Genomic DNA, 56739 nt, shown 5'->3' with positions numbered 1-56739 from the left:
CGCACGGGTAGCCCCGCACGGGGCAGGCCAGCCACCGCCTACAGCGGTGCCTGCGCGTACACCACCAGATACGCGCCGTAGAGATAGCTGAGCCCGGCCAGGGCCGCGACCAGCACGGTCGCGTGCCAGGGCCGGGTTCTTGCCGTCCGGACCAGCACCTGGGCGAGCGGCAGCAGCAGCGGGAAGGCCGGCAGCAGGAACCGCGGCTTGGACTCGAAGAACCCCGACCCGCCGAGCGCGATCAGCAGCAGCGTCCCGCCGTACACGAGCAGCGGCAGCGGAGCGCGGTCCAGGAGCAGCACCACGTACAGCAGAGTCCCCACCGCCACGACGGCCAGCGCCATCGGGACCACGAACCGGCTGCCCTCCAGCAGCATCGCGTGCGCGTAATGCAGCGAACCCCGCCCGAAGTCGAACCTCGACCCCCACAGCCGCTGCACCTCGAAATAGCCCCCGAGCAGATCCCCCTTCCGCCGGCCCACCCACAGCACATACGCCGTCCAGCCCAGCGGGGCGAGCACCGCGCCCGTCCACAGCCTGTGGGAAACTTTTCCGCGCGCCCGCCACGCCTCGGCTCCGGCCGCGGCCAGCACCGCTGCGGCGACCGCGAACCCGTTCGGCCGGGACAGCCCCGCGAGCGCCGCGAGAACGCCCGCCCACAGCCAGTTCCCGGCCAGCACCGCGTACAGCGACCAGGCCGCGAACGCGGTCAGCACCGGCTCGGTGTACGCCATCGACAGCACCACCGAGTGCGGCAGCAGCGCCCACAGCAGCACCAGTGCGATACCGGTGGCCCGCCCGTGCAGCCGGGAGCCGACCGCGTGGATCCCGGCGGCTGCCGCGGCTGCCGCGGCCCACGACAGCAGCAGCCCGGCCGTGCTCGCGCGGAGCGGGGTCAGTGCGGCCACGGCCCGCACCAGCGCCGGGTACAGCGGGAAGAACGCCAGGTCGCTGTGCGGGCCCGGGTCGTGCGAGGGCAGGTCGTGGCCGTAGCCGTGCGCGGCGATGCCCAGGTACCAGACCGAGTCCCAGGACCGGGCGAGCAGCGTCAGCGGATGCCTGCCGACGCTGTGCGCGACGAGGGCGAGTACGGCGGCCCCGGTGAGCCGGGCACCGAGGAAGAGCCCCACGGCGACGACACTCGCCCGCACGAGGGAGGGCCCGGTACGGCTGCGCTGCGCCGGCTTCAGCGCGGCTACGGGCGAGGCGAGGGTGGTACTGGCGTGGGTCACATCTGAGCACCCTGCAAGGGGCCGGGCGCCGAAGCGAGCAGGTTACGGCCGAGTGGGGGGTGGGTTCACCTGTGTCGAGTACGTCAAGCGTCCTGACGGGGTGGGGCACTGCGATCTCATCCCGGCGGGCGGGCTGAAAGCCACGTCAGAGCAGGTGACCGTGGTGACGCCGGCGCCACGTCGGCTTGCCCACGCCGAGCACGACCACCTCCTTCACTCCGAGCCGAGCACCCGCCTTCACCGACTGGGTGTTCACATCCCAGTTCGAAGCCACCAGCACCACCACATGGGTTCCGTCATCCGCCCGCAGCTTGATCCGGCTCTCCGGCACACCGAGCTTCTCCAGCTGTTCCTCTGCCTTCTCGGCGTTCTTCCCGACCAGCTCGGGCATCGTGACCGGGCCCGCCGCGACCGGCGTGTGCGTGCCCTTCCCGGAAGCACCGCATCCGGTCAGCCCCGACACGACCGCGAGTGCGAGCGCCGCGCCTCCCATGTGTTTCCTCATGCTCTTCTCCGTATGCTGCTGGTCTGCCCGGCGGGGCCACGCGGACAGGTACGCCGAACTGGAGGGGCACCGCTTGGAACATCACCCGTGGAAGAACCCGGAGTTGGTGGCCGTGCCCATCGTGGCAGGGTCGGACGCTTACCTGCGATGGGTCGATGCGGTCCTTGGGACGCACACCTCCGAGTAGCTGCGGACAGTCAGGCCCCGGACCCGGCTTTCTCAAGTCGCTTTCTTCGAGAGTGATGCACGCACGTCGGTTGCCACCAGCAGGGAAAGGCTGGGCTAACCAGTTAGGTCGTCGGTGATTCGGCAGAGGCGCTGTCGGAGTTGCCCACGGGTGCGTACGACTACGTGTTCACGTGCCTGCCGTACCACAACCTGGAGCGGTACTCGGATCACCCGGCGGACCTCTCGGCCATGAAGCGGCCGGGGCTCAAGGGCGACGCGAAGAAGGCGACCCAGGCTCTCCTGGTTCCCGAGAAGCCGTAGCAGAGACCGAAGGGGGTGGCGGCCATGCCCGGACCGGTTCCGAAGCGATCGGACCAGCGCCGACGGCGCAACAAGAGCGACGGCCCACCCCTCACCAAGGCTCCGGGCGGGGCGGCTTCCGAGCCCTCGTCGGCTGCCGAGGAGTGGCGCCCCGGACAAGAGAAGGGGTGGCCGGGGCGCCACGTGGTCCAAGATCATTCGTGAGGACGGATCACCAGCTCAACGAGCAAGCCCCACAGCACCTTTACTGCTGCTGCAACGGCAAACCTGGCGGCCAGCTCCCTACGCCACTCCTTCTTTTTCTCGGACACCTTCCACCTCCTGAGGACTACAGCTCCTTCGCGGACGACGGGCGGGGAACCCGCCCGGGACGTGCTGCACACGTCCCGCCTGTGGTGGAGACGTCCGGCCCTCCGACCCCTCCCCTTCGTGGGTCTGGAGGGCCGGACCTTCCCCGTGTTTCCGCGCCTGGAGCTGTTCAGGCGATGGAAGTTCCAAGCGTACGAGGCATGCCCCAACACGTCGATATCGCATAGCAATTGAGGGAGGTGAGCCCATGACAGCCCTCACGCTGGAGTCAATCCGCACATGGCCGGACACCGTGCCTCGACGATGCCGGGGTGTTGCCATCGAAAACCGGCAGGTCCGGCACGGCGGGCGCGGATTTTCCCTCGGCACCAGTGCGGGGAGACCAAGCCCCTGCGAGGAGAAACGGGAGGCCGAGCGCAGGCGCCGGGCTGCCGGCCCGGAGGCCTACCGGGCTGCCCAGCGCGTCCGCATGCAGACTGCCCGCGAGGCGGACCCGGAGGGGCACCGGGAGCGGCAGCGGGTTGTACACCGCGCGTGGACGGTCGGGCTCACCGCGGAGGAGTCCGAGGAACTGCGGGCACAACCCTGCGCCTTCTGCGGAACGCAGGCTCCGGAGGGCGGCAACCGCCCCGAGCAATGGTTCGCAGTCTTGAAAGAGCAAACGATGTGACGCGTTCGATGCTCAGTCTTTCCGCAGTTTGATCAGTCGCTCTGTGGCTGCTTGCAACACATCTTTACGCTTGCAGAACGCGAACCGTACGAACGGTGCCCCCGCCTCCCGGTCGTCGTAGAAGACGGCGTTCGGGATGGCCACCACGCCCGCTCGCTCCGGCAGGGCGCGGCAGAAGGCGAAGCCGTCCTTTTCGCCGAGGGGGCGGATGTCGGTGGTGATGAAGTACGTGCCGGCCGGCCGGAAGACCTGGAAGCCGGCCGCTGTGAGGCCCTCGGCGAGGATGTCGCGGCGGGCCAGCATGGAGCGGCGGAACTCCTCGAAATAGGAGTCGGGCAGGGCGAGGGCCTCGGCGACCGCGTACTGGAAGGGGCCCGAGGAGACGTACGTCAGGAACTGCTTGACCGAGCGGACCGCGGTGACCAGCTCCGGCGTGGCCGTGACCCAGCCGACCTTCCAGCCGGTGAAGGAGAACGTCTTGCCGGCCGAGCCGATCGTCACCGTGCGCTCGCGCATACCGGGGAAGGAGGCGAGCGGCAGATGCTCGGCGTCGTCGAAGACCAGGTGCTCGTAGACCTCGTCCGTGACCACCAGCAGGTCCCGCTCGACCGCCAGCTCGGCGATCGCGGCCAGCTCCGCGCGCGTGAGGACCGTACCGGTCGGATTGTGCGGGGTGTTGATCAGCAGGAGGCGGGTGCGGGCGGTGACGGCCGCGCGCAGTTCGTCCAGGTCCAGGCGGAAGCTTCCGTCGTGGGGGCGCAGGGTCACCGGGACCCGGCGGCCGCCCGCCAGCGCGATGCTCGCCGCGTAGGAGTCGTAGTACGGCTCCAGGGCCACGACCTCGTCGCCCGACTCAAGCAGCGCCAGCAGGCTGGCCGCGATCGCCTCCGTCGCACCCGCCGTGACCAGCACCTCGGTGTCGGGGTCGTAGGAGAGGCCGTAGCGGCGTTGCTGGTGCGCGGCGATCGCGGTGCGCAGCTCCGGGATGCCCGGGCCCGGCGGGTACTGGTTGCCGCGGCCCTCGCGCAGCGCCCGCACCGCCGCCTCCCGGATCTCCTCCGGGCCGTCGGTGTCCGGGAAGCCCTGGCCGAGGTTGATCGAGCCGGTCGACACGGCGAGCGCGGACATCTCCGCGAAGATCGTCGTCCCGAACTCGGCGAGCTGGCGATTGAGGTGAGGGCGTGCGCTGGAGGTCATGCCGGCCATCCTCCGCCCAAGCTCTGGAGTTCCTCAACTCTGCTTTGAGTCTCCGGGGGGCCGGGCATCTGCGGGTCACGGCGGTCCACGGGGGGCCGCTTCGGGGGAACGGAAGGAGGGTGACGCCATGGGAATCGGCATCATCTTCGTCGTGGCCGTGGCCGCGTTCGTGACCATAGGGGCGCTGACGGGCGAGTCCAGGAAGCGCCGGGCGCGGGTGTCGCTCGGCAAGGGCGGCTCCCGCGGACGCTCCCGGTCGTCTCGCTCGTCGTCTTCGTCGTCTTCGTCGTCCTCTTCGGCCTCGTCGTACGACGGCGGCGGCAGCTGGTGGGCGGGCACCGTCGACTCCGGGTCGTCGGGCGGGCATCACGGCGGCCACCACGGCGGGCACTCCTGCGGCGGAGGCCACTCCTGCGGAGGGCACTCCTCCTGCGGCGGGGGTTCGTCGTGCGGTGGCGGGGGCGGATGCGGGGGAGGCAGCTGACACGGGGCAGCTGAGCTTCCGGGGGAACCGTATCCGGGTCGCACACGAGCGCCCGCCGGCCGAGGCAGCCGGCGGGCGCTCGCCGTGCGTTTCCCGCGCCAGGCGTACGCCATGGTTGAACAGTTGAGCAGTGAAGCCCTCTGAGGGATGGAAACCCCACGAAGTTGGGTAAAAACGCTGTGGGGGCGCCTCTGTTCATGATTCCCTCTAAATCGCCAACGCAGCCCCTCGGACGTCAATGAGACTCCCCACCCGGCCGAGCCGGCTGGGCTGACATGGCCGATCTCCCCCTCATCGCGTGTTATGCGGAGCCGATCCATGCTCACGACCCTGAACACCCCCTATACCGATACGCGCGCTGCCGACCTGGCCTGGGCTCTGGGACGCGAGCCGCTGCCCGCCCTGGCCACCCTCGAACTGGAACTCACCGGAGCGAAGCTCCAGTTGAGACTGCTCGGCGCCTCCCACCAGGTGCTGCTGGAGGAGGAGCACGGCAATTGTTCGGAGACGGTCGCATGCATCCCCGGCTCCAGCACCCCGCTGCCGCTCGGCGTCGCCAAGCGGGTCGGCGACTGGGAGTACGAGTTCGCCGCGCGCGTCGAAGTGCTCACGCCCGGCTCGTTCGCGGGCCGCGCCCAGGAGTTGCTCGCCCTTGTCTCCGATCATCCGCACGGCCTCGCGGGCGTCTTCCCCGGCAGCCCGCACGCCTTCACAGCGATGCTGGCCCAGCGCCACGAGGGCCAGGTGCACTGGCGCACCTGGCACGCCTACCCGCAGGACGGCCAGTTGGTGGCCACGCGCACCCGGGTCGGGGCGCGCGTGCCGACGGCAGAGCCGGACAGCCGGCCCGAGCACTCCGCGCGGAAAAAAGCCCACCACTCCGCTGAACACCCCGCCGTGCTGCACGCGCGGACGCAAAGCTGAATGCCCCGCACGAAACATAAACCCCTACGACGTCAACAGCCCCCAGATCCACACGTGTGGGTGACGAAGCGTACCGAGCATGTGACGTAACGTCGCAGCGTGATCGAACCGCACGCCCCCGCGCCCCCGGGTGCCCCGGCCTCCTGGACAGGCCCCGCCCGGCTGCCCGTCCGGCCCGGCACCGGGCGGTTCCTGGTCCTCGTGTGCGTCTTCGTCTGCGCGGCCTGCGGGCTCGTGTACGAACTCGAACTCGTCGCGTTCGCCTCGTACTTGATCGGTGACTCGGTCACCCAGGCCTCCGTCGTGCTGTCCGTGATGGTGTTCGCGATGGGCATCGGTTCCCTCGGCGCCAAGCGGCTGCGCTGGCACGCGGCCGCCGGCTTCGGCGCGATCGAGACCGTCCTCGCCCTGGTCGGCGGGTGCAGCGCGATGGCGCTCTACGCCGTCTTCGCCTGGACCGGCGGCTGGGGAGGGATGTGGGCCGAGGGCCCGCGCTGTCTGCTGGTCGCCTTCTCCCTCGCCATCGGCCTGCTCATCGGCGCCGAAGTCCCGCTGCTGATGGAGCTGATCCAGCGCATCCGCCACCAGGACGCGGGCGGCGCGGTGGCCGACCTGTTCGCCGCCGACTACGTGGGCGCGCTGGTCGGCGGCCTCGCCTTTCCCTTCCTACTCCTGCCCTTTCTCGGCCAGTTGACGGGCGCACTGCTCACCGGCACGGTCAACGTCGTCGCCGGCGGCGCCCTGGTGCTGGGCCTCTTCCGCCGCGACCTGACCTGCCGGGCCCGCTGGACCCTGCTGCTCGGCGGCCTCGTCGTCCTCGGGGTCCTCGGCTCCGCAGCCGCCCTCGCCGACGACTTCGAACGCGCCGCCCGGCACGCCGTCTACGGCAAGGACGTCCGGGTCGCCGAACAGACCGACGTCCAGGAGGTCGTCCTCAGCGGCGGCACCGACGGCAAGCCCCTCGACCTCTTCCTGGACGGCCGGCTCCGGGTCGGCGGCCGCGACGAACGCCGCTACCACGAGGCCCTCGTCCACCCCGCGCTGTCCGGCGGACCGCACGCGCGCGTGCTGATCCTCGGCGGCGGCGACGGCCTGGCCGCCCGCGAGGTGCTGCGCCGGTCCGGGGTGCGCCGCCTCGACATCGTCGAACTCGACTCCGGCCTGCTGCGCCTGGCCCGCCACGACCCCGGCCTCACCGCCGCCAACGCCCACGCCTACGACGACCCGCGCGTCCACACCACCACGGTCGACGCGCTCGGCTGGCTGCGCCGGGCGCGGAGGCGGTCGTACGACGTCGTGATCGCCGACCTCCCCGACCCCGGCATCACCGCCAGCACCAAGCTGTACTCCCAGGAGTTCTACGGCCTGGCCCGCCGCGTCCTCGCCCCCGGCGGCCGGCTCGTCGTGCACGCCGGGTCCGTCGCCACCCGCCCCCGCGTCTTCTGGACGGTCGCCGCGACCCTGCGCGCGGCCGGCTTCGCCGTCTCCCCCTACCGGGTCCTCGGCCATGACTCCGGCTTCACGGCCGGCCCCGACCGCTCGGCGGGCACCTCCGGAGCCCCGCACGACTGGGGGTTCCTGCTGGCGGCGCCGGGGCCCACCGCGCCGTCCCTGCGGCTGGGTCCCTGGCACCCGCGCACACTGACGCAGGACGTGCTGACGGCGGACGCGCGGGCGGCGCGGCGGACGCGGATCGGGGGGCTGCCGGCGTCCACGCTGGTCCATCCCCGCTATTGAGCCAGTACCGCGCCGGTACTGACGAGCCGGTCAGGTGGGGGTACTTTCCGGTCACACCTGGGTAGGCTCAGCCGACATGGAGCACCAGGTCTTCGTCCCGGTCCCGGTCGAGCCGCTCAAGGACGCCCTGGCCGACCCCGCGCGCGTCGCCCGGGCGGTCCCCGGTCTGCAGCAGGACGCCGGTGCCGAACCCGTCGCCGGACGCCTGAAGCTGCGCGTCGGCGGACACTCCGTCACCTACCGGGGAACGGCCCGGGTGGTCGCCCGCGAGGACGGCACATACGCCGTCGAGGGCGACGCCGCCGAGGCCCGCGGCACCGGCACCGTGAAGCTCGCCCTCACCCTGCGCCTCGCGGACACCGAGGGCGGTACGACGGTCACCATCGAGGGCACGGCGGACGCGGACGGCCGCATCGCCGAGCTGCCGCCGGACACGGTGACCACGGCACTGACCCGCCTGCTGAACCGCTTCGTGGAGAGCTTGGCGACGGCCCCGGAGGAGCCGGAGGAGAAGGCGCCCGAGCGCGAGCCGGAGCCTGAGCCGGGGCCCGAGGACGAGGACGCCGGTGCGGACGAGCACACCTCCGTCTTCGACACCGAGGTCCCTCCGCCCTCGCTGGACCCGGCGGCCGACCGCCTCGCCGAGGACTTCGCCGACACCGGCGAACCTCCCGCCGAGGCCGCCCACGCACGCCGGACGATGATCGGCCGCAGCGCCGAGGAGGTCGACCACGCCCCACCCCGAGGCCGCTACGCTCCGGTCCCGGCCCCCCAGACGGTCACGGCGACATCGGCATTGCGGTGGGCGGCTCCGGCGGCGGCGCTGGTAGTGGCATCGGCGATCGTCGTAGGAAGGGCACTGCGCAAGAGACGTTGAGGGGACCTGCCCAGGGGCACCCCCAGTACTGTCATCCCGTGAGTAACGAAGACATCACGCTGACAGCAGGCAACGCAGAGGTACATGTCAGCTCTGCCCACGGTGGCCGTATCAGCGGCCTCAAGGTCGACTCCCTGGAACTGCTGAGGCAAGGGCACCGCTACGGCTGTTTCCCGATGGTGCCCTGGTGCGGCCGTATCCGGGACGGCCGTTTCCTCGACGGCGGTGCCGTCCGCCAGATGCCGCTCAACTCCCCGCCGCACGCCATCCACGGCACCGCCCGCGACGGCGCCTGGCGCGTGGCGCGCGTCGCGGACAACGAGGCGGTGATCACGTACGACCTCGTCGAGCCCTGGCCGCACCCCGGCCGCGTCACCCAGGTCGTCACGCTCACCGAGGACAGCCTGTCGCTGACGATGTCGGTGGAGGCGCGGGACGACTCCTTCCCGGCGCAGATCGGCTGGCACCCCTGGTTCAACCGAACCCTCGCAGGCGAGGACGGTGCGGTGGGCGAGGACGTGGTGCTGGACTTCAAGCCCGCCTGGCAGGAGGAGCGCGGCGCCGACCATCTGCCGACCGGCAACCGTATCGACCCCAGGCCCGGCCCCTGGGACGACTGCTTCGGCATGCCCGACGGCGTCGACGTCACCCTCACGTGGCCGGGGCAGCTGGAGCTGAAGGTGACCAGCCGCGATGAGTGGGTGGTCGTCTACGACGAGCAGGCCGAGGCCGTGTGCGTGGAGCCGCAGACCGGCCCGCCCAACGGCCTGAACACCGCTCCGCGCCTGGTCACCCCCCTGGAGCCGCTGGAGGCGACGACGACCTGGAGCTGGCGGCGCCTTTAAGCTGGTCGGCATGACGGACGTACGCGGCGCGCTGCTGCAGCAGATCAAGGACAAGGCCGTGGTGCACGGCAAGGTGACCCTCTCTTCGGGTCTGGAGGCCGACTACTACGTCGACCTGCGCCGCATCACCCTCGACGGCGAGGCCGCCCCGCTCGTCGGCCAGGTGCTCCTGGACCTGACCGCGGACCTGGAGTTCGACGCGGTGGGCGGGCTGACCATGGGTGCCGACCCGGTCGCGGCCGCCATGCTGCACGCCGCCGCCGCGCGCGGGAAGAAGCTGGACGCGTTCGTCGTCCGCAAGGCGGCGAAGGCGCACGGCCTGCAGCGGCAGGTCGAGGGACCGGAGATCAGGGGCCGCCGGGTCCTGGTCGTCGAGGACACCTCCACCACCGGCGGCTCCCCGCTCACCGCCGTGGAGGCCGTGCGTGCGGCCGGCGCCGAGGTCGTCGCCGTCGCGACCATCGTGGACCGGGCCACCGGTGCCGCCGAGAAGATCGAGGCCGGCGCGGGGGTTCCGTACCGTTTCGCCTTCTCGAAGGATGAACTGGGTCTGGACTGACCGCGCGGTTTGACCTGGACTTGACCGGTGCGCCGACCGGGCCGCCACGTCTGGAAAGATGGGCGCGACGATGACGTCACCCCCCAGGTCTAGGTCAGGGCCGTAACGCAGAACCTCTCACCCGCAACACAAGGAGCGGACAGATGCCCATCGCAACCCCCGAGGTCTACAACGAGATGCTCGACCGGGCGAAGGCAGGCAAGTTCGCCTACCCGGCCATCAACGTCACCTCGAGCCAGACCCTGAACGCGGCGCTGCGCGGCTTCGCGGAGGCGGAGAGCGACGGCATCGTCCAGATCTCGACCGGCGGTGCCGAGTTCCTCGGCGGCCAGTACAGCAAGGACATGGTGACCGGCGCGGTCGCGCTCGCCGAGTACGCGCACATCATCGCCGAGAAGTACCCGGTCAACATCGCGCTGCACACCGACCACTGCCCGAAGGACAAGCTCGACGGGTACGTCCGTCCGCTGATCGCGGTCTCCGAGGAGCGCGTGAAGGCCGGCAAGAACCCGCTGTTCCAGTCCCACATGTGGGACGGCTCCGCCGAGACCCTCGCCGACAACCTCGCCATCGCCCAGGAGCTGCTGGAGCGCACCCGCGCCGCCCGCATCATCCTCGAGGTGGAGATCACCCCGACCGGTGGCGAGGAGGACGGCGTCTCGCACGAGATCAACGACTCCCTGTACACGACGGTCGAGGACGCGATCCGCACCGCCGAGGCACTCGGCCTGGGCGAGAAGGGCCGCTACCTGCTGGCCGCCTCCTTCGGCAACGTGCACGGTGTGTACAAGCCGGGCAACGTCGTGCTCCGCCCCGATCTGCTGAAGGAGCTGAACGACGGCGTCGCCGCGAAGTTCGGCAAGGCGTCTCCGTTCGACTTCGTCTTCCACGGCGGCTCCGGCTCCACCGAGCAGGAGATCCGCACCGCGCTGGAGAACGGCGTCGTGAAGATGAACCTGGACACGGACACCCAGTACGCCTTCACCCGTCCGGTCGCCGCCCACATGTTCCAGAACTACGACGGCGTCCTGAAGGTCGACGGCGAGGTCGGCAACAAGAAGGCCTACGACCCGCGTACCTGGGGCAAGCTGGCCGAGGCGTCCATGGCCGCGCGCGTCGTCGAGGCCACGCAGAACCTGCGCTCGGCGGGCAACAAGATCAAGTAACCCGCGCTTCTCGGTGGGCCCGGCGGCTGTCTGCAGCGCCGGGTCCGCTGTATATCCGGGGGCATGCCCGATGTCCGGCTGGACCCGCCCCGGGGCAAATGGATCCTGCTCCGGGGACGGTGGGCCCGCTGCTGTGTGCGGCGGCGATGCTCCTGGTGCTTCGGGTGGGCCCGCACGCCGACTACCCGGCGGACGTCCTGCCGGCCGTCCTGGTCATGGGCGCCGGCATGGTCACGCTCGCCGCTCCCCTGACGGCCACGCTCCTGGCCTCGGTGGACACCGCCCGCGCGGGCCTGGCCAGCGGCATCAACAACGCGGCGGCCCGGGCGGCGGGGCTGATCGCGGTCGCGGCGCTACCGCTGCTGGCGGGGATGGGGCCGGAGGCTTATCGAGTGCCGTCGGCCTTCGACGCCGCATTCAGGCGGGCGATGCCGATCTGCGCGGGTGCGCTGGCGCTGGCCTCGGCCCTGGCTTTCGCGCTGGCCCGGCGTCCGGCCCCGGGGTGCCGGCGCCCGGAATGCTAGACACACGGGAGCGTGACGGCTCCGCCGCTGGAAGGACGTCGTAGCTACGGGCAGCTGTGCCTCCCTCAGTGCCTCAAGGGCCTGGGGGACCCCAGGGCAGCGCCCGTCCCACAGACAGCGGCACCCCGCCGGTGCCGGTGAGCGACCCAACCCCCGCCCGGCACCAGCGCGGGACACCCGCCAGCACAGGGCTCCCGCACATGCGCACCAGCACGGCGCAGCGCCGCGTGAGCCAAACTGGACTCCATGACGATTCACGAGAACCTCCTCGGCGGCCCGCCCCCGACCCACCTCCCCGACGACCCGGAGCCCCGCGAACTCCTCGCGGCGGGCACCGCCCCCGCGGACGTCGCCGCCAAGTACCCCACCTCCTCTCTCGCCTGGGCTCAGCTGGCCGACGAGGCGTTCGAGCGCGGCGCGGTCGTGGAGTCGTACGCCTACGCCCGTACGGGCTACCACCGCGGCCTCGACGCCCTGCGCCGCAACGGCTGGAAGGGCCACGGCCCGGTCCCCTGGGAGAAGGGCGCTACATGTAATCGTGCACTCCGTGCCGCCGTCTCCCGCTGAGGGACGGCGGCACAGTCGTTTCTGCCGTGGTGACTACCGCTTCAGCTCGGCGTACGCCTCGGCGCTGCTGTCCTTGAGGAACTGCCAGCAACGCTCCGTCTCGTCCTTCTCGTTGATCTCGCCGGCGGCGCGGGCGAGGGCGGCGAGGCAGCGCAGGAACCCGCGATTGGCCCGGTGGTCCCAAGGGATGGGGCCATGCCCCTTCCAACCGGCCCGACGCAACGCGTCCAGACCGCGGTGATAGCCGGTACGCGCGTACGCGTACGACTCGACCACTCGCCCCGCCTCGAAGGCGTCGTCCGCGAGCATCGCCCAGGCGAGCGAGAACGTGGGGTGCTTCGCCGCGACCTCGGTCGGCGACTGGGACTCCTCGCCCAGCAGGCGGTACGCCTCTTCGTTCTCCGGCAGGTACGTCGGCTCCGGGCCGCCGAGCAGGTTCTTGTGCGTCGTCATGGAAGCAGTCTGCCACCTGTGGACGGGCATTCGGGAGGCGCCTGAGAGGAGACGGCCGTGGGCCAGGGGGATATGAGAACGGCGGTTGATGTAACCGATCGCGATGTGCGACGATCCGGCGCATGGCGGCACGACGGGGGTCCTCCGGGGCCATTCAGGTGGGCATCTACACCCGGATCAGCAAGGACGACGAGGCGGAGGGGCTCGGCGTCGCACGGCAGGAGGAGGACTGTCGACTGCACTGTGCCGCCCGGGGGTGGGAGGTCGCCAAGGTCTACGAGGACAACGACCTCTCCGCGTACAAGCGCAGGACGGTACGCCCCGAGTTCCGGCAGATGCTGGAGGACTTGAAGGCCGGGCGGATCGACGGGGTCGTCGCCTGGGACATCGACCGTTTCACACGCCAGCCGCGCGAACTGGAGGCGTGGATCGACGAGTACGAAGAGGCCGAGCGGCGAGGCCAGCGGCTCGTCTTCGACTCCGTGTCGGCGTCGGACATCGACCTGTCCACGGAGAACGGCCGGTTCATCGCGAGGATCAAGGTCACCATCGCCAACAAGTCCTCCGCGGACACCTCGCGGCGAACGAAGCGCAAGCACCTGGAACTGGCGGCGCAGGGCAAGCTCCCCGGAGGCCGGGCACCGTACGGATGGAACCGCGAGGACCGCAGGACGCTGGTGCCGGAGGAGGCCGAACACCTCCGCAAGGCGGTGAAGGACTTCCTGGGTGGCATCCGTTGGGCGTCGATCGCGCGCGACTGGCGGGACAAGGGAGTCAGATCGCACAGCGGCGGCTTTTTCGACGACTCCAAGATCAAGCGGATGCTGATGAACCCGCGCATCTGCGGCTACCGGATGCACCAGGGCGAGTTGTTCCTGGACGAGAGCGGTGAGCCCGTCGTCGGCGACTGGGAGCCGATCATCACCCCGGAGGAGTGGTATCTGCTCACGGAGAAGGTCCGGCGGGAGTCGGAAGGGCGGGACGTACGGGACAACGCCACCAAGTACCTGCTCTCCGGCATAGCCCGGTGCGGGCGGTGCGGTACGAAGATGCGGGCCTTCCCGTCGTACCGGAAGTCGAAGACGTCATCGCAGTTCAAGTACGCGTGCCCCGGCAAGAACGACGGAGGATGCGGGGGAGTGGCCAGGGCCGGCGAGCCTGTCGACCGCCTCATCAGGAACGCCGTGTTCCTCAGCTCGGACAAGGCCCTGGCGAATGTCCGCGAGCGCGCGCCGGAATGGACCAAGGAGGAGCAACTGGCCTCCCTGGAACGGGATATGGCCGAGTTCAAGCAAGCGTGGCAGGAGAAGCGCATGTCGGCTGCTCGCTACATCGCGCTCACCGAGGACCTGGAGAAGCAGATCGCGGAACTGCACCGGGAACGGGCCCTGCACCGCGCCGAAGCGGCGACCTTCGTAGCCGGCCCCATCGACATACGGGGCAAGTGGGAGAAACTGACGATCGAGCAGCAGAGAGCCGCCGTCCTCAAGGTCTTCCGCGCGGTCATCGTCAAGCCCGCGTCCAACGGGCCGATCTTCGACCCGGCGGACATCGAGCCGGTGCTCAGGTGACAAAGGGAAGCCGGGTCCCCGTTGTGGTCGGGAACCCGGCTTCGTTCGTTCATGACCGGCGGTCTATGCCGAAGATGCGGAGCAGATCGTCGACCCACTCCTCGTCCCGGTCAGGGAGCTGAGCCTCTACTCGGCGCAGCCATTCGTCCTCAGTCAAAGAGCCCGACCTCCCGCGTCGCGCCACCGTGGCCGCCGCTTGGGCGGGTGAACGGCGGTGGAACGCGGTGAGGGAGGCGAGGGGAGTGGCCGGGGATTTCCGCGACTTCCTTCGGGAGGTAGAGGCGAGGGAGAGCGGCGTTGAAGTGCGGGGGCGGGCATGTTGCGGGTGGGGTCAAGGGGGTGAGTCCTCTTCTGGCAGGCGGATGGCACGGCAATGCCGGCCTGCCGGTCGATCGCTAGGGATGAAGGTGAAGCTCCCGCGCTGGGGGTTTGCGGGCCCAGGGCGGGAGTGGGAGCCGGGGGCTATGCCTTGCCGGCGGGGGTGTCGTCCGGGTGCTCGCCTGGGGGCGGTCCGTACGTCTCCAGTAGGTGCTTCGTGGACGCCTCGGCGATGGCGTTGGAGACCATGACGTCAGCTTCCTCGCGGATGTCGGGGTGCTCGGTGAGATAGGCGTCGAGGGCGTCGCGCGCTCTGGTGAAGGCGGCGTTGGCGCGCTGGGTCCCGCGGAACGCGTCGACGACCTCGTCGATCAGTTCCATGGCGCGGGCCTTGGCGGCGAGCTGCGGGGGGCCGACGAGGTTGCGCAGGTCGATGCCGAAGACCTCGGCGAAGCCGATGGCCTCGTCGAGGTTGATGCGGCGCTTGCCGTTCTCGATGCGCCAGACCGCGGACGGGTTCATCTCGAAGCCGGCCTCGTTGAGCCGGTCGGACAGGGCGTTGGTGCTCCAGCCGCGTGCCTCGCGTTCCACCTTGATGCGGATCGCGACGTTCGCTTCGCCGCTGAGCAGGACGCCCTCGGGCGGGTCTTCGTCCGCCACAGGCGCCTCCTTCCGTTCGTAGCAGTCCACTGCACTCTGCAGCGACTCTAAAACAGTAGCATCGCTTCTGCGAGATGCAAAACACTTCTGCGATCGGCAGCGCTCGTGGTACGCTTGTAGTCCCACCCCACCAGCCTCAGGAGTTCCCGCGACCCACCCCACGTAGTGCCCCGTGCAAAAAGCCCCCGGCTGTCACCGGGGGCCAAGCGCAAACCTCTCAACCGCCATCCCTAGCGATCGACCCGTGGAGCCGGGATTGCCGTCCCATATGGCCCGCGAGCAGAGGAGCTGGTACCCAGTATGACCGACGCCCAGCCGAATACGCCATCCCTTCCCGACGACACCACCATGTTGCGGCCCCCAGCCCACATACCCGGCCAACTGGCCATCTCCGCCGCACCGCCCGCAGACGCGGACCCCAGCGACGCTCACCCGGCCACACCGGTGCCCGAGGGAGCGCAGATCCTGGCCGACCTGCGGGCGCAGATCAAGCGCTACGTGGCGATGCCGAGCGAAGAGGCCCTCACGGCGGTGACGCTGTGGGTCGCGGCGACGCATCTGCAGCGTGCCTGGCAGCACGCGCCGCGCCTTGCGGTGGTCGCTCCGGAGAAGCGGTGCGGCAAGTCCCGACTGCTGGATGTGGTGACCGAGACGGTGCGCAACCGCCTGATCACGGTCAACGCCAGCGCGGCGGCGATCTTCCGTTCGATCACCGACGAGGACCCGCCCACGCTTCTGGTCGACGAGGCCGACACCCTCTTCGGCACCGCGAAGGCGGCGGAGAAGAACGAGGACCTGCGCGGTCTGCTCAACGCCGGGCACCAGCGCAACCGGCCCACGCTGCGAGTGTCGGGACCCGAGCACGCGGTGCAGGAGTTCCCCACCTTCGCCATGGCCGCACTCGCCGGCATCGGTGACCTGCCCGGCACGATCATGGACCGGTCGGTGGTCATCCGGATGCGGCGCCGCGCGGATGGGGAGAAGGTGGCGTCCTTCCGCACCGGCCGGGACACCCCCGACCTGCACGCGATACGCGACCGGCTCGCCGCCTGGCTCACGCCTCTGCGCGCACAGGCGATGGAGATGGAGCCGGCCATGCCGGTCGAGGACCGGGCAGCGGACACCTGGGAACCCCTGGTCACCATCGCCGACCTCGCCGGAGGCGAATGGCCCACGCTCGCCCGCACCGCCTGCCGCACCATGACCGACTACGAGGCCGGTCAGGATGAGGAGGGCGGTCTGCGCACCCGCCTTCTGGTCGGCATCCGCCGGGCCTTCGCCGCTGTCGGCGATCCGGCCGTGCTGGGCACGAAGCACCTGCTGGAGTCCCTCAACGCGGACAAGGAAGCGCCGTGGGCGGACTACGGCGCCAACGGCCTGACCGCGCGCGGCCTGCAGGTGCTGCTCAAGCCCTACGGCATCGGCTCGGCCAACCGCCGCTTCCCCGATGGCACCCAGGCCAAGGGTTTCGCGCGCAACCAGTTCCTCGACACCTGGGCGCGCTACTGCCCCGAGCCGAAACCTCTGGCCGAGTCCGCCCAGTCGGTGGCCGAGCCGCTGCCCGGCACCGCAGCCTGACCCGACTCCACTCGTCGCACTCGTCCCCGCGCAGGTCAGCGCGGGGACGAGTGAACGGCCCGCAACGAGTCGTCTCGACATCACCACTTCTCTCGTACCTGCCCTGACCAGGCATGCAACGAGTGGTACGAGTCACCGCACCTCACGGCGGCCGCGCCGAACCCCCTGCCGCGTGGCCGTCGGCCAACCTCACTTGGAGTGCCCCCGCTTGACCTCCCGCACCGCCACCACGCCCTCCGACATACCGGGCGCCAAAACGATCCGCGTGGGCATAGCGATGCTCGCCGTGTTCGCCTTCGTCCTCTCCTACGACGCCCTTCGTCAGATGGCCGTCGCCACCCACATCCGCGGACTGCTCACCTACGCCTTCCCGCTCGTGATCGACGGCTTCATCGGCATCGGCATCGGCGCCCAGCTCATGCTGCGCAGCGCCCCACCGCGCTCACGGCGGTACGTAGGGACACTCGTCGCTCTGGCCACCGGAGTGAGCATCTGGGCCAACGCCCTGCACGCCGTCCGCCTCAACCAGCAGACCCTCCCGGTCAGCGGCCTCCGGCTCGGCGACCTCACCGTCGGCGCGCTGTCCGCCCTCGCCCCGCTCGCGCTGGCCGGCGCCGTCCACCTCTACCTCGTCATCCGCCGCCACTCCGCCGCCCGCCCCCAGGAGGCGGTGGAGCTGACCACTGCCGACGTGGCTGACATCCCCACCGACGTGGCGCGAGATGTTGCCGACGTGGCCTCAGGCGCCACCAAAGTGGCGGAGGTCCCGGCGCCGTCCACCACAGCCAAGGCCCACACGCCTGGCGAGGTCTCCGCTGAACGGCTCGCTCTCGCCCGCACCGCGCCACTGGGACGAGGCGGCCGCGCCTCACGCCGCCACATCGAGAGCACCTTCCGCGCCAGGGACCTCACCATCGGCCGGAAGGAGGCGGACCAGCTGAAGGACATCATCCAGGCCGAACTCGACGACGCAGCCCTAGTCGCCGCCCGGCTGTCCACAGCTGTGGGCGAAGCGCCGACCGCCCCCACTCCCGCAGACCTTCCACCACGGTCTGCCCGTCTCGCTCGCCCCCTTTCGGAGAACCTCTCGTGACGCACGACCCTCGCTGCCCCGACCACACGTCTGACGAGTCGTTGCCGTTGGCGAAGTCCCGTAGGCTGCTGGGAGGTTTGCGGCGTGCGTTCGGACGCGCTCCTGGCGGAGCCAGTAGTACCCCGAGTCCGACTCCAGGCCGGTCTTCGGGGGTCTCCGCCCCGGGGGTGGCGGAGACGGCCCGGCGCCAGGGGGCGCCAGGCCAGGAGGCCGGGGCCGAGGGCGGCCCCGACGCGGACCAACTCCACGCCGTCCAGCGCGAGATCCTGCGCCCCGTACGCGAAGACGCTGCCACCGCTGGCGAGCCCACCGTGAAGAGCGTCCAGCCGGCGATCCGCCGCTTCACCGGCGAGAAGCGTGATGCACGCGTCGGTCCCCTGCGGTTCCTCGATGAGGAGCGTGCCCATCTCCGGGGCGTCGCCGCCGAGCACGGCTACAAGGGCGACTCCGGGTTCGCCGCGGACGTGGTCCTCGCCTTCATCACCGGACGGTTCACCGCGAACCTGCCGCTGTCCGAGGACCGCCGCCGCACCCACCACTTCCGCGCCCAGGTCCTGCGCGAGCTCAACCGGATCGGCGTCAACGTCAACCAGATCGCCCGCGCCCTCAACAGCGACCTCACCCCGCCCGACCTCCGCCAACGCCTGGCCGAACTCCAGCAGCTGCTGGAGCTGATCGCCGAGGCCCTGTGCCAGCCCGTCGAGCCGGCCGTGCAGGAAGAAGAGGAGCTGTCCGCGTGATCGCCGCCATCAAGCCCGCCGGGTCCAACACCCGCGGCCTGCTCGCCTACCTCTACGGCCCCGGACGCCAGGACGAGCACCTCGACCCGCACATCGTCGCCGCCTTCGCGATGCTCGGCATGCCCGACCCCGGCCGCGACGAGAACGCCACCCTCACCCAGCTCGCCCGCCACCTCGATGCGCCCGTTCAGCTTCGGAACAGTGAGTTCGGCAAGAAGGTGACCGACCACGTCTGGCACTGTCCCGTCCGTGCCGCTCCCGAGGACCGCTACCTCTCCGATGCCGAGTGGGGCGAGATCGCCCGGCGCATCGTCGAAGCCGCGGGCATCGCCCCCGCGGGCGACGACCTGGCCTGCCGCTGGATCGCCGTACGCCACGCCGACGACCACATCCACATCCTCGCCACCACCGTCCGCGAAGACGGCCGCCGCCCCAAACTCCACGACAGCGGCATACGCGTCGGCGACGCCTGCCGCCAGATCGAGAAGGACTACGGGCTCAGGCAGTTGAAGAAGGGCGACCGCACCGCGGCCCGCCCGCCCTCCCAGGCCGAGATGCACAAGGCCGAACGACTCGGCTGGGAGCAGCCCAGCCGGGCATGGCTCCAGGACCGCATCCGCGCCGCCATCCCCCACGCGACCAACGCCGAGGAACTCCTCGCCTACCTCGAAGCCGACGGCATCGCGGTCAAACCGCGCCGCGGACCGTCAGGCGACCTCCTCGGCTACGCCGTCGGCCGCCCCGGAGACCTCAACAAGAACGGGGAACAGATCTTCCACCCCGGCGGAAAGATCGCCCCCGACCTCACCCTGCCCAAGCTGCAGGCCCGCCTCGAAGCCGGCCGGCCCGAAGAACACCCCACTGCCCGCCGCAACCGCCCCACCACCGTCTGGCACCAGGCCACCGACGCCCTCGACACCCTCCACGCTGATCTCGCCGACGACGCCCACGCTCAGGCTCACGTCACCGCGTTCGGCGAGTTGCTTGAAGCCACCGCCCAGAAGGCACCCGTTCGTCTGAAGGCCGAACTGCGTGCGGCCTCGAAGGCGTTCGCCCGAGCCGAGCGTTCCCAGATCCGGGCGGAAGATCGTGCTGCCCATGCGCTGCGCCTCGCTGCCCGGGACATCGCCCACACGGCCACCGGCCCGGACGGCAGCGCGCTCGCCGCGCTGCTCGCCGCCCTGGTGTGGGCCACGATCGTCGCTGCCCGCTGGCACGAAGCGAAGGACCACGCCCACCAGGCCGAAGCTGCCCGTCGGGCGGTGCAGCACCTCCAAGCCGCAGCAGACCGTGCACTCGCCCCGATGCTCGGTGAACTCTCAGCCCGCCCGCCCAGGGAGGCAGCCCGTCGGGCTCTGGTCAGTGACGTACGGGCAGCCGTCCCCGACCACGCCGAGCGGATCCTCGCCGACCCCGCGTGGCCCGCGCTCGCCACCGTCCTCGCCGACGCCGAAGCCCGCGGCCACCCACCCCACCAACTGCTCAGGGAAGCCGCTGCCCAGCGGGAACTGACCACTGCCCGCCAGCCCGCCCGTGTCCTGATCAGCCGCATCCAGCACACCGGCCGCAACCCGGCACCCAACCGCCGCGCCGAAGCCGCCCGCCGACGCTCGACACTCGCGGGCTCCATCCCTGCCCAGGAAAGCCGTACTCCTCAGCCCGCAACGGTGACGGCGACACCCACAGGCCAGCAGCACGGGCAGCGCCGATAGACCCCTCTCAGCTGCAACTGCAGCCCAGTACCGGCCTCTACAAGGCCACAGACCCCAGCAAGGTGCCGCTAGCACCCCATCCGAAGAAGGAGCCCCGCCCTGAAGATCCACCCCACCGCCAACGTGTTCCCGATGTTCAGCGAGGACGAGCTGCACGACCTCGCCGAGTCCATCAAGGCCGAGGGCCAGCACGAACCGATCGTCCTCGATGCCGACGGCGTCCTCCTCGACGGCCGCAACCGTCTCGCCGCCTGCGAGATCGCCGGCGTCCAGCCCCGCTTCACCACCTACACCGGCGACGACCCTATGGGGATGATCCTCTCCCTCAACGTGTACCGCCGGAACATCAGCAAAGGCCAGCAGGCCATGATCGTCGCGATGGCCCGTCTCTTTTCGGAACACTCCCTGCGGGACCACGCCAAGCTCCACGGCCTCAGCCTGACCCGCATCTCCAACGCGGTCACGGTCCTCAAGCACTCCCGCCACATCGCCGAACAGGTCCGCACCGGCACCCTCAGCCTTGACGCCGCCTACAGCACCGTCCGCGAGCACAAGGCCCGCTCGGCCGCTCTCCAGGCCCAGCATGACCGCCTGCGTGAGCACGCTCCCGACCTCGCCGAACAGGTCACCGAGGGCCTGATCACCCTCGATGACGCCACGGCGGCACTCGACGAGCGGCAGGAAGAGGAACGACTCCGAAAGCACGTGGGCGACGCCGACGCCCTCCGGCTCGCCGACGGAGACACCGCACCGCCCCTCGCCCAGCTCGTCGAGCAAGGACACCTCACCTGGCACCAGGCCCACCAGGATGCCGAACAGTTCCGCGCCGACCGGCAGGACGCCATCCACCGAGCACGGCAGGCCCTCCAGCTGATCGCCGAGAACTGGGCCGCCGTCCAGGACCTCGCCGCCCGATCGGGCACCGCCTACGCGCGGGACATCCTCGACGGCCTCGCACCCGAAGCCCGCTCCCTCGCCCAGAGCCTGACCACTCTGGCCTGACACAGCACATCCCCTCAGGGCCGGAGCCAAGAAGGCCGGCCCTGAGGGGACGAGTGCCGTAGGACGCTCAGCTCTGCCGATCTGTGGTGAGGGTGGTCAGCAGGCTGTCGACACTGCCGGTGTAGACGATCACTTCCTCGTCCTCGGCCGGGACGTCGAAGCGGGCGAAGAAGTCGTCGAGGGCTTCAGGGGTGACAGTGAGGGCGTTGGCGTCTTCGCGCTGGTTGCGCTCTGCCAGGCGCCGCAGCAGCTCGTTGCGGTCGGCGGGGAGGTAGACGACCAGGGGACAGCCGCCCGCCTCGCGGGCGGCCTGCCGCCAAGCGTCGCGCTCGCTGCGGCGCCACAGCCCGTGATCCAGGACGACGTCGTTGCCGGCGCTGAGTTCCTTGACGAACCTCTGGCGAACCGCGTCGATCACGGGCTGTTCGCGCTCGAAGTAGGTGTGCTCCGGGTAGTCCACGCCGTAGCGGCCGTGGAGGCGGTGTACCTCCTCGTCCACGGACAGCCGGGTGAAGCCGCGTGCGGCCAGGGCCTGGGCGACGGTGGTCTTCCCGGAGCCGGTCAGACGCGGGGCGGGGCTTCGATGGACGCGCAGGGCGAGGAGATCACCGTCGAGCAGGCGGCCGAGGACTTCGCGGCCGAGCTGGCACGCTGGCGGGAAGTGCGCGGCATGTCCAAGCGGGCACTCGCGCAGGCCATGGGATTCGACCCGTCCTACGTCAGCCACATGGAATCCGGCCGCCACAAACCCAGCGAGGATTTCGCCCGCCTCGCCGACGACGCCCTGAACGCCGGCAAGGCGATCTGGCGGCGGTGGTGCGACTACGAGCAGGCGAGAGCCCGCGAGACACGGGGCAAGCGTCCGTCGGCTGCCCCGCCGCCACGCAGGCCCGAGCAGCCGTACGCCACCGGCTCCGCCCTCGTCGTCGAACACGACGCAGCCTGCCTGAAATACGACGGCCGCAACTACCGGCTCACCATGCGCCGCCTGCTGCGGAACACCGGCAGCGAGCCGGTGACCCGCTACCTGATCCGCATCAGCGTCGACCGCTACCCCGGCGACCCCGAGCGGTCCAACGCCCACTACCGGGCCCATCCCCTGACCTGGGACGAACTGGCCCTCACCGCTACCTGCCGGGGCGAGGCGATGCGCTGGCAGGCCAAACACGACCGCGACGCCTTCAAGGAAGTCTGGCTGCTGTTCGACAACGAACACGGCCGCTTCCCGCTCTACCCCGGCGAATCCGTATGGATCGAGTACGCCTACACCGTCGGCGACGACAAGTGGGGCAACTGGTTCCAGCGAGCCGTCCGCCTGCCCACCGAACAACTCGAAGTCCAGCTCGTCTTCCCCGCCAGCCTCGACCCCGTCGTATGGGGCACCGAGACCTCGATGACCGCCGAAGCCTCCCCGCTGCGCACCCCGCCCGTCCGCAGCGACGAGGCCGGACTACGGCACTTCACATGGATCACGACCACACCCGCGCTACACGCTCGGTACCGTCTGGAATGGCGATTCCGGGCACGGCCCGACGGCAAAGCAGATCAAGGGAGTTCAGGTGACTGACGTGCGGCCCAGCCAGCGCATGCGAGACCTCGGCGTCGTCCAGCACGGCGCCGGCATCCTCACCGAACCGGCCCGCGCATTCGACCTGCCCGCCGAGCGTGACGAAGCCGAACGCATCGTGGACGAACTCTTCGCCGCCATCGAACGCATCGGCCAGGTACACCCCTTCGCCAAAGGCATGGGCATCGCCGCCCCGCAGATCGGCATCGCCCGCGCCGCCGCCGTCGTCCTGCCTCCCGACGACGCCCCGGCCGTCATCCTGCTCAACCCCCGGATCACCAACCGTTCCGGGGAGATGGACGAGCAGTACGAGGGCTGCCTCAGCTTCTTCGACGTACGCGGCCTCGTCCCTCGCCCGCTGAAGATCACGGTGCAGGCCACCGTCCTGACTGGCGAGACCACGACGACCGAATACGAACGCGGTCTCGCCCGCCTCATCCACCACGAAATCGACCACCTCGACGGCTTGCTGTACACCGCTCGCATGCGGAACGGAGTCGACCCCATTCCAGTGGAGGAGTACCGGCAGACAGGTAGGGCCTGGGCGTACGAGTAGGTCCTACCGACGGACCGTTCTGCGTTCAAAGATCTTCGACAACGGCGGCTGAGCCGGGGCTACTGGAAGGCCACGTTGGTGATCGGTACGCGTGCGAGGGGGCGTACGTTGTCCGCGAGTTGTGTGGCGGGCATGGCTGCCAGGGCGGCTGAGGTGTCCACTTCCGGCAACGGGGAGATGCCTTCCTCAGCCAGGTCCTTGATGAGGGCCTTGATCTTCTTCTCCGTCACCGAGCTCATCACGAAGACGTGGGCGTAACTGCGCCAGCTCTCCTTCTTCTTGGGTTCCTCCGGGTTCATGAGCACGTCCTCGCAGGACAGTGACCACTTGGCGACCAGAGCCTCACTGGGCTTACGGAACCGGACGGTGAGGGCACCGGGGCTGCGGGCGGGCCACAGGTCGAGACCGTGAGTCTTCTTGAGGTCCTGCAACTGCCGCAGCAGCAGTTCGGCGAGACGCTGCGCCTCCTTGATCTTGTTGATCTGGTCCTCGTACGAGTGTCTGGCCAGGTGGTCCCAGAGCACCAGTGGCGAGAAGCCGTTGCGCGATCCGGCGAATGTGGTGTCCGGGGCGCCGATGTACTGCGGCTTCGCGGGCGGCTCCAGCTGATACTTGACCTTGGTCATGTAGATGCCGCAGGGCCACGGGGCGCCCGGCCACTTGTGACCGCTCATCGCGATCGACGCGACCATGTCCATCTGCACGCCCTTGGGACTGATCGCCGTCAGCCCGAAGTCGAATTCGGGCAGCTCCACCTCCGGCGTCCAGTCGAAGACGCCCGGCTGCTGGTAAGCCATCCGCATGAACGGCACGTAGGCCGCGCCGAGAGCGCCGTCGACGTGGATCCAGAAGCCCCGGCGGATGTCCTTGATCGGCTCGCCCGTGACCGCGTTCTTACCGAAGACGAGTTCACGCCGGAGCAGGTGGCGCTCCTCGAAGATCGGCAGCAGCTTCTCGCACACCGCCCGGACGTCGTCGTGGGCGCCCTTGAACGTACTGCCGAGGTTGAGGCTGACCAGGATCGGATGGCCCCGCTCGGCGAAGAAGTCGACCAGCGTGGCCAGCGCCTCGATGTCGATCTGGCCGGTCCCGTCCCAGGACCTCTGCGAGGGGCCGGCCAGGGAGGGGACGTCCTTCGGCCACGGCAGCCTCTTGCCGTCCTTGTCCGTGAGCGGGCACTGGTCCTTGTAGAGATCCTGGGCGACGGCATAGAACGTGTCGACGTTCAGCACGCGCACGGCCTTGGCGAACGAGTAGTGGGTGTCCTCGGAGTAGAAGGCGACCGGGCGGAACATGGTGGGCTTGTCCGGTGCGATGGCCTGCACCCACTCCAGGCCGGCGGCACCACCGACCGCACCGGCGGCGGCACCGGCCAAAGTGGCCTCATCAGGATTGAGCAGCGCCTTGCCGCTGAGGTAGTCACGCGCGTTCCACAGCGCGTACATGTTGCCCTCGGTCGACCCCATGGAGAGCATGTAGCCCCAGTACGACTCCGGGTCCTGCGGGTCATGCGGCCACTGGGCGTTCCACAGCGCGGCGTAGTAGTCGAGCACCGCCCGCTCGGCGACCTTGGTGTTCGGCTTGTAGCCGCCCGAGCGGAACGGATCGCCGACGTTGTTGACGTGGTCCTCCATGAACCTGCTGAGGTCCGCGGGGTAGCCGTTCATGTCCTGGGTGACCTGGTAGCCGAGCATGTGGTTCCGCTTGTCCGCGAGATACAGCTCCATCGAACAGATCGCCTTGCGGCGCTGGGCATCGGTCAGCCCGCAGGGCGACAGCTCGAACTCACCCGCCTCCAGACCGGGCTCGGCCGGGTACGTGGTACGGGGATCCTTCGTGGGATGACTGACCGGTCCTCTGTGCCCATCGGCCAGTCCCTGGGACTTGACCAACTCCTCCCAGGTCTCACCGTTCGGGCCGAAGGGGAACTGGGGCAGCTGCTGCGGAGAGGACGTCACTTCTGTCATGAGGGGACTCCCTGCCGGCGCCGGGCATGGGCCGACGCAGTGTGTTGGACACCAGGCATCGGTACCGCGTGCAGAGGGCGGGGAATCGTACGAACGACCGACAGGCGCAAGGGGTTCACCGCACCGGCCCAGCCGCCTCACCCGCAACCGGCGATCTTCCCGGAAACCCCAGCGCGGGACCGGCCCGATCAGCTGCCGTGTCTCATCCGGCAGATCGCTAGGGTACGGCCGGCGCCCGCCCACGCTCTCCGGCGGACCGCCCCCCTGGCCGGACTGGGTGTTCATGCAGTCCGCGCGCCCGGCGCCACGTCCGGAGGCGTATCTGCCTCGCCACCACTGCGCTGCGGATGCACCAGGGGTGTGGAGGGGCTTGTTCAGGTGTCACCTGGTCGGCTGGCCCCTGTCGCGGTGGAAGCGGAACCGTAGGACTCTTCCCTCAGTTGCGGCGACGCCACTCCGCAGCACCACCGCAAAGGAGTCTTGGACCGGCATGGTGGCTGTGCGGATCGTTGACCAACCCGGAACCGGCCTCGGCCTGGTCACCGAGGTTGCCCTCAGGGAAGGCGATGTGGTGGCCTCGATCTGTGGGGCTGAGTACCGTTCCCACCCCACTCGCACCTCCATCCAGATCGCCGATGACCGGCACATGGACGGCCTGCAGGTCGTGGCCTACCTCAACCATTCCTGTGATCCGGGCACCTACGTCGACGTCAGGGCTCTGACCGTCATCGCGGCCCGGAATCTGGTCCCCGGGGACGCGCTGACCTTCTTCTATCCCTCCACAGAATGGGCCATGGCCTGCCCTTTCGTCTGCGCGTGCGCGAGTGACGGATGCCTGGGCCGTGTCCACGGAGCTCAGAGGGTGCCAACAGCCGTACTCAGCCGCTATCGCCTCAGCGCACACATCCGGGAGCTGGTCACCGTCAGAGACGCTGCCGCGGCGCCCTGACGACCGGTCACCGGTCACCGGTCAGACGCAGCAGCAGGCCGGGGCAGTGACAGGGCCGACCACACTGGGAGCAGTCTGCCTCGCCGGTCGTCGTTGCCCGTACCCAGTAGTCGTGCAGAACGGCGACTGGCTGCCAGCCGAAAGCCTTCAGTACGCCTTCGCTGCGGTCCGGTTCACTGTGCAGCCAGGAGATCGTGTACGCCTCGGTGCATCGTTGTCGCAACCATTGCGTGCACTGTGCGGTGAGGGCGCTGCCGACGCCACGTCGGCGCATCGAGGCGGCCACGGCCAGGGTGCCCAGACGTCCGATCCGTCGGCCGTCGACCGAAGGTGGGGTGGCGGCAAGGGCGCTGGCCGGCATGGGAGCGACGAGTTCCCCGTAACTGTCGTCATCCAGCACGCAGGCAGTAGCCGCGCCCACCACAGCCGATTGCGTCCCTGAGCGAGCTGCCAGGAAGAGCAGCGTCCCGTCGTGGAGACCTTGGAGTGCCTGGTCGACGATGAGCGCGCCGCGCCCCACGACCGCCTCGAACAAGGTGATGGCCTCCGTCACGACTCGCCGGTCGTGGGGTCCGAGTTCGGCAACGGTCCAGTCCGTCATGGCTGACAGTGCTCCTCTCCGTGCGCCGCTCGGATTGGTGGAGGTGCGCGGTCCACGGCTCGAAGAAATTGGACGCCGAGCCGCAGTCGGCCTCCTCCTCAGCTGTGTCACATCCTCGTCGTGCCGGTCACCATGTCATGAGTCGGCAGCGGCACCGAGCCGCGGCACACCGAAGGCATGCACGCCAAGCTGAAACGGCTGATCGACCGCGGCATCCTCACCGAATGCGAACCCGGACTGTTCACCCTCACCCAGCCGGCACCGGACGCCCATCACCCGAATAGCCTAATTCGACTGTTGAGGTGACGAGCCCTGACGGAGGGTGGTTATGGCGTAAATGTCCGTCGAACGCGTGAGCAAGGAGTGTGCCGCCATGACCGTCAAAGTGATCCGCGCAAAAGGCTCCGACGTCTGCCCGTCCGGCTCCTACGCCCTGTACGAGCACCCCAACTGCAATGGCTCCGTCGAAGGGCGGGTCGTGATCGCGGACGAGTCGATAGCGAAGAACTTCGGCGAGATCGGCGATCGCGGCTTCAGTGACACGGCCACCTGCGTGGTGAACAAGACCAAGCGCACCCTGGAGTTGTTCCAGCATCCCGACCTCAAAGGCGAATGCCTCAAGGTGCCACCGGGTGGCCCCTACGACCTGAGGGAGCTCAAGAACGAGCGCGGTGCATGCCTGAACGACGACGTGTCCTCCACGCGCATCGGCGACGTTCCGTCTCAGGGGCTGATCAACCAGTTCCGGAACTCTGGCTACCAGGTCTTCGGCGGCAAGGTCGACAAGGAAACGGGTAACGCCGAGGGCGCTTCCGGTATGTTCGGCGCTTTCGCGAACGTCGGCTACGTGGCCACCGGTGGCAAGATCGCCGGCAAGGATCAGCAAGCCGAACAGGTGGCCGCCGCAGAGAAAGCGGCAGCAGCAAAGGCGGCGGCGAGGGAGGTCCTGTACGAGGTCCGCATCATCACCGCGAAAGACGACTGGGCCGGCACCGACGCCGACGTGTTCTGTCAGTTCGCCAGAGGCGACCGAAAGTCGGGATGGACGAAGCTGGACAAGCCTAACTACAACGACTTCGAGAAGGGCGACGACGACACGTACTCCGTCTACGCACCAGGCGACTTCGGCGACCCCAAGCACATCGAGTTCAAAGTCGAGAACAAAGACGACATGTGGCTACTCCAGTGGGTCACCGTGAAGCCCTGGGGCCACGGGTCCAGAGGGCCCGTCTGGCACTGCCCGCTGCTCAACGACACCAAGGTCTGGATGCACACGAAGAATCTGGCCCCGGGTGAGGGAGCAGGTGGCCTTACCGTCGGGGCTCAAGTGAGCCTCTTCCTCGCGCCAGGCGAGTCGGCTGTGAAGGGCGAACCCAACCCGGACGCGGAAAGGTACGGGCGCGCGGTGGTGGGAGCCTGGAAGCACCCTGGCTGAGCCAGCGCCTCCACCTCCAGTGCGAGCAGCAAGGCGGCGAGGGGCACCCCTGCCCATCGCCGCCCTGCAACGGCCGGAGGATCGTGCCCTGCGGATCGCAAGACGATCGTCCGCACCCCTGTTCCGGCTCCCTGCACCGGATTGAGTCAGTGCCAGGGCAGCACTGGCAGACGATCGGCGGCGCGATGACGGCGACGTTGACGGCAACGACGGCACCCAGACACCGATGATCACGAACGCCAGCGATCAGTTCGGCAGTAGATCGAGCACCCTCACAACACGCTGCTCAATTCTACGGATCACAAGGCCAGGGTCGCTGAAGCGGCAAGCGGGTGACGGCTGAGTGCCCCTACGTGTGCTGAGTGACACTCAGCTGCCTGAGGTCCTCGGGGCCTCGGACGAGCCGGCCGTACGCACACAGCGCCCTCCGCTGGGGTCGATAGGGGAGAGCGCTGTGGTTCCAGTCGTTACGAGCGTACTGGGGTGCTGCCACTGTGGGCACCGGCAGCCGCGCCCTCGCGACAGTTGGAGCGCGAGTCAGAACGTGAGCCTTACGCGGAAAGTCACATTATATGTCCGTCTCTTCATTACGTCCACGACGGCGAACTTGTAGGCTTCGACTCCGCCACCCTCGAGGTGTTTATCAGTGGGCTGGACCGTGACACTGAACCGTACATCGCCCGGACCCTCGCAGGCGATCTCGATTCGCTTGTTGCTCATCTGGAAATCCCATTCCCAGCCCTCCCCTTCTGGGTACTGCGTTCCTCCAGGGCCCAGAGTGCCGGTGATCTTCTTACTCTTGTGGGTCAGAGCGATCGGTCCGATGGTGCCGTCGTTGACCGACATGGCCATGGGCTCGAACCGAATGACGGTTTTGTCGAGCGGTACTCGCTTGATGGTGGTGTAGTTGGCGACTTCTCCCAGTCGTGCCACGTCCCCAGTCAGCAGCGACTTCAGGGTGTAGGACATGGGGACGAAGTCGGCCAGCTTCGGCGGCTTCTCGAAGTATTCGCCAAGCGCCCCTTTCTTGATCATTTCCATGATGGACTTCTGGTCGCCACCCCGAGTGATGATCTCCAGTCGTGACTCGTTGAGGATCTTCTTGTACTCAGCCTCCAACTTTCCCTTCCCTTCGCCTTTTAGCCCCTTATAGGCGAACTCGAGGGCGGCTTTGGCCTTCGTGATCTCCGCTTTAGTGATGAACGCGAACAAGAGTGAACGACCGTAGGAGACTTCTGAGATGTATAGCGGCGGGTTTTTGCGTCCGATGCGTCCGATGTCTTCGAGTTCCTTGACGTCCCCCCAAGTCAGCTTGTCGGTGAACCATTTCCTCGGGCTGCTCTTGCCGTCACAGCTGATGGAGAAGGCCCCCTGGAGGAAGCAAGCCAAGATCGTCTTCTCGTCTCTACTCTTCTCCAGCTTGGTGTTCCCTCTGCCGCTGAAGCCCATGTAGCTGGCAGAGACATCCACCTCCAGGAGCGCTGACTCGACCGAAGACGCCTCGACCATTTTGTAGTACATGGAGCCGGAGACGCCTTTTTGGTCTCGGATCATTTTGGCGATGGCTTCTTGAGCCGCGGACGCGGAAGGATTTTCGAGCCGCGCTCTGGGTTCTGGTACAGCGGCACTGCAACTGATGTTGATCGGCGTCCGCTCTTCGATGACCAGCTCGGATAGGGCGCCCTCGGAAGCGGGTCCGCCTTGGATGAGGGCACCCGGCCACAACACGTCAGCGTTCGGGTTCCTGAGCACGAGGTTCTTGGGTGTTTTGCTGAACTGGTGATCCTGGCTGGTCACCCTGTACCACTTGCCCCCGTCCTGTTCCTTGGTGACCCTCGGGCTGCCGACAGGGTTCCTGGACGGGGTCTTGATCTGTCTGGCTACCTTTTCCCAAGTGAGCAGGCTGCGTACGTATTCGGTCATGTTCGCCGGCTCCTTCGGATTCCGGCCGGTGCCGAGCACGAGGGCGGCGATCGGTGTCGACCCCGACAAGGCGATCAGCTGGAAGTCGGCCGTCTCAACCGGTCCATCTCCGTCTGCTGGAACGGGGACAACTGTCGATGTCTCGCCCCCGTCCACCACGACCGGTTCATATTCGTCCTCCCAGCCGATACGGGAGATCTCGTAGCGGTCCGCATCTTCCACCGGCAGCCATGCCAGCCGTGCCGATCCGTTTTCGAGCACTGCGGTGCAGGTTTCCGTCCGGGAATTCTCCCCGGCAGTTGACTTGGCCATGCGGTAACTCCCTGGGTTCGTCGAACGAGCTGGCATGTCTGCAAGACACACTTTGGGGCTGAGGTAACGGTCGTTCCTCGGTTGGCAGCGCACTCAGGGTTGTGCAGCGCACGGCGCAATGAGATCCCAGTCCGTGTGTAGCGGTACCTGAGGGCTGGCAATTGAACTACACCTTGCCGACGGAATATGCCAGCAATGTCATCCGAATGCCCGTATCGGATGCTTTCCGGAAGAAATGTTTCTGCGTGGTCCGTCGTTTCGCCGTGCTGCGACGCTCTAATGGTGATCCTTGCCTGGCGGTCGGTGGTCAGCGGCGGCACCAGGGCCTCGCCGAGAAGCGTCCAGGATGTCCTTGAGGCTCTGCTCCAGTTCCGACCCAAGCGCGCCCTGAGGGCTGCTCACGACGACGCCGCACGTGCAGCGCGCGTAACCGCAGGTAGGCCAGGACCGTCTCGCTCCTGCCAAAACAGACAGACCGCTGGCGGCCTCTCGGGGGGCCACATGACCAGAACGCATTCAGCACACATGGGGCCGGGAAACCCCGTGAACACGTGAGAACTACGGAGGGGTGTTTTCCCAGGCCGGACACCCCACTACCGACGTTTCCGCAGGTCACAGCCCCGCCCAGGGAAAACTCCTAAAGCGGGTGTCGCAGGTTCGAATCCTGCCGCAGGTATCCGGCGCCCGGCGGAGGGGTCCACTTGAAGGGTGAAGCGTGCGGATGCGTGCGAAACCTGTGAGGCAGCACCAGGAGTGAACGCGCTGGTCAGCAGCATCTTCTGCGTGAGCGATGCGTGAGCGGACGGTGCGGCACAACCCGTCACGCGACGGATCGGCACTCACGGCGCACATGCTCTGACCAGGTGGTTCCGGACGTGGAAGCAGCGTCCGGAACCACCCGCCATGCCATGGCCAGGACTTTTAATCCATCCCTTGTGGGTGAGTCTCGCCTGTCGGGGGCTTGTCGCTCGCCCACTCCGTGGAGCAGATCCTGGCAAGATCCACCACCCATTCCAGGTCCCGCTCCGGCAGCTGAGCCGCGAGGTCGTCAAGCCACTCCTGCTCGGTCATACCGTCCATCCACTCCTGCTCTCCCGGCACATCTTCCGCCATTCCCCTGGGAGCACGAGCCGAACCGCGGCTTCCTGCGCGCCCTGCACGCCCTCGCCCGCGCCGCGCAGGTGATCGGCGAGCAGGAGGAGTACGAGCGCTGCGCGCAGTTCCTGAGGGACTCCTCACCGACGGCAGCCCAGACCCTGGGCTGACCGCGGGCTGACCCCTACGGGAGTTCCGGTGTGGCCCGTCTGGCAGCAGACGGGCCTTGCCGTATCCGGTGGGATTGCGGAGGATTCCGCTTGGGGACCGGGGCCCCCGTGCCGGAATCGGCAGGGGCGGACCGCTACCCGGAGTAACAACAGGAGACAGCGATGTCCCAACAGGCTCAACCCCCTCTCCAGGCCGCTGAGCCCGAGGCCCCGCATCTCGCACAGAACCCCGACGGCACGCTCGACCCGAACCTCGACTTCGCGGGTACGACGCCGTACGAGGACTACGTCAGAGCGGATGTGCTCACCCACCTCCAGCACACCCTCTCCGACGACCCCGGAGAGATGGTCTTCCTGGTCACCACTCAGGTCATGGAACTGTGGTTCACCGTGATCGTGCACGAGTGGGAGACCGCCGCGAACGCCCTCCGCTCGGACGACGTCCCGACCGCCGTCGCCGCCCTCAAGCGCTCCGTACGGGAACTGGAGGCCCTGAACGCCTCCTGGAAGCCGCTCGGCCAGCTCACCCCCGCCCAGTTCAACTCCTACCGCTCCGCCCTCGGCGAGGGCTCCGGCTTCCAGTCGGCGATGTACCGCCGGATGGAGTTCCTGCTCGGCGAGAAGTCCGCGTCCATGCTCGTCCCGCACCGCGGCGCCCCGCGCGCCCACGCGGAACTGGAGAAGGCGCTGCACGAGCCGAGCCTGTACGACGAGGTCGTCCACCTCCTCGCGCGCCGTGGCCACGCGATCCCCGAGTCCGTCCTGAACCGGGACGTCTCCCAGCGCTACGACGCCGACGACGCCGTCGAGGCAGCCTGGACCGCGATCTACTCCGCCGACCAGGACGGCGAACTCGCCCGTCTGGGCGAGGCGTTGACCGACGTCGCCGAACTGGTCTGGCGCTGGCGCAACGACCACCTGGTCGCCACCCGGCGCGCGATGGGCGCCAAGGCCGGCACGGGCGGCTCGGCCGGCGTGGCCTGGCTGGAGAAGCGCGCCCGCAAGAACGTGTTCCCGGAGCTGTGGACGGCGAGGTCCCATGTCTGAACTGGCGCTGCAGGCAGAGAAGCTGGACGCGGCGGACGACCTGGCCCCGCTCAGGAACCGCTTCGTCCTCGACGACGTTGTCTACCTGGACGGCAACTCGCTCGGCGCGCTCCCCGCCCACGTTCCCGACCGCGTGGCCGACGTGGTGCGCCGCCAGTGGGGCGAACTGCGCATCCGCTCCTGGGACGAGAGCGGCTGGTGGACCGCGCCCGAGCGGATCGGCGACCGGATCGCCCCACTGGTCGGCGCGGCGGCCGGACAGATCGTCGTGGGCGACTCCACAAGTGTCAACGTTTTCAAGGCACTTGTGGCGGCGGTACGGATGTCGGACGAGACCCGGACCAAGACCCGGACCAAGACCCGGACCAAGACCCGGACCAAGACCCGGACCGAGATCCTGGTCGATGCGACGACCTTCCCCACAGACGGCTACATCGCCGAGTCGGCGGCCCGTATGACCGGCCGCACCCTGCGCGCGGTGACGCCGGAGGAGGTTCCGGCCGCCCTGAGCGACCGTACGGCGGCCGTACTGCTGAACCACGTCGACTACCGCACCGGCCGCCTGCACGACCTGCCGTCCCTGACGGCCGCGATCCACGAGGCCGGAGCTCTGTCCGTCTGGGACCTGTGCCACAGCGCGGGCGCGCTGGAGGTGGGCCTGGACGAGCACGGGGTCGACCTGGCGGTCGGCTGCACCTACAAGTACCTGAACGGCGGCCCGGGTTCACCGGCGTACCTGTACGTCCGCAGGGACCTGCAACCCCGCTTCGACTCGCCCCTGCCCGGCTGGAACTCCCACACCGACCCCTTCGGCATGAGCCCGTCCTACACCCCCGCACCGGGCGCCCTGCGCGGCCGCGTGGGCACCCCGGACATCCTCTCCATGCTGGCCCTGGAGGCGGCGCTGGAGATCTGGGACGACGTCTCGATCTCCACCGTCCGCACCAAGTCCCTCGCCCTGACGGACTTCTTCCTGCGCTGCGTGCGGGCGTACACCGAGCCGGGCCGCGTCGAGTCGGTGACCCCCGAGCGCCACGGGGAGCGCGGCAGCCAGATCGCCCTGCGCTGCCCGGACGCCGGCGAGGTGATGCGACGCCTGATCACCCGAGGGGTCGTGGGCGACTTCCGCCACCCTGACATCCTCCGTTTCGGCTTCACCCCGCTGTACGTGACCTTCACCGACACGGAACGAGCGGCCAGGATCCTGAGCGAGGAATTGGCGTAGGGGAGGGGCCGGGGCTGGGGCCGGGGCTGGGGCTGGGGGCCGGACCTCCCCGCCCGGCCCTGGCTCCCTCGCGGAGAACCGTTTATCCCTGACCCTGCGTCACATCCCCATGCCTCCGCACATGACTGGCCTGATACCGTCCCGCCAACGGCGAACGAAAATTCCTCACCTGGTCCGCCACACGCCAAACACGTTCCATCGCTGAGAGGTTGGAGCATGCCGGACGACGCCGCAGCTGCCCGCGCTGCCGCCGAAGAGGAGTCGGCCTTCTCACACCCTTTGTTCGACCCCGACGTCACCTCCACATACGGCGGCCACCCCGACCAGGTGATCGACTTCTACGCCCCCCGAACCGCCCCGGACTCCCTCGCTCCCCTGGTGGTCGTTCTGCATGGCGGCGCCTGGCGGGCCCGCTACGACCGCCGCCACATCACACCGTTCGCGGACTATCTGGCCCGTAGGGGCTTCGCGGTGGCCAACGTCGAGTACCGACGCGGCGGCGCCCCCTTGATCCCCGACCAGAACAGGGGCGACCACGGCAAGGGTGACCAGGACAAGGCCGATCAGCACACGGGCGCGGAAGCCACCCCTCCGGACGCCGAAGCCGGAGCCGAAGCCACGCCTCCGGCCGGCCGCTGGCCAGACACCTTCGACGACGTCGCGGCCGCCCTGGACGCGCTGCCCGCCCTGGTCCGCGAGGCGCTCCCGCAGGCCGACCCGCGCCGTACCGTTCTCACCGGCCACTCCGCCGGCGGTCACCTCGCCCTGTGGGCCGCGGCCCGCCACGTCCTGCCTGCGGACTCCCCCTGGCGCACCGGCCGCCCGGCCCCGCTGCGCGGTGTCGTCGCCCTCGCCCCGATCGCGGACTTCGAGGTGGCGGAGAAGCTGGACGTCTGCGGCCACGCGAGCCTGCAACTCCTGGGCGGCCACGACACGTTCGCCCAGCGCCGCCCCTACGCCGACCCCGTCCTCCTCCTCCCGACGGGCATCGCGACGACACTCGTCCAGGGGCGTACGGACCTGGTGGTACCGCATACGGTGGCCGAGTCGTACGCGGACGCGGCGGCGAAGGCGGGCGAGGTGGTGGGCCTGACGCTGCTGGAGGATGTCGGCCACTTCCCGCTGATCGACCCGGCGGCGGACGCGTGCGCGGTGGTGGCGGAGGAGATCGCCCAACTGGCGTGGTGAAGAGGGCAGTCCGACCCGTACTGCTCGCCCCCGGGTGATACCCGTAGTACCTGAGAGCTACCTCGCAGAACAGCTCCCTGGCGGGACGCCGACGACAGGCCCAGATCCTTAATTTTCCTTCTCAGAGAAGCCCGACGGCCGGGCCATCTGAAAGGACCCCGCCCATGGGCCACCCTCCCACGCCCTCCTCCAGCCCCCGCCACTCACCAGCGAACACAAACCCCCTCACCCCCGAACACCACCAGCTGACGCGCACAGCCCCGGTCTCCGACAACCGCCAGCAGCTGACGCGCACGGCCCCGGTCTCCGGCAACCGCCACCAGCTGACGCGCACGGATTCCCTCCCCAGCGAGCGGCGCCAGCTGACGGTCACGGATCCCCTGTCTTGGGGGCAGCGCGAGTCGAGTGACGCGGGGTCCGTCTCCGGCGACCGATGCGATTCGAGTGCCACAGGGTCTGTCTCCAGCGATCGGATCGAGCCGAGTGACGTCGAGTCCGTCTCCAGCGACCGGCGCGAGCCGATAGGCACGGGGTCGCTGTCTTGGGATCAGCGAGAGCCGATCGGCACGGAGCCGCTGTCTTGGGATCGGCGCGAGCCAAGGGACACGAAGCCCCTCTCCAGCGACCGGCGCGAGCCGATCGGCACGGATCCCCTCCCCTTGCACCGGCGGGAGCCGACAGGAGCTGTTTCCCCCTCCGCGGACCCGCAGCCGCCGGCGGCGCTTTCGCCCCGCGGGGGCCACCCGCACCCGACGACGAAACTGTCACGGGTGGTGCGGGTGGGAAACCACATCCAAATCCCGCCGAAGGCGCCCCACACCACCCGCACTCACAGATGGCGCCGCACCCTACTCGCCGCCTTCCTCACCGCAGCCATCGCCGCCCCCCTCTCCGGCGCAGCACGCCCCCAGATCCCCGCCCCCACCCCCGCAGCGCTCCCCCTGCTCACAGCCACCACCCTCCACACCACCTACGAGGCCAACCGAGCCAACGCCACCCAGGCCGCCCAGATGGCCGCCACCCACGGCGACCCCCACCGCGCCGCCGCCGACCAGGCCCTCGCCGCCCCGTCCCGAAACCTCCTCACCTTCGACGGCCGAGGCACCGGCCAGGCCACGGAGGTCCTCGGCGACCTCGCCCACGCCGGCCACATCGCGGTCCTGGTCCCCGGCTCGGACACCTCCCTGGACACCTACGCCCGCTTCCACCAGGCGGCTGCGGCCCTGTACACGGACCTCACCCACCGCGCACCCCACGGCACCACGGTCGCCGTCATAGCCTGGCTCGGCTACGAACCCCCGGCCACGGTCAGCACCGCGGTCACGACGACCACCCGCGCCGACGAAGCCGCCCCCCACCTGCGCGCCTTCATACGTCACCTGCGCGCCGCGACCCCGCCACAGGCACACATATCCCTGCTCTGCCACTCGTACGGCACGGTGGTCTGCGGCCGCGCCGCCCCCGGCCTGGACGCGGACGACATCGTCCTCGTCGGCAGCCCCGGCACCGGCGCGGACTCGGCCGCGGCCCTGCACACCCACGCCCGGATCTGGGCGGCCCGCGGCAGCGGCGACTGGATCCGGCACGTCCCGCACACCAGCGCGGACCTCTTCGGCACCACCATCGGCTTCGGCACCGACCCGGTCTCCCGCGCCTTCGGCGCCCGGGTCTTCGACGCGGCCGACGCCGACCACAGCGGCTACTTCACCCCGGGCTCGGCCTCCCTCGCCAACCTGGCCCGGATCACCCTCGGCGAGACCTCGGAGGTGACCCGTGCCTGAACAGACAGCAAGCACCCGCCACACCCCTCCGCACGACACCGCGCCCGCCACCTCCACCCCCACCACCCTGCGCCGTACCCGCACCCCCCTCACTTCCCTCACCCCCGCCACCGCACTTCACGCGTTCCACGCCCTCCGCCGAGCCGCCCACCAGGTCGACGCCGCCACGCCCGCATCCCGGGACCGCGAGATCGACGCCCTCCGCGCCCTCGCGATACTCGGTGTCGTCCTCGGCCACTGGCTGGTCACGGCGCTGGTCGCGCAGGACGGCGGTCTGCGCACGGCGAGCCCGCTGCAGCACCTGCCCTGGCTGGCCCCGGTGTCCTGGCTCTTCCAGACGCTGGCCGTGTTCTTCCTGGTGGGCGGCCAGGTGGCGACGCGAAGCCTGGCCTCGGCCCGCAGTAGAGGTGGCACATACGGCTCCTGGCTACGCGCCCGTCTGACCCGCCTCCTCCGCCCGGTGGCCGCGCTGCTCGGTCTGTGGTCGGTGGCGGCCGTGACCCTCCTCCTCACCGGCGCACCCCTGTCCACGATCCACACGCTGCTCAAGCTGGCGCTGTCCCCGCTGTGGTTCCTGCTGGTCTTCGCCGCGCTGACGGCCGCCACCCCCCTGGTCGCGCGCCTCAGCCCCCTCTGGCCGCTCGCCGTCGTCCTCCACGTGGACGTCCTCCGCTTCGGCCTGCACCTCGGCCCGTCCTGGCTCGGCTGGGTGAACGTGGCGGCGGGCTGGCTGGTCCCGTACACCCTGGGCGCCGCCTGGGCCCGGGGCGAGCTGCGCGGCCGCCGCCCGGCCTGGGTCCTGCTGCTCGGCGGTACGGCGGCCACGGCCCTGCTGATCACCTGCGCGGGCTACCCGGTGTCCATGGTCGGCGTCCCCGGCGCGGCGATCTCCAACCTCAACCCGCCGACCCTGGCGGCCGTCACCTTCGGCCTGGCCCAGTGCGGCCTCGCCCTCCTGCTCCGCGACCGCCTGCGCCGCGCGATGGCCCGGCCCCTGGCCTGGGCGGCGACGGCTTTCGTCAACCTCTCCGCGATGACCATCTTCCTGTGGCACCAGACGGCCATGATGGCGACCACGGCGACCGGCCTGCTGGCCGGCCGGCTGCCAGGCCTGCACACCCCACCGGACTCCGTCGCCTGGGTGGGGTCTCGCCTCGCCTGGCTTCCCGTCTTCGCGTTGGCCCTCGCCGTGTGCTGGACGGCGTTCCGGCACCACGAGCAGGGCCCCGCCCGAGCCCGGAACCGAGCGTCGCACGTGGTCCGCCGCCATGTGCCACCGGCGAGGTCCTCGCGCCATGCCTAGAGTTACGTCCGTGATGTCCGCGGACCCCGAGAAGCCGACCGGTCGTCCCGGCTGTCCCGGTGACGCCGGCCGCGCGACCTCACCCGCCTCCCGGACCCCGTCCGAGGCCGAAACCGGAACCGAGACCGAGGCCGAGCCCGCCCTGGCCACCCCTTCCCGTGCCGCCCGCCTCCGCGCCTGGCTGGGTGAGAACCCCTCCCCCCAGGCACCCCCCTTCTCCAAGTACCGCTGGCTGCGTCTCCTCACCTACCTGCTCATCAGCTGGCTGGCCCTCGGCATCGCCCTGGCCGGCGCCGAGGAGCTGTCCAACAGCTACGGCTTCACCCCCGCTGTGGCCTTCCTGAGCACCTTCCTGCAGGCCGGTGCCGTCATCCTGGCTCTGTGGCGCCCGGTTCCGGCCTGGGCCCTGTCCCTGGCGGCCGCCACGGCCACTGCGCTGCTGGCCCGCCAGAACCTGGCCTCTCTCGTGCTGCTGAGCCCCAACTGGCCCTGGCCGGCGCCCATTCTGCTCGCCCACATGGCCGTGTTCCTGCTCCTCGCCCTGCGCGTCCGCCCCCGCGGCACCCTCGCGGCGTTCGCCGTGACCGCTCTGACGACCTACGTCGTCGAAGGAGGCATCGGAGCGCAGAAGTACTCCCCGACGGGCCCCGTCGCCGTCGCTCTGTTCGCCGTCGCCGCCATCATCGGCGCCGCCCTGCGCAGCCGGAGCGAGGCCCGTACCGAACTGGTCCAGCAGGCGACGATCACCGCGGAGGAGCGGGCCCGTCGCACCCTCCTGGAGGAGCGCAGCCGTATCGCCCGGGAGCTGCACGACGTGGTCGCCCACCACATGTCGGTGATCTCCATCCAGGCCCAGGTGGCGCCCCACCTGGTGGAGAATCCCTCGGAGGAGCTGAAGGAGAACCTCGCGGGCATCCGCAACAACGCCCTGGAGGCCCTGACCGAGCTGCGGCGCGTGCTCGGCGTGCTGCGTGCCGAGAGCCCGGACGAACCGGAGGCCGTCGAGGACTCCGCTCGGCTGCCCGCGCCCGGCACCGGCCCGGCCCCCGACGCCCCGCAGCCGAACCTCGCCCGTCTGGACGCCTTGCTGGAGAACACCAGGGCGGCCGGCCTGGACGTGGTGAAGGCCGAGGAGGGGGATGCGCGCGGTTATTCGCCGGGGGTGGAACTGTCCGCGTACCGGATCGTCCAGGAGGCCCTGAGCAACGTCCTGCGGCACGCGCCGGGTGCGAAGGTCCGCGTGGACATCGCCCACCTGCCCAACGGGATATACCTGAGTGTCAGCAACTCCCGTCCCAGCCGTCCGGTGCCACCGTCCCAGGGCAGCGGTCACGGCCTGCTGGGGATGCGGGAGCGCGCGGCGATGCTGGGCGGGCAGGTCGAGGCGAAACCGACCCGGCACGGTGGCTTCCTGGTGACGGCGTTCCTTCCCCGAGGGGGCGCCCCCGAACCGACCGAGCCCGGACCGACCGACCCCGCACCTCCCGCGCTGCCCTGACCCCGGCCCTCGCCCCTTCCGCATCCGACCCGCAAGCCCCAGGCCCCGACAGGAGAACAGACCCCATGACGAGCGGCGCCGGCACCATCCGCGTACTGATCGCCGACGACCAGCAGATGGTCCGGCAGGGCTTCACCGTGCTGCTCAACACCCAGCCCGACATCGAGGTGATCGGGCAGGCGGTGGACGGTCTGGACGCGATCGCCCGGACCGCCGAGCTGGCGCCGGACGTGGTGCTGATGGACATCCGGATGCCCGAACTCGGCGGCATCGAGGCGACCCGCCGGATCACCGTGGAGCATCCCGCCGTGAAGGTGCTGGTGCTGACCACGTTCGACCTGGACGAGTACGTGTACGAGGCGCTGCGGGCCGGGGCCTCCGGCTTTCTGCTCAAGGACGCCTCCGCGGACAAGCTCGCCGAGGCGGTACGGGTCGTGGCCGCGGGCGACGCCCTGCTCGCACCCGGCATCACCCGCCGTCTCATCGCCGAGTTCTCCCGTCTGGACGGCAGCCGCCGGGCCCCGCTCAAGCAGCGCGTCGGCGACCTGACCGAACGGGAGACGGAGGTGCTGGCGCTGATCGCGCAGGGCCTGTCGAACGCGGAGATCGCCGAGCAGCTGGTGGTGGCCGAGCAGACCGTGAAGACGCACGTGGGCCGCATCCTGGTGAAGCTGGGGCTCAGGGACCGTACCCAGGCTGCCGTCTTCGCCTACGAGTCCGGCCTGGTCCGCCCCGGCGGCCGCTGACTCCTCGGTCGCCCCGCGCCCTTGCGGGACGACCCGTAGTACCTGAGAGGGATCCCCGAGGACCCCCCTCCAAGGTGACGACCACGACCCCGCCGCCCGCCTACCGTTTTGTACGTGACCGAGACGACGCACACGCAGACGACACCGCCGGGCGCGGCCGGCCGGCCGCGCAGCCCGGAGTTCCGGCTCGCCGCGGACGCCCTGCGCGGCCTGCGGCAGGACCTGTTCCAGGACGCCTTCGCCTACCGCCCGCTGCCCCGCATGGGCGTCGACGGTCCGCTGACCCGCCGCCTGTCCGGCAGTCCGCGGTGGTATGCGGGCTGGACACCGCACGCGGTGGTGGCGGCCCTGGGTGTGATGTCGATGACGCTCGCCCTGTCGAGCTCCTTCGATTCCGGTCTCTTCGTCCTGCTGTGCGGGTTGCTGGCGCTGGCGCCGGTCCTGCTGACGCTGGTCCGTCCGGTGGGGGCGTTCTGGTTCTCGCTGGGCGCGAGCACGGTCGCGGCCGTGCTCGGCCGGGGCGGCTGGTCCGACTGGCCGTGGCTGCCGGGCAGCTTTCTGGCCCACCTGGTGGTGCTCACGGTCGTCGCACTGCGCACCCGCCCGCGCACCGCGGCCTCGATGTGGGTGATGACCGCGGTCTACGGCTTCGTCTTCGGCAACGCCTTCGGCGGGCACCGGTACGACACCAATGTCACCCCGATGCTGTTCCTGTCCGCCCTGATCCTGCTGATCGTCGCGGTCTGGCACATACGCCGGGAGGCCGCGCAGGAGGTGACCGCCCAGCAGACGGTCACCGAGCACGAGCGCTCCCGCCGCACCCTGCTGGAGGAGCGCACGACCATCGCCCGCGAGCTGCACGACGTGGTCGCCCATCACATGTCGGTGGTCGCCATCCAGGCGGAGGCCGCGCCCTACCGGGTGGAGAACCCGCCGGAGGAGCTGGAGAAGGCGTTCGCCACCATCCGGGAGAACGCGGTGGCGGCCCTGACCGAGCTGCGCCGGGTCCTCGGTGTCGTGCGCGCGGAGGACTACGCGGCGCCGGACGCCCCGCAGCCGACCCTGGCCGACCTGGACGGACTGCTCGCCAATGTGCGCGAGGCGGGCCTCACGGTGGAGAAGGCGGTGACCGGTGCGGTGCGCGAACTGCCGCAGGGTGTGGAGCTGTCGGCGTACCGCATAGTCCAGGAGGCCCTCAGCAACACCCTGCGACACGCACCGGGAGCGAGCGCCCGCGTGGAGATCGGCTATGTTCTGGGCGGCCTGGGCCTGCGCATAGTCAACTCCCCGCCGCCCGCCCCCCACCTGATAAAGCCCTCGCCGGGCGCCGGACACGGCATCACGGGCATGAGGGAACGCGTCTCGATGCTGAACGGCGAGATGACGACGGGCCCGACGGAGGACGGCGGTTACGAGCTGACGGTATTCCTTCCCGTACCGACCGCCACGGTGATCGAAGAGGACACATGACCATCCGCGTACTGATAGCCGACGACCAGATGATGGTGCGTGAGGGCTTCTCGGTCCTGCTGAACGCGATGCCGGACATCGAGGTCGTCGGCGAGGCCGTCAACGGAAGGGAGGCGGTGGAACGGGTCCGTGAACTCGCTCCGGACGTCGTTCTGATGGACATCCGGATGCCGGAGCTGAACGGCATCGAGGCGACTCGCGCGATAGTCGCCGCGGACGACGGGGCGAAGGTACTGGTCCTGACGACGTTCGACCTGGACGAGTACGTGTACCAGGCGCTGCGGGCGGGAGCCTCCGGCTTCCTGCTGAAGGACGCCTCGGCGCGCCAACTGGCGGACGGTGTCCGGGTGGTGGCGTCGGGCGAGGCCCTCCTGGCCCCCTCGGTCACCAGACGCCTGATCACGGAGTTCTCCCGCCTGGCGGAGATCCCGCGCCTGATGCCGGCGGCCCAGGGGTCCTACGGCGAGCTGACGGAACGGGAGACGGAGGTGCTGGTCCTGATCGCCCAGGGCCTGTCGAACGCGGAGATCGCCGAGCGGCTGGTGGTGGCGGAGTCGACGATCAAGACCCATGTGAGCCGCATCCTGGTGAAGCTGGGCCTCAGAGACCGCACCCAGGCAGCGGTGTTCGCCTACGAGGCCCGCCTGGTGACACCGGGCTGACGGCGGGCGCGCACGTGAGGGTCCGCCACGAGACCGAGGCTGAGCGCGCCGGGAGCCGTCCAGGGCCCCAGACCCTGGTCAGGTGCTGGTCAGGTGCTGGTCAGGTGCTGGTCCGGCGGGTTAGCGTCCCGGCATGGCTGGTTCCACTGACCCGAGCTTCGACCCCTGGGACCCGGCGTTCCTCGCCGACCCGTACCCGGCCTATGCCGAGCTGCGGGCTCGGGGCAGGGTGATCCGGTACGAGGCGACCGACCAGTGGCTGATCCCGCACCACGCGGACGTCTCGGCGCTGTTGCGGGACCGGCGGCTGGGGCGGACGTATCAGCACCGGTTCTCGCACGAGGAGTTCGGCCGGAGCGCGCCTTCGCCGGAGCATGAGCCGTTCCACACGCTCAACGACCACGGGATGCTTGACCTGGAGCCGCCGGACCACACCCGGATCCGGCGCCTGGTGTCGAAGGCGTTCACACCGCGCACGGTGGAGCGGCTGCAGCCGTATGTCCAGGACCTGGCAAGCGACTTGGTGGCCGGGCTGGTCCGCGACGGCGGTGGCGATCTCCTCACCGATGTGGCGGAGCCGCTGCCGGTGGCGGTGATCGCCGAGATGCTGGGCATTCCGGAGGGGGACCGAGGGCAGTTGCGGCCTTGGTCGGCCGACATCTGCGGGATGTATGAGCTGAACCCGTCCGAGGAGACGGCCGCGAAGGCGGTGCGGGCCTCGGTGGAGTTCTCGGAGTTCCTGCGGGAGCTGATCGCCGCGCGGCGCAAGGAGCCGGGGGAGGACTTGATCTCCGGGCTGATCGCGGCGCACGACGAGGACGACGACCGGCTGACCGAGCAGGAGATGATCTCCACGGCGGTGCTGCTGCTCAACGCGGGGCACGAGGCCACGGTGAACGCCACGGTCAACGGCTGGTGGGCGCTGTTCCGCAACCCCGCCCAGCTCGCCGCCCTCCGCGCCGACCACGCGCTCGTCCTCTCGGCGATCGAGGAGCTGATGCGTTACGACACCCCGCTGCAGCTCTTCGAACGCTGGGTGCTGGACGACATCGAGATCGACGGTACGACGATCCCGAGGGGTGCGGAGATCGCCATGCTCTTCGGTTCCGCCAATCACGACCCGGCCGTCTTCACCGACCCCGACCGCCTGGACCTGACCCGCACCGACAACCCGCACATCTCCTTCAGCGCGGGCATCCACTACTGCATCGGCGCACCCCTGGCCCGTGTCGAGCTGGCCGCCTCGATGACAGCTCTCCTCCAACAGGCCCCCACCCTGGCCCTGGCGGCGGAGCCGGAGCGCAAGCCGAACTTCGTGATCCGGGGGCTGCAGGGGCTGAGCGTCGAGGTGAGGTGATCACCCCGGCCCCTCAGGAGGCCACGTCCCTCCGGCGCACACCCGCGAGACCCACCGCCACCAGCACTGCGGCCGGCCCCAGCAGGAGCGGCACCGGACCCTACTGCATGCCCCCGCCCGGCAGCTTGGGCAGGTGGGCGAAGGGGGAGAGGTCCAGGATCGGCCGGGGGGCGTTCAGGGCGGGGCCGGTCCAGCCGATCAGGAGGACCGCGCCGGCCACGCCCCACGCTGCCATGGCGCCCTGTGGCAGGACGCCGAAGAGCAGGACGGCGAAGAGCAGGACGGCGGCCGCGCCGATGACCCGGACGGCGGCGACCTGGAGCAGACAGGCGCCGAGGACCGGCCCGATCTGCTTGCCGTAGCCGACGGCGAAGCCCAGCCCGGCCAGCAGCATGACCAGGGCCGAGCCGCCGAAGGGATGGAGCGGTGGCGGGTCCACCGGGAGAAGACCTTCGGCGAGGGCTGAGTCCGCCGGTCCCGGAGGGCTACCGCTCCTTCGTCTCCTCCAGCACCGTCCGCCCCAGCAGCGCATACCGCTCGGGCGCCCACCGCTTGAGGTACTGGGCGTAGCCCACGCCGGTCGCCGCGACCAGCGCCACCAGCCAAGGCGTCGCCTTGAGCAGGAGTGACCCGGACTCCGGCCCCGCCGCAGCGCTCATGTTGGACACCAGCAGCACGACCACGCCCAGCATCGCGATGCCCCCGACGAGCGGAGCGGCGAACGTGCGGAACCAGTGGCGGCTGTCGGGGTGGTTCCGGCGGAAGTAGACGAGCACCGCGAAGGAGCACACGGCCTGCACGATCAGGATCGCCATCGTGCCGAGGATGGCCAGCAGGACGTAGAGCGCGTTGTACGGGTCCTTGCCCGCGATCCAGAACGCGGCGATCAGTACGGCGCTCACGACCGTCTGCACCAGCCCGGCGATGTGCGGGGAGCCGTGCCGTGCGTGGGTGCGGCCGATGGTGTTCCTCAGCGAGGGCAGGACACCCTCCCGCCCGAGGGCGTACAGATAGCGGGCGGCGCAGTTGTGGAAGGCCATGCCGCAGGCCAGTGAGCCGGTGATCATCAGCCACTGCATGACGTCGACGGCCCAGTGGCCGACATAGCGCTCGGTCGGGTTGAAGAACAGCGCGAGCGGGTTCGCGGAGGAGGCCGCCTTCACGGCCTCGGTCTCGCCGTTGCCGATGATGGCCATCCAGGAGACGAAGACGTAGAAGACGCCGACGCCCAGGACGCTGATCATCGTCGCCTTGGGGATAATCTTCTTCGGGTCGCGGGACTCCTCGCCGTACATCGCGGTCGACTCGAATCCGACCCAGGACCAGAAGGCGAAGAAGAGCCCGAGCCCGGCGGACGTGCCCTTGAAGGCGTTGACCGGGTCGACCGGCGCGAGGGAGAACCCGTGCGGGCCGCCGCCGTGGAAGGCGACGGACACCGCCATGGCCGCGAGCACGGTCACCTCGGTCGCCAGCAGCAGCACCAGCAGTTTCTCGGCGACGCTGATGCCGAACCAGGTGCCGGTCGCGTTGATCGCGAGCATCAGGATCGCGAAGGCCCACCAGGGCACGTGCACGCCCGTCTGGTCCTTCAGGGTGGTCGTGGCGAAGGTCGAGAAGATGCCGATCAGCGCCGGTTCGAAGACGACGTACGCGAAGGTCGCCAGCAGCCCGGAGGCGAGTCCGGCGGTGCGGCCGAGGCCGTATGAGATGAATCCGTAGAACGCGCCCGTGGACGTGATGTGCTTCGCCATCGACGTGAAACCCACGGAAAAGATTGCCAGGACGACCATTGCCACGAGATAGCTGGCAGGCGCCCCGATCCCGTTTCCGGACGACACCATGAAGGGCACATTGCCGGTCATCGCGGTGATCGGCGCGGCGGTGGCCACCGCCATGAAGACCACGCCGAGCAGGCCTACGGCGTTGGGCTTCAGCCGGTGAACCGTTTCTCCGTCGGTACTGCCCGTCGCCGGGGCGACGCCCTCGTCCACTGCCATCGGGTGGCCCCCTCCGTGTCCGGTCCATGAGTCGTGGTGGGTCTCCGGTGTGTCCTGCTGGAGCAGGATGGTGGACGAAGTGGGGGCACGGGAAGGGGTCGGCGCGGTTAAATATTTGTCACCAGACCTTTAGAGGTGCCGTGCGCGGGCGAGGAAGAGGCGTCGTACGGGTCAGGAAGAGGCGTCGTACGGGTCAGGAAGAGGCGTCGTACGGGTCAGGAAGCCGTGGGCAGGGTGAGCCCCCAGGCCTCCTCCACCACCCGCCACGTCCGCCGCCGTACCGGCCCCGCCACCGCCGCGTCCGCCCGGTACCGGAAGTCCGCGCCGGCCACCGTCACCGTCTGCCCGGACGCCCGGTACGCGGTCGCCTCCGCCCCCAGCGACAGCGGCCGTACCTCCACCCGTGCCAGCCCGCCCGTGCCCGGCGTCACCGACACCGCCTCCACCGGCTGGCCCAGGTCCACCACCGTCTCCCCGTCGACCTCGACCCGCAGCCGGGAGGGCCCCGGCGCCGGTACGGCGGCCAGCCGGGGCCGGCCCGGGGCGAGGGTGCGGACCAGTGAGCGGTACCAGGGCCGGTCGGCGGCCACGGCAACCGGTTCGGCGGCAGCAGCCCGCACCGGCTCCGGCGGAATGCCCAGCCCGCCGAGGACCACCCCGTCGCAGTCGTCGACCAGCAGATCCAGGCGCCGCTCGGCCCCGTCCAGCACGGCCCGCGCCGCCGCCACCGCGCCGCCCGGCACGCCCAGCGACTCGGCGAGCCCGCTGTCCCCCACCGGGACCACCGACAGCGCGCATCCGGCCAGCTCCCGCGCCCGGTGCAGCAGGGTCACGGCCCGCACCAGCGCCCGGTCGTCGCCGACCACCACCGGCCTCCTGGACCCCCGTCGGCCCAGCGCGCGGGCGAATTCCTCCGGCCCCTCCGGCAGGCACACCTTGGCCGCCGCACCCGCGCTGAGCACGTCTTTCGCGATCCGTACGGACTCCCCGTCCGTCTGCCGTGCCGCCGGATCGATGATCACCAGCAGCTGTTCGGACGTCGCGAAAGTCGCCACCTCGGTCCTGCCTCGCTTCCTCGGGTAGCATCTTTGTGCAAGAGCCCCTTGCGCTATTGCGCCAGGGGCTTCGTCTATTCCGGGGCATCCGGTCCGACGGTTGGCGACCAAAGGCGGTCGCTGTGGTACGCGGCGGTGAACCTTACGCCCACGCCCCCGACCTTGGACATGCCCCGCCCGGAAGGGGTGTACGCGCGTGCCCGCACTTGTGCTGCTCGGTGCTCAGTGGGGTGACGAAGGCAAGGGAAAGGCGACCGACCTGCTCGGTGGCTCGGTGGACTATGTAGTGCGATACCAGGGCGGCAACAACGCCGGCCACACGGTCGTCGTCGGCGACCAGAAGTACGCACTCCACCTGCTCCCTTCCGGAATCCTCTCGCCTACTTGTGTTCCGGTCATCGGCAACGGCGTCGTCGTCGACCCGTCGGTCCTGCTCTCCGAGCTGAGCGGTCTGAACGAGCGTGGCGTCGACACGTCCAAGCTCCTGATCAGCGGTAACGCGCACATCATCACGCCGTACAACGTGACCGTCGACAAGGTGACGGAACGCTTCCTCGGGAAGAGGAAGATCGGTACGACCGGGCGCGGTATCGGACCCACCTACGCCGACAAGATCAACCGTGTCGGTATCCGGGTCCAGGACCTCTACGACGAGTCGATCCTGACCCAGAAGGTCGAGGCGGCCCTCGACGTCAAGAACCAGATCCTCAGCAAGCTGTACAACCGGCGCGCGATCGGCGTGGACCAGGTGGTCGAGGAGCTGCTGGGCTATGCCGCGCAGATCGAGCCGTACGTCGCCGACACCGTGCTGGTCCTGAACCAGGCGCTGGAGGACGACAAGGTCGTCCTGTTCGAGGGCGGTCAGGGCACCCTGCTCGACATCGACCACGGCACGTACCCCTTCGTCACCTCCTCGAACCCGACCGCCGGCGGCGCCTGCACCGGCGCCGGTGTGGGCCCGACGAAGATCAGCCGGGTCATCGGCATCCTCAAGGCCTACACGACCCGTGTCGGCGCCGGCCCGTTTCCGACCGAGCTGTTCGACGCGGACGGCGAGGCGCTGCGCCGCATCGGCGGTGAGCGTGGTGTGACCACCGGCCGTGACCGGCGCTGCGGCTGGTTCGACGCGGTGATCGCCCGCTACGCGACCCGCGTCAACGGCCTGACCGACTTCTTCCTCACCAAGCTGGACGTGCTGACCGGCTGGGAGCAGATCCCGGTCTGTGTGGCGTACGAGATCGACGGCAAGCGCGTCGAGGAACTGCCGTACTCCCAGACCGACTTCCACCACGCGAAGCCGGTCTACGAGAACCTGCCCGGCTGGTCCGAGGACATCACCAAGGCGAAGTCCTTCGCCGACCTGCCGAAGAACGCCCAGAACTACGTCAAGGCGCTGGAGGAGATGTCCGGCGCCCCGATCTCCGCGATCGGCGTGGGCCCGGGCCGGGACGAGACGATCGAGATCAACTCGTTCCTGTAGGCACCGTCTGTTGGGCACCATCTGTCCGGACAGCGTGCGGAAGCGCCCGCCGGTCCGCCTTCGGGCGTGACCGGCGGGCGTTTCGCCGTGGTGGGCGCCCGGTGTGTCCAGCTGCAAGGCGGAGGAGGCCTGCTGATGGCGAGCAGGGTGCTGTGGCCGCCGGAGATCAGGCTCATCGGCCCTCTCTGACACCGGCCGTTTCCCCAGGGTTCGCGCGGGACGCACACTGACCCATCCTTGACCTGGACATGACCTTTTCCTGGTTTCCGGCAATCGTGGGCGCTAGCAGCATCTACGCGGGTAGCCTCCGCACTGCACCGCCACTGCTCGTCGCCAATCTCCAGCCAACCAGGAGCCTCGAATGCCCCTCAGTCCCATGAACCGCCGGGAGTTCGTGAAGAAGACGGCCGTCACCGGTGCGGCCGTCGCCGCCGCGGGAACCGTCGCGGCGGCCCCCGCGCAGGCGGCCGGGCAGCAGCGGGACTGTCACCCCCGCACCTGGTCGTTCTCCATCCTCGGTACGACCGACCTGCACAGCCACGTCTTCGACTGGGACTACTACAAGGACGCCGCCTACAGCGACAAGGCCGGCAACTCGGTGGGCGTGGCGCGTGTGGCCACCCTCATCAAGCAGCAGCGCGAGGCGAAGGGCGAGGACCACGTCCTGCTCGTCGACGCCGGCGACATCATCCAGGGCACCTCGCTCGCCTATTACTTCGCGCGCGTCGACCCGATCACCGGCACCGACGGCAAGAAGGGCCCCAAGCACCCGATGGCCGTGGCCATGAACCACATGCGCTACGACGCCGCCGCCCTCGGCAACCACGAGTTCAACTACGGCATCGAGACGCTGCGCAAGTTCGAGAGCCAGTGCCACTTCCCGCTGCTCGGCGCGAACGCCCTGGACGCGAAGACCCTGCGCCCCGCCTTCCACCCGTACACCGTCAAGCGGATCCGGGTCCCCGGCGCGCCCGACATCAAGGTCGGCATCCTCGGCCTCACCAACCCCGGTATCGCGCTGTGGGACAAGGACAACGTCAGCGGGAAGATGGTGTTCCCGGGCCTGGTGGAGCAGGCGAAGAAGTACGTCCCGCGCCTGCGCGCCCTCGGCTGCGACGTCGTCTTCCTGACCGACCACTCGGGCCTGGACGGCTCGTCCTCCTACGGCGATGAACTCCCGTACGTGGAGAACGCGTCGAACCTGGTCGCGGAGCAAGTGCCGGGCATCGACGCGATCCTGGTGGGCCACACGCACGTCGAGGTTCCGTCCTACACGGTGAAGAACGCGGAGACCGGCGAAGAGGTCCTGCTGTCCGAGCCGTACTGCTGGGGCTACCGCCTCAGCGTCTTCGACTTCGAGCTCGAACTGCACCACGGGCAGTGGAAGGTGACGAGCAAGAAGGCACAGACCCTCAACCCCAACTCGGTGGACGAGGACCCGGAGATCAAGCAGCTCCTGGAGGCCGACCACGAGCTGGTCGTGAAGTACGTGAACACGGCCGTCGGCACCTGCACGGCGGACCTCTCGGCGGCGGAGTCCTGCTGGAAGGACGTGCCGATCATGGACTTCATCCACAAGGTGCAGATGGAGAACGTGAAGGCGGGCCTCTCCACGGCCGACGCGGCGCTCCCGCTGATCTCGATGGCGGCGCCCTTCTCCCGCACGGCGGACATCCCCCAGGGCAACGTCACCATCAAGGACATCGCCGGCCTCTACATCTACGACAACACCCTGTACGGCAAGAAGCTCACGGGCGCCCAGCTCAAGGACTACCTGGAGTACGCGGCGAAGTACTACCACCAGGTGCCGGCCGGCACGAAGGTCGACACGGCGACCCTCACCAACGCCAACAGCTTCTGGGACTACATGTACGACACGGCGGCGGGCGTCGACTACGAGATAGACATCGCCCAGCCGGAGGGGTCGAGGATCAAGAACCTCAGCTACGACGGCAAGGCGGTCGCCGACGACCAGGTCTTCGTCGTGGCGGTGAACAACTACCGCGCCAACGGCGGCTCCGGCTACCCGCACATCGCCTCGGCGCCGAACGCCTACAGCTCGACCAACGAGATCCGCCAGCTGATGATCGACTACGTCACCGCGAAGAAGACGCTGAACCCGGCGGACTTCGCGGTCACCAACTGGAAGCTCACGCAGAACGGCACGCCGGTCTTCTGACCGTCAGGGTGCCCGGCGGGTGGCGCCGAAGTGTGTCTCGTGCGACCAGACATGGTGGCACGCCGGACACTGCAGGTGCAGCAGGCTGCCGGTGTTGGACAGCAGATAGCGCCACCCGCGCCGGTCGTCGCAGTTCGGGCAGTCCATCCCCCAGGCGCGCCGGCCTGTGTCGGCCTGCGGATCAAGCGGCAGCATCGCTCGGTCCCGCGGGGAGTACACCGGCCGCCACCAGCTCGTCGTAGATCCGCTGCTGCTCCGCGTCCAGGCCGGAGTAGAGCAGCGCCCGGGCCTCCTCCTCGCCACGGAGCGCCGCCGCGGGGTCCCAGTCGGGGCCCAGGGCGGCCATGACGTGGGTACGCCGGAGCATCTCGTGTGCGCTGAGGTCGACGGTGAAGTCGAAGGCGGGGTCGTCGGGGGACATACCACCGAACGTAGGTGTGCATTTCCCCCACGACAAGAACAGGTGGGTGAAATCACAACTTCTGTGAGCCTCAGCTGAAGACGATCATCGAGCCCTGGGCCAGTGAGCGGGTCGCCGCCGCGTGCAGCCCCAGCCATACGTGCCGTTCGCGGGCGAAGGGGCTGGGGTCGTACGGCGCCGGGATCGCCGGTTCCTCCAGTTCCGTGGGGGCCGTGGGCGGAGCCGGGGCCGCCGGGGGGTTGGCCGGGTCGATGCCGATCGTCGGGGCGACGTACTCCAGCTCCCGCAGCAGCGTCTGCGAGGAGCCCAGCGGACCGCCGCCCGCCAGCAGGTCGTCGTTGGACAGCGGCTGCGGGAAGTCGACCGGGACGTACGCGCCCGCGTGGTCGTAGTGCCAGACCAGGTGGGACTGCTGGGCCGTGGACTCGAACATCTCCAGCAACTGCTCGTAGTCACCGCCCAGTTCGTCCACGGGGGTCACCGCCAGCCCGCACACCTGGAGGAGATACGCGCGGCGCAGGAAGTGGAGGGCGTCGTAGTCGAAGCCGGCCACGGGCGCGACCTCGCCGGACAGGCCCGGCATGTACTGGTACACCGGCACCGGGGGCAGCCCGGCCGCCGTCAACGCGTTGTTGTACTGCGCGAGTTCTTCGGCGAACGGGTTGTCCGGGGTGTGGCACAACACGTCCACGAGCGGCACCAGCCACAGGTCACAGGCCAAAGAGGGCTCCTCACACAGAGAAGGTGGTCAGGGCAGGGTAATCGGTGATGTGCGGGTCCCATACCCTTTCGGCCGCTCAGCTACCGGCCAGGTGTTCCAGCAGCGCCAGCGAGTGGGCGTTGGAGGCGGCGACGATCGAGCGGGCGGTGTCGGACTCGCGGCGGGCCAGTGCGTCGACCAGGTCCGTGTGTCCGGCCCACAGGCGGCCGCGCAGGTCGGGCAGGCGGAGCAGATGCTGCACCGCGCACACCCAGGACTGCACACGCAGCCGGTCGAGGAAGTCGCCGAGGTAGGGATTGCCGAACAGGGCGCTCAGCTCGCGCCAGAAGCGGAGGTCGTAGCCGATGAGGATGGTGAGGTCGCCGGCCGCCGCCGCCCGCTGGGCCTCCTCGCCGCGACGGCGCACGGTGGCCAGGGCCGCGGTCGTACGCGGGTCCTGGGGCGGGGTGCGGAAGGCGGGGTGGCCGGTGCTGAGGGCCTGGAACATGCCGTCGGTGACCAGGCTGCGGGCTTCGATCATGTTCCGGTAGTCGGTGAGGGTGTACTCCGGCACGCGGAATCCGCGGTGCTGGTCGGCCTCCAGGATGCCCTGCGCGGACAGGTCGACCAGCGCCTCGCGCACGGGTGTGGCGGAGACGCCGTACTGCTCGGCGATCTCCTTGACCGTGAACGCCCGGCCCGGTCGCAGCCGCCCCGCCAGCACCTCGTCACGGAGCGCGTCCGCGATCTGCTGGCGCAGGGTGCTGCGCGTCACGGCACCGGTGCCGGGCATCGTCGGAGTCTCCTCGCGCGTGGATGACGTACTCGCCTACTTCTTACGAGCACGTCACCTTACGCGTTCGAGCCTGCCCGACGTCAGCCGCTGTCCGGTTACGCCGTGGACTACGCCGTGTACTCGTCGGCCACGGTCAGGGCCGCGTCCAGGGCCGCCAGGCCCTCCTTCAGCTCGGCCTCCGTGACCGTGCACGGCGGGACGACATGTGTCCGGTTCATGTTCACGAAGGGCCACACGCCGTGCTGCTTGGCGGCGGCCGCGAACGCGGCCATGGGGGCGTTCGCCTCGCCGGCCGCGTTGTAGGGCACCAGCGGTTCGCGGGTCTCGCGGTTCTTCACCAGGTCCAGCGCCCAGAACATGCCGACACCGCGCACCTCGCCGACGCTCGGGTGCCGCTCGGCCAGCTCGGCCAGGGCCGGGCCGACGACGCTCTCGCCGAGCCGCCTGGCGTTCTCGACCACGCCCTCCTCCGCCATCACGTTGATGGTGGCGACGGCGGCGGCGCAGGCCAGCGGGTGCCCCGAGTAGGTCAGACCGCCCGGGTAGGGCCGCTTGCCGAAGGTCTCGGCGATCTTCTCGGAGATCGCGACGCCACCGAGGGGGACGTAACCCGAGTTCACGCCCTTGGCGAAGGTCAGCAGGTCGGGTACGACACCGAAGAGATCGGCGGCGAACCACTCGCCGGTGCGCCCGAAGCCCGCCATGACCTCGTCCAGGATGAAGACGATGCCGTACTTGTCGCAGATCTCCCGGACACCGGCCAGATAGCCGGGCGGTGGGACCATGATTCCGGCCGTACCGGGGACGGTCTCCAGGATGATCGCCGCGACCGTGCCCGGCCCCTCGAAGGCGATCGTCGTCTCCAGGTGCTCCAGCGCCCGCGCGGTCTCCTGCTCTTCCGTCTCCGCGTAGAAGCGGGAGCGGTAGAGGAACGGCGTCCAGAAGCGGACGACGCCGTTCGTGGCGGTGTCGCTCGCCCAGCGGCGCGGGTCGCCGGTGATGTTGATCGCCTGCTGGGTGCCGCCGTGGTACGAGCGGTAGGCCGAGAGCACCTTCGGGCGGCCCGTGTGCAGCCGGGCCATGCGCACCGCGTGCTCGACGGCGTCCGCGCCGGCGTTGGTGAAGAAGATCTTGTCCAGGTCGCCGGGGGTCCGCTCGGCGATCAGCCGGGCCGCCTCCGAGCGCGCCTCGATCGCGAAGGCGGGCGCGAAGGTCGTCATCGTGGCCGCCTGCTCCTGGATGGCCGCGACGACCTTCGGGTGCTGGTAGCCGATGTTCGTGTAGACGAGCCCGCTGGTGAAGTCCAGGTACCGCTTGCCGTCGTAGTCCCAGAAGTACGACCCCTCGGCGCCGGCGACGGCGAGTGGGTCGATCAGGTCCTGCGCGGACCAGGAGTGGAAGACGTGCGCACGGTCCGCGGCCTTCACTGCGGCGCCGGCGTCGGGGTTGGGCTGAGGGGTCATGCGGCCGAGCGTAAATGTCCGCGATGCGGAAGGCCTATCGGCGTCTTGTTCTGTGGACGGGGGGATTCCGCGACAGATTGTCGAAGGGGGCGGGCGGGCCCGTTACTGAACCGTAGGGGCCGGGCCGCGCGACTCCCCCGTGGGGCCGGATTATTCTCCGTCGTACACGTATGCGTGGCTGCAGGGCGCGTACGGGGTGTCTGGGGCGTACGGGGGGAAGGCGGGTGGGCCATGGAGAAGCTGGGGGCGGGGGATCCGCAGCACATCGGCGGCTACCGGCTGCTCGCGCGGCTGGGCGCGGGCGGCATGGGGCAGGTGTATCTGGCCCGCTCGGAGCGGGGTCGTACCGTTGCCGTGAAACTGGTCCGCGAGGAACTCGCCGCGCAGGAGGAGTTCCGGGCGCGCTTCCGGCAGGAGGTGCAGGCCGCCCGGCGGGTCGGCGGGTATTGGACCGCGCCCGTGCTCGACGCCGACACCGAGGCGGCGGTGCCGTGGCTGGCCACGGGATATGTCGCCGGGCCGAGTCTGCAGCAGGTCGTCGGCCACGATCACGGCGCGCTGCCCGAGCGATCGGTACGGATCCTCGCGGCGGGGCTCGCGCATGCGCTGAAGGACATCCATGCGGCGGGGATCGTGCACCGGGATCTGAAGCCGTCGAACGTGCTCGTGACGATCGACGGGCCCCGCGTGATCGACTTCGGGATCGCGCGGGCGCTGGAGACGACCTCGCTGGGCGGGGAGGGGCTGACCCGGACCGGGTCGCTGGTCGGGTCGCCGGGGTTCATGGCGCCCGAGCAGGTGCGGGGGGACCGGATCACGCCGGCGTGCGATGTGTTCTGCCTGGGGTCCGTGCTCGCCTATGCGGCTACGGGGGCGATGCCCTTCGGGACCGACAACAGTGGCGTGCACGCGTTGATGTTCCGGATCGCTCAGGAGGAGCCGGATCTGGCGGGGGTGCCGGAGGGGATCGCCGATCTGGTGCGGGATTGCCTGCGCAAGGATCCGGGGGCCCGGCCTTCGCTGGACGCGTTGCTCGAGCGGACCGGGGCGGAGGACACCGTGTCCGGGGGGCGGTCCCGGGATCCCTGGTTGCCGGGGGCGTTGGTCGCTCAACTCGGGCGGCATGCCGTGCAGTTGCTGGAGGTTGAGGATCCGGAGGGGACGGAGTCGGGGGGTACCCGGCCCTCGGCCGGGTCCGGGTTGCCACCCGCACCACCCGTACCGCCGTCGTTGTCGGGTGCGGGTGGCTCTGGTGGAGGCGTAGCGCCGTCGGTGGCGGGTGGTGGTGCCTCGGAGGCCGGCCGTGAAGGGCTGCCTGAGCATGCCGCTGTCTCTGATGCGCCGGTCGGTGGTGTCGAGCATGTGCCGACCGTTGTTTCGGGGCAGGCTCCGCCGGTCGCTCCTGGGTTCGGGTACGGGTATGCGCAGCAGCATCCCCAGTGGGGTGGCGGTGCTTACGGCTATCCGCAGCAGGCCGGGGGGCAGCAGCCGTACCCCTCCTACGGCGGGGCGCCGGAGGCTGAGCGGCGCAGTGGGCGGTCCACCGTGCTGCTCGTCGTGGTCGCGCTGGTGGTGGCGCTGGGTGCGGGCGGCTCGGTGTACGCGTTGATGAACAACGGGGGCGGTGGCCATGCCCAGGGAGGCGGGAAGGTCACTCCCGCGCCCACCGTCACCCCTGACCCCACCGCGTCCACGCCGTCCGACTCCGCCTCGGCCTCCACGCCCACGAACGGGGACGTCCCGGGCGGCTATCTGGGCACCTGGAAGGCGACGATCGACAGCGACGTGGGGATCAACACCCGCCAACTCACCATCCGGCAGGGCAGGGTGGGTGACAGTGTGCTGACGCTGATCGCGGACGGGCCGACGAACGACGGCGGCATGTACCACTGTGTCTTCGAAGCCAGACTCACTCAACAGCCCGGCGCGGACGGCCCGTTGGAGATCGGCCCGTCCACTGTCACCAGCGGCGAACCCGCCACCTCCTGCACCCCGGGCGAGGCCACCGAGGTCACGCTGCTGCCGAGTGGCAGCCTGAAGCGGGCGAAGGCGAGCGGCGGGGAGAGCCTGACGTACACCAAGCAGTGAAGCGCCGTCGGGGTGCGTCGCCGTTGCCGGGTGCGGGTCCGGTGCGGGTCCGGCGGTACCTCACCAGCGCGGGCACGTGAAAACCCGCCCCCGGCCGTGCCTAGCGGGGCTCCGGTGGGCGCTGGCGGGGCATGTTCGGGCGGGTGCCGTTCGCCGGGGGCAGGGGGAAGCGGCCGCCGGAGCCCGCTGCGTCCTGTCGTGGCACATATGTCACCGCCGCCTGGATCCCCAGCGGGGCCGTCCCGGTGCGGAACTCGACCATCCAGTCGGTCGTCTCCGTGCGCACCAGTTCCGTGATGTCCTCCGAGAAGCGCCGCAGCACCCCGAGGCATCGCTCGGACGCCTCGCTCGCCGTGCCCTCCGCCGGGCCCAGGACCTCCCGGATGCTCTCGGAGGCCCAGTCGAACTGCAAGGCCTGAAGGCGGCGCTGCACCGCCTGGGCCGTGGCCACGTCCCGCATCCAGCCGGACGTCACGCCGAAGAACCGGTCGACGCC

The 56739-nt window shown here is 69.7% G+C and carries 53 protein-coding genes and 4 pseudogenes; 37 read left to right on the top strand and 20 right to left on the bottom strand.

The window, feature by feature from the left end; translation table 11 throughout:
- Positions 1-38: 38 nt before the first annotated feature.
- The gene (locus M878_RS68635) at positions 39-1232 is read right to left on the bottom strand and encodes a hypothetical protein (protein WP_023547961.1); all 1194 of its coding nucleotides are present in this window, start codon (positions 1230-1232) and stop codon (positions 39-41) included.
- Positions 1233-1377: 145 nt separating this feature from the next.
- A complete protein-coding gene (locus M878_RS68630) occupies positions 1378-1737 on the bottom strand; it encodes a PASTA domain-containing protein (RefSeq protein WP_078630321.1) in 360 nt (119 codons plus the stop codon).
- Between M878_RS68630 and cutA the strand changes: the two genes are divergently transcribed.
- From cutA to M878_RS97565, 4 genes are all read left to right on the top strand, one after another.
- Positions 1724-1924, top strand: coding sequence for a divalent cation tolerance protein CutA (cutA, locus tag M878_RS48220; RefSeq protein ID WP_023547959.1), 201 nt, complete (start codon positions 1724-1726; stop codon positions 1922-1924). The two genes, M878_RS68630 and cutA, sit on opposite strands and share 14 nt — an antisense overlap.
- A 140-nt stretch (positions 1925-2064) precedes the next feature.
- A complete protein-coding gene (locus tag M878_RS97570) occupies positions 2065-2226 on the top strand; it encodes a hypothetical protein (RefSeq protein WP_023547958.1) in 162 nt (53 codons plus the stop codon).
- Positions 2227-2250: 24 nt separating this feature from the next.
- Positions 2251-2430 carry a phage terminase small subunit gene (locus M878_RS000000102140; RefSeq protein WP_483414715.1) on the top strand — a complete coding sequence of 60 codons (180 nt, stop codon included), beginning with the start codon at positions 2251-2253 and terminating at the stop codon, positions 2428-2430.
- A gap of 352 nt (positions 2431-2782) precedes the next feature.
- Positions 2783-3205, top strand: coding sequence for a hypothetical protein (locus M878_RS97565; protein ID WP_158692710.1), 423 nt, complete (start codon positions 2783-2785; stop codon positions 3203-3205).
- A gap of 12 nt (positions 3206-3217) precedes the next feature.
- Here M878_RS97565 and M878_RS68620 read toward each other — a convergent pair whose 3' ends face one another.
- Both M878_RS68620 and M878_RS98925 read right to left on the bottom strand, forming a co-directional pair.
- Complete coding sequence (locus M878_RS68620; RefSeq protein ID WP_023547956.1) at positions 3218-4411, bottom strand: pyridoxal phosphate-dependent aminotransferase; 1194 nt, start codon at positions 4409-4411, stop codon at positions 3218-3220.
- Between the two features lie 66 nt (positions 4412-4477).
- Positions 4478-4741 (bottom strand): hypothetical protein, encoded by a 264-nt coding sequence (locus tag M878_RS98925; protein ID WP_023547955.1) that lies wholly within the window; start codon positions 4739-4741, stop codon positions 4478-4480.
- A 463-nt stretch (positions 4742-5204) separates the two neighbouring features.
- On the opposite strand from M878_RS98925, the gene M878_RS68610 reads away from it, so the two are divergent.
- From M878_RS68610 to M878_RS68575, 8 genes and pseudogenes are all read left to right on the top strand, one after another.
- Positions 5205-5810: a DUF2617 family protein gene (locus M878_RS68610; protein WP_023547954.1), complete on the top strand. Its 606-nt coding sequence runs from the start codon at positions 5205-5207 to the stop codon at positions 5808-5810.
- Between the two features lie 99 nt (positions 5811-5909).
- Positions 5910-7547, top strand: a complete 1638-nt coding sequence (locus M878_RS68605; protein WP_023547953.1) for a polyamine aminopropyltransferase — start codon at positions 5910-5912, stop codon at positions 7545-7547.
- Positions 7548-7623: 76 nt separating this feature from the next.
- The gene (locus M878_RS68600) at positions 7624-8424 is read left to right on the top strand and encodes an SRPBCC domain-containing protein (RefSeq protein ID WP_023547952.1); all 801 of its coding nucleotides are present in this window, start codon (positions 7624-7626) and stop codon (positions 8422-8424) included.
- Between the two features lie 38 nt (positions 8425-8462).
- Positions 8463-9269: an aldose epimerase family protein gene (locus M878_RS68595; protein ID WP_023547951.1), complete on the top strand. Its 807-nt coding sequence runs from the start codon at positions 8463-8465 to the stop codon at positions 9267-9269.
- A gap of 10 nt (positions 9270-9279) precedes the next feature.
- Positions 9280-9828 carry an orotate phosphoribosyltransferase gene (gene pyrE, locus M878_RS68590; RefSeq protein WP_023547950.1) on the top strand — a complete coding sequence of 183 codons (549 nt, stop codon included), beginning with the start codon at positions 9280-9282 and terminating at the stop codon, positions 9826-9828.
- A 143-nt stretch (positions 9829-9971) separates the two neighbouring features.
- The gene (gene fbaA, locus M878_RS68585; protein ID WP_023547949.1) at positions 9972-10994 is read left to right on the top strand and encodes a class II fructose-bisphosphate aldolase; all 1023 of its coding nucleotides are present in this window, start codon (positions 9972-9974) and stop codon (positions 10992-10994) included.
- A gap of 110 nt (positions 10995-11104) precedes the next feature.
- Positions 11105-11518: pseudogene (locus M878_RS68580) on the top strand (MFS transporter); the annotation flags it as partial.
- Positions 11519-11764: 246 nt separating this feature from the next.
- Positions 11765-12037 (top strand): annotated as a pseudogene (locus M878_RS68575) (DUF3151 domain-containing protein); the annotation flags it as partial.
- Positions 12038-12118: 81 nt separating this feature from the next.
- Here M878_RS68575 and M878_RS68570 read toward each other — a convergent pair.
- Positions 12119-12538, bottom strand: a complete 420-nt coding sequence (locus tag M878_RS68570; protein WP_023547946.1) for a DUF3151 domain-containing protein — start codon at positions 12536-12538, stop codon at positions 12119-12121.
- A 122-nt stretch (positions 12539-12660) separates the two neighbouring features.
- On the opposite strand from M878_RS68570, the gene M878_RS68565 reads away from it, so the two are divergent.
- Positions 12661-14109 (top strand): recombinase family protein, encoded by a 1449-nt coding sequence (locus M878_RS68565; protein WP_031225255.1) that lies wholly within the window; start codon positions 12661-12663, stop codon positions 14107-14109.
- A 462-nt stretch (positions 14110-14571) separates the two neighbouring features.
- Here the strand turns inward: M878_RS68565 and M878_RS68560 are convergent, their stop codons facing one another.
- Positions 14572-15087: a helix-turn-helix domain-containing protein gene (locus M878_RS68560; RefSeq protein WP_023547944.1), complete on the bottom strand. Its 516-nt coding sequence runs from the start codon at positions 15085-15087 to the stop codon at positions 14572-14574.
- A 300-nt stretch (positions 15088-15387) separates the two neighbouring features.
- Between M878_RS68560 and M878_RS68555 the strand changes: the two genes are divergently transcribed.
- The 5 genes from M878_RS68555 to M878_RS68535 all read left to right on the top strand — a co-directional run bounded on the left by M878_RS68555 (position 15388) and on the right by M878_RS68535 (position 21212).
- Complete coding sequence (locus tag M878_RS68555; protein ID WP_023547943.1) at positions 15388-16665, top strand: DUF3631 domain-containing protein; 1278 nt, start codon at positions 15388-15390, stop codon at positions 16663-16665.
- A 208-nt stretch (positions 16666-16873) separates the two neighbouring features.
- The gene (locus tag M878_RS68550) at positions 16874-17758 is read left to right on the top strand and encodes a DUF2637 domain-containing protein (protein WP_023547942.1); all 885 of its coding nucleotides are present in this window, start codon (positions 16874-16876) and stop codon (positions 17756-17758) included.
- 167 nt (positions 17759-17925) lie between these two features.
- Entirely contained in the window at positions 17926-18498 is a 573-nt protein-coding gene (locus M878_RS68545; protein ID WP_023547941.1) for a MobC family plasmid mobilization relaxosome protein, read from the top strand.
- Positions 18495-20210 (top strand): relaxase/mobilization nuclease domain-containing protein, encoded by a 1716-nt coding sequence (locus M878_RS68540; RefSeq protein WP_023547940.1) that lies wholly within the window; start codon positions 18495-18497, stop codon positions 20208-20210. Before M878_RS68545 ends, M878_RS68540 begins: the two co-directional genes overlap by 4 nt.
- Positions 20211-20342: 132 nt before the next feature.
- Positions 20343-21212: a ParB/RepB/Spo0J family partition protein gene (locus M878_RS68535; protein ID WP_158692709.1), complete on the top strand. Its 870-nt coding sequence runs from the start codon at positions 20343-20345 to the stop codon at positions 21210-21212.
- Between the two features lie 67 nt (positions 21213-21279).
- Here M878_RS68535 and M878_RS68530 read toward each other — a convergent pair whose 3' ends face one another.
- Positions 21280-21777, bottom strand: a complete 498-nt coding sequence (locus tag M878_RS68530; RefSeq protein WP_051430262.1) for a P-loop nucleotide/nucleoside kinase family protein — start codon at positions 21775-21777, stop codon at positions 21280-21282.
- A gap of 18 nt (positions 21778-21795) precedes the next feature.
- Here M878_RS68530 and M878_RS68525 point away from each other — a divergent pair, with 18 nt between their 5' ends.
- Positions 21796-22779: a helix-turn-helix domain-containing protein gene (locus tag M878_RS68525; RefSeq protein WP_023547937.1), complete on the top strand. Its 984-nt coding sequence runs from the start codon at positions 21796-21798 to the stop codon at positions 22777-22779.
- Entirely contained in the window at positions 22772-23335 is a 564-nt protein-coding gene (locus M878_RS68520) for a peptide deformylase (protein ID WP_031225250.1), read from the top strand. Before M878_RS68525 ends, M878_RS68520 begins: the two co-directional genes overlap by 8 nt.
- A gap of 59 nt (positions 23336-23394) precedes the next feature.
- On the opposite strand, the gene M878_RS68515 is transcribed toward M878_RS68520, so the two are convergent.
- Positions 23395-25302 (bottom strand): PLP-dependent aminotransferase family protein, encoded by a 1908-nt coding sequence (locus tag M878_RS68515; protein WP_023547935.1) that lies wholly within the window; start codon positions 25300-25302, stop codon positions 23395-23397.
- Between the two features lie 490 nt (positions 25303-25792).
- Here M878_RS68515 and M878_RS97560 point away from each other — a divergent pair, with 490 nt between their 5' ends.
- Positions 25793-26251 carry an SET domain-containing protein-lysine N-methyltransferase gene (locus tag M878_RS97560; RefSeq protein ID WP_023547934.1) on the top strand — a complete coding sequence of 153 codons (459 nt, stop codon included), beginning with the start codon at positions 25793-25795 and terminating at the stop codon, positions 26249-26251.
- A gap of 7 nt (positions 26252-26258) precedes the next feature.
- Here M878_RS97560 and M878_RS68510 read toward each other — a convergent pair whose 3' ends face one another.
- Positions 26259-26852: a GNAT family N-acetyltransferase gene (locus M878_RS68510; RefSeq protein ID WP_023547933.1), complete on the bottom strand. Its 594-nt coding sequence runs from the start codon at positions 26850-26852 to the stop codon at positions 26259-26261.
- Between the two features lie 177 nt (positions 26853-27029).
- Between M878_RS68510 and M878_RS000000101045 the strand changes: the two genes are divergently transcribed.
- Both M878_RS000000101045 and M878_RS68505 read left to right on the top strand, forming a co-directional pair.
- Positions 27030-27158, top strand: a complete 129-nt coding sequence (locus M878_RS000000101045) for a hypothetical protein (protein ID WP_280923665.1) — start codon at positions 27030-27032, stop codon at positions 27156-27158.
- A 67-nt stretch (positions 27159-27225) separates the two neighbouring features.
- Positions 27226-28287 carry a PLAT/LH2 domain-containing protein gene (locus M878_RS68505; RefSeq protein ID WP_158692708.1) on the top strand — a complete coding sequence of 354 codons (1062 nt, stop codon included), beginning with the start codon at positions 27226-27228 and terminating at the stop codon, positions 28285-28287.
- Between the two features lie 537 nt (positions 28288-28824).
- On the opposite strand, the gene M878_RS68500 is transcribed toward M878_RS68505, so the two are convergent.
- The gene (locus tag M878_RS68500; protein WP_158692707.1) at positions 28825-30522 is read right to left on the bottom strand and encodes a thiol-activated cytolysin family protein; all 1698 of its coding nucleotides are present in this window, start codon (positions 30520-30522) and stop codon (positions 28825-28827) included.
- Positions 30523-31443: 921 nt separating this feature from the next.
- Positions 31444-31602, bottom strand: a complete 159-nt coding sequence (locus M878_RS98395) for a hypothetical protein (protein ID WP_167345784.1) — start codon at positions 31600-31602, stop codon at positions 31444-31446.
- 29 nt (positions 31603-31631) lie between these two features.
- On the opposite strand from M878_RS98395, the pseudogene M878_RS96475 reads away from it, so the two are divergent.
- The 11 genes and pseudogenes from M878_RS96475 to M878_RS68440 form a co-directional block, all read left to right on the top strand.
- Positions 31632-31787: pseudogene (locus tag M878_RS96475) on the top strand (DUF3151 family protein); the annotation flags it as partial.
- A gap of 162 nt (positions 31788-31949) precedes the next feature.
- Positions 31950-32834 carry a tryptophan 2,3-dioxygenase family protein gene (locus M878_RS68490; protein WP_023547929.1) on the top strand — a complete coding sequence of 295 codons (885 nt, stop codon included), beginning with the start codon at positions 31950-31952 and terminating at the stop codon, positions 32832-32834.
- The gene (gene kynU / locus M878_RS68485) at positions 32827-34059 is read left to right on the top strand and encodes a kynureninase (RefSeq protein ID WP_023547928.1); all 1233 of its coding nucleotides are present in this window, start codon (positions 32827-32829) and stop codon (positions 34057-34059) included. The genes M878_RS68490 and kynU overlap by 8 nt, the downstream gene beginning before the upstream one ends.
- Before the next feature lie 216 nt (positions 34060-34275).
- Positions 34276-35247: an alpha/beta hydrolase family protein gene (locus M878_RS68480; protein ID WP_023547927.1), complete on the top strand. Its 972-nt coding sequence runs from the start codon at positions 34276-34278 to the stop codon at positions 35245-35247.
- A 779-nt stretch (positions 35248-36026) separates the two neighbouring features.
- A complete protein-coding gene (locus tag M878_RS99980) occupies positions 36027-37028 on the top strand; it encodes an alpha/beta hydrolase (protein ID WP_245238132.1) in 1002 nt (333 codons plus the stop codon).
- Positions 37029-37218: 190 nt separating this feature from the next.
- Positions 37219-38331 (top strand): acyltransferase family protein, encoded by a 1113-nt coding sequence (locus M878_RS68465; protein ID WP_245238400.1) that lies wholly within the window; start codon positions 37219-37221, stop codon positions 38329-38331.
- A gap of 13 nt (positions 38332-38344) precedes the next feature.
- On the top strand, positions 38345-39829 hold the full coding sequence (locus tag M878_RS68460; RefSeq protein ID WP_023547923.1) for a sensor histidine kinase: 1485 nt from the start codon (positions 38345-38347) through the stop codon (positions 39827-39829).
- A gap of 65 nt (positions 39830-39894) precedes the next feature.
- Entirely contained in the window at positions 39895-40575 is a 681-nt protein-coding gene (locus M878_RS68455) for a response regulator (RefSeq protein WP_023547922.1), read from the top strand.
- Between the two features lie 114 nt (positions 40576-40689).
- Positions 40690-42045, top strand: coding sequence for a sensor histidine kinase (locus M878_RS68450; RefSeq protein ID WP_031225240.1), 1356 nt, complete (start codon positions 40690-40692; stop codon positions 42043-42045).
- A complete protein-coding gene (locus M878_RS68445; RefSeq protein WP_023547920.1) occupies positions 42042-42707 on the top strand; it encodes a response regulator in 666 nt (221 codons plus the stop codon). The genes M878_RS68450 and M878_RS68445 overlap by 4 nt, the downstream gene beginning before the upstream one ends.
- Before the next feature lie 133 nt (positions 42708-42840).
- Complete coding sequence (locus tag M878_RS68440; protein WP_023547919.1) at positions 42841-44064, top strand: cytochrome P450; 1224 nt, start codon at positions 42841-42843, stop codon at positions 44062-44064.
- A 13-nt stretch (positions 44065-44077) separates the two neighbouring features.
- On the opposite strand, the pseudogene M878_RS68435 reads toward M878_RS68440, so the two are convergent.
- The 3 genes and pseudogenes from M878_RS68435 to M878_RS68425 all read right to left on the bottom strand — a co-directional run.
- A pseudogene (locus M878_RS68435) lies at positions 44078-44479 on the bottom strand (ABC transporter permease); the annotation flags it as partial.
- 70 nt (positions 44480-44549) lie between these two features.
- A complete protein-coding gene (locus M878_RS68430; RefSeq protein WP_023547917.1) occupies positions 44550-46061 on the bottom strand; it encodes an APC family permease in 1512 nt (503 codons plus the stop codon).
- A gap of 215 nt (positions 46062-46276) precedes the next feature.
- The gene (locus tag M878_RS68425) at positions 46277-47116 is read right to left on the bottom strand and encodes a diacylglycerol kinase family protein (RefSeq protein WP_023547916.1); all 840 of its coding nucleotides are present in this window, start codon (positions 47114-47116) and stop codon (positions 46277-46279) included.
- 196 nt (positions 47117-47312) lie between these two features.
- On the opposite strand from M878_RS68425, the gene M878_RS68420 reads away from it, so the two are divergent.
- Together M878_RS68420 and M878_RS68415 are read left to right on the top strand one after the other, a co-directional pair.
- Complete coding sequence (locus M878_RS68420) at positions 47313-48596, top strand: adenylosuccinate synthase (RefSeq protein WP_031225239.1); 1284 nt, start codon at positions 47313-47315, stop codon at positions 48594-48596.
- 361 nt (positions 48597-48957) lie between these two features.
- On the top strand, positions 48958-50775 hold the full coding sequence (locus M878_RS68415; RefSeq protein WP_031225238.1) for a bifunctional metallophosphatase/5'-nucleotidase: 1818 nt from the start codon (positions 48958-48960) through the stop codon (positions 50773-50775).
- A gap of 3 nt (positions 50776-50778) precedes the next feature.
- Here the strand turns inward: M878_RS68415 and M878_RS68410 are convergent, their stop codons facing one another.
- From M878_RS68410 to M878_RS68390, 5 genes are all read right to left on the bottom strand, one after another.
- On the bottom strand, positions 50779-50970 hold the full coding sequence (locus M878_RS68410; RefSeq protein WP_023547912.1) for a hypothetical protein: 192 nt from the start codon (positions 50968-50970) through the stop codon (positions 50779-50781).
- Complete coding sequence (locus M878_RS68405; RefSeq protein ID WP_023547911.1) at positions 50957-51196, bottom strand: DUF6400 family protein; 240 nt, start codon at positions 51194-51196, stop codon at positions 50957-50959. The genes M878_RS68410 and M878_RS68405 overlap by 14 nt, the downstream gene beginning before the upstream one ends.
- A 70-nt stretch (positions 51197-51266) precedes the next feature.
- Entirely contained in the window at positions 51267-51917 is a 651-nt protein-coding gene (locus M878_RS68400; protein WP_023547910.1) for a hypothetical protein, read from the bottom strand.
- Between the two features lie 76 nt (positions 51918-51993).
- The gene (locus tag M878_RS68395) at positions 51994-52689 is read right to left on the bottom strand and encodes a GntR family transcriptional regulator (RefSeq protein WP_023547909.1); all 696 of its coding nucleotides are present in this window, start codon (positions 52687-52689) and stop codon (positions 51994-51996) included.
- 110 nt (positions 52690-52799) lie between these two features.
- Positions 52800-54155: an aspartate aminotransferase family protein gene (locus M878_RS68390; protein ID WP_023547908.1), complete on the bottom strand. Its 1356-nt coding sequence runs from the start codon at positions 54153-54155 to the stop codon at positions 52800-52802.
- A gap of 231 nt (positions 54156-54386) precedes the next feature.
- On the opposite strand from M878_RS68390, the gene M878_RS68385 reads away from it, so the two are divergent.
- Entirely contained in the window at positions 54387-56243 is a 1857-nt protein-coding gene (locus M878_RS68385; protein WP_023547907.1) for a serine/threonine-protein kinase, read from the top strand.
- A gap of 100 nt (positions 56244-56343) precedes the next feature.
- On the opposite strand, the gene M878_RS68380 is transcribed toward M878_RS68385, so the two are convergent.
- Positions 56344-56739 (bottom strand): SLATT domain-containing protein (locus M878_RS68380; protein WP_023547906.1); only part of this gene is annotated, 396 nt, incomplete at its 5' end.

It is taken from the genome of Streptomyces roseochromogenus subsp. oscitans DS 12.976, assembly GCF_000497445.1.
Classification (GTDB): domain Bacteria; phylum Actinomycetota; class Actinomycetes; order Streptomycetales; family Streptomycetaceae; genus Streptomyces; species Streptomyces oscitans.
The sequence above is the reverse complement of the archived record's forward strand: the minus strand, read 5'-3'. Positions and strand labels throughout refer to the sequence as shown.

What these genes read in the sequence shown, in the direction of transcription:
- cutA (WP_023547959.1), top strand. Translation starts at nt 1,724, where the DNA reads ATGTGTTTCCTCATGCTCTTCTCCGTATGCTGCTGGTCTGCCCGGCGG.
- M878_RS68630 (WP_078630321.1), bottom strand. Translation starts at nt 1,737, where the DNA reads ATGAGGAAACACATGGGAGGCGCGGCGCTCGCACTCGCGGTCGTGTCG.
- M878_RS000000102140 (WP_483414715.1), top strand. Translation starts at nt 2,251, where the DNA reads ATGCCCGGACCGGTTCCGAAGCGATCGGACCAGCGCCGACGGCGCAAC.
- M878_RS97565 (WP_158692710.1), top strand. Translation starts at nt 2,783, where the DNA reads ATGACAGCCCTCACGCTGGAGTCAATCCGCACATGGCCGGACACCGTG.
- M878_RS68620 (WP_023547956.1), bottom strand. Translation starts at nt 4,411, where the DNA reads ATGGCCGGCATGACCTCCAGCGCACGCCCTCACCTCAATCGCCAGCTC.
- M878_RS68610 (WP_023547954.1), top strand. Translation starts at nt 5,205, where the DNA reads ATGCTCACGACCCTGAACACCCCCTATACCGATACGCGCGCTGCCGAC.
- M878_RS68600 (WP_023547952.1), top strand. Translation starts at nt 7,624, where the DNA reads ATGGAGCACCAGGTCTTCGTCCCGGTCCCGGTCGAGCCGCTCAAGGAC.
- pyrE (WP_023547950.1), top strand. Translation starts at nt 9,280, where the DNA reads ATGACGGACGTACGCGGCGCGCTGCTGCAGCAGATCAAGGACAAGGCC.
- fbaA (WP_023547949.1), top strand. Translation starts at nt 9,972, where the DNA reads ATGCCCATCGCAACCCCCGAGGTCTACAACGAGATGCTCGACCGGGCG.
- M878_RS68570 (WP_023547946.1), bottom strand. Translation starts at nt 12,538, where the DNA reads ATGACGACGCACAAGAACCTGCTCGGCGGCCCGGAGCCGACGTACCTG.
- M878_RS68565 (WP_031225255.1), top strand. Translation starts at nt 12,661, where the DNA reads ATGGCGGCACGACGGGGGTCCTCCGGGGCCATTCAGGTGGGCATCTAC.
- M878_RS68555 (WP_023547943.1), top strand. Translation starts at nt 15,388, where the DNA reads ATGACCGACGCCCAGCCGAATACGCCATCCCTTCCCGACGACACCACC.
- M878_RS68535 (WP_158692709.1), top strand. Translation starts at nt 20,343, where the DNA reads ATGTTCAGCGAGGACGAGCTGCACGACCTCGCCGAGTCCATCAAGGCC.
- M878_RS68525 (WP_023547937.1), top strand. Translation starts at nt 21,796, where the DNA reads ATGGACGCGCAGGGCGAGGAGATCACCGTCGAGCAGGCGGCCGAGGAC.
- M878_RS68515 (WP_023547935.1), bottom strand. Translation starts at nt 25,302, where the DNA reads ATGACAGAAGTGACGTCCTCTCCGCAGCAGCTGCCCCAGTTCCCCTTC.
- M878_RS97560 (WP_023547934.1), top strand. Translation starts at nt 25,793, where the DNA reads ATGGTGGCTGTGCGGATCGTTGACCAACCCGGAACCGGCCTCGGCCTG.
- M878_RS68510 (WP_023547933.1), bottom strand. Translation starts at nt 26,852, where the DNA reads ATGACGGACTGGACCGTTGCCGAACTCGGACCCCACGACCGGCGAGTC.
- M878_RS000000101045 (WP_280923665.1), top strand. Translation starts at nt 27,030, where the DNA reads ATGCACGCCAAGCTGAAACGGCTGATCGACCGCGGCATCCTCACCGAA.
- M878_RS68505 (WP_158692708.1), top strand. Translation starts at nt 27,226, where the DNA reads ATGACCGTCAAAGTGATCCGCGCAAAAGGCTCCGACGTCTGCCCGTCC.
- M878_RS68500 (WP_158692707.1), bottom strand. Translation starts at nt 30,522, where the DNA reads ATGGCCAAGTCAACTGCCGGGGAGAATTCCCGGACGGAAACCTGCACC.
- M878_RS98395 (WP_167345784.1), bottom strand. Translation starts at nt 31,602, where the DNA reads ATGGACGGTATGACCGAGCAGGAGTGGCTTGACGACCTCGCGGCTCAG.
- M878_RS68490 (WP_023547929.1), top strand. Translation starts at nt 31,950, where the DNA reads ATGTCCCAACAGGCTCAACCCCCTCTCCAGGCCGCTGAGCCCGAGGCC.
- kynU (WP_023547928.1), top strand. Translation starts at nt 32,827, where the DNA reads ATGTCTGAACTGGCGCTGCAGGCAGAGAAGCTGGACGCGGCGGACGAC.
- M878_RS68480 (WP_023547927.1), top strand. Translation starts at nt 34,276, where the DNA reads ATGCCGGACGACGCCGCAGCTGCCCGCGCTGCCGCCGAAGAGGAGTCG.
- M878_RS68460 (WP_023547923.1), top strand. Translation starts at nt 38,345, where the DNA reads ATGTCCGCGGACCCCGAGAAGCCGACCGGTCGTCCCGGCTGTCCCGGT.
- M878_RS68455 (WP_023547922.1), top strand. Translation starts at nt 39,895, where the DNA reads ATGACGAGCGGCGCCGGCACCATCCGCGTACTGATCGCCGACGACCAG.
- M878_RS68445 (WP_023547920.1), top strand. Translation starts at nt 42,042, where the DNA reads ATGACCATCCGCGTACTGATAGCCGACGACCAGATGATGGTGCGTGAG.
- M878_RS68440 (WP_023547919.1), top strand. Translation starts at nt 42,841, where the DNA reads ATGGCTGGTTCCACTGACCCGAGCTTCGACCCCTGGGACCCGGCGTTC.
- M878_RS68430 (WP_023547917.1), bottom strand. Translation starts at nt 46,061, where the DNA reads ATGGCAGTGGACGAGGGCGTCGCCCCGGCGACGGGCAGTACCGACGGA.
- M878_RS68415 (WP_031225238.1), top strand. Translation starts at nt 48,958, where the DNA reads ATGCCCCTCAGTCCCATGAACCGCCGGGAGTTCGTGAAGAAGACGGCC.
- M878_RS68410 (WP_023547912.1), bottom strand. Translation starts at nt 50,970, where the DNA reads ATGCTGCCGCTTGATCCGCAGGCCGACACAGGCCGGCGCGCCTGGGGG.
- M878_RS68405 (WP_023547911.1), bottom strand. Translation starts at nt 51,196, where the DNA reads ATGTCCCCCGACGACCCCGCCTTCGACTTCACCGTCGACCTCAGCGCA.
- M878_RS68395 (WP_023547909.1), bottom strand. Translation starts at nt 52,689, where the DNA reads ATGCCCGGCACCGGTGCCGTGACGCGCAGCACCCTGCGCCAGCAGATC.
- M878_RS68390 (WP_023547908.1), bottom strand. Translation starts at nt 54,155, where the DNA reads ATGACCCCTCAGCCCAACCCCGACGCCGGCGCCGCAGTGAAGGCCGCG.
- M878_RS68385 (WP_023547907.1), top strand. Translation starts at nt 54,387, where the DNA reads ATGGAGAAGCTGGGGGCGGGGGATCCGCAGCACATCGGCGGCTACCGG.